Below are 57,671 nucleotides of genomic sequence, written 5' to 3' on the forward strand. Positions count from 1 at the left end.
TGCACCCTCTGGCCCGTTGGTTGGCCGGATTGAGGGTCACGCGGAATGATCACCTGGTGAGAAAAGGCCTGGACCAGGATCTGGTCCTCATGGCCTTCCTGATAAATGTTACCTACCGAGTCCTGGGTAAACGTGCCTGCCGTGATCAAACCTTGTTTGACGCCGGTGACGGAGAGATACGCGGGTGTTGGCATGACGGGTTTCCTTGTCTGATTGAAGAGGTAGTTCCAACCGATAATTACGCGGGTTGGGAAAGGTGCCTAGTACAAGAACCGTGCCTGAAAGTACGCGGGCCAATAAACATTGAGGTGTGGCGTTATATAAGTTCGTTTTTTGGGTTGTGTGGGATGAACTTTGTGGGTGTAAACCGTATTTAATTGCGCAGCTGTGCGCATTTAGTTGCTCAGTTGGAAGAATGGATGAATGTCGAAGTTGTAAGGTCAAGTTGAGCGCATAAGCATGAATGGGTGCGCAAAATGCTGCGCAGTGGCCCATTTAATACGGTTGTAGGAAAAGGATTAAGTGTCATTCCGTCGCTTGCTGAATGATTTGGGCGTGGCTAAGGTTCGGGAACTTTGCAGAAGTTAGGGCAAGGTTCAGATGCCTTCTAATCCGTATTTCAAGTGCGGTTAGTGGGCTGCTCCCGTCTTGGTTAGTTGCGCCTGGTGCGAAATGTCTTATTCGGACACGCTGTGTGATTATTATCTTGAAGTTGCAAGGTCGCCTTGTTCGCAAACATGTTTTGCGGGCGGCGATATGCGCTTTTCAAGTGAATATGAATGCCTGGAATCCGAGTTGACCAAGGCGCAATCCATTCATGGCACCCGCCAGCCTGATTGGCACAAGATCCTGGAAACCAGCGAACGCCTGTTGCGCCAGCAATCCAAGGATCTACGCGTGGTGGTGTGGATGACCTGGGCGTTGTACCAACGTGAGTCTTATCCAGGCTTGCTGGCGGGTCTCGGGTTGCTGCGCTATCTCTGTGAGCATCATTGGGTGGAGAGCTACCCCGAAAAACTGCGTACCCGAAGCGCAGCGTTCGCCTGGCTGGTGTTGCGCATTGAGCCTCTGTTTGCACAGGGCCTGCCACTCCAGAACCAGCAGCTGTTGTTCCGCGCCGTGCTTGAGCACCTGACGAGCCTTGAAGAGCTGTGGGGCAGGCACTTGGGGGACGACGCGCCGCTGCTGCTGCCGATTCGCAGGCAATTGGCCCAACGGCTGGAGCAGGCGCTTCAGGCTGATGCCCCGGCAGCAGGCTTGAGCGGCGTCATTGCCCAGGTCAAGCAGGCGACCAGTCAATTGCTCAAATCCGAGCCCGTGGTGGACAACGAAAAAGACGCAGGCAAGTTGCTACGCACTTTGCAGGAGCAGGCCCGTCCGTTGTGTGCCTGGTGGTTGCGCCAGAACGCCACCGATCTACGCGCCCTGCGTCTCAACCGAACGTTGAACTGGCTCGTCCTGAGCGGATATCCGGACGCCGACAGCGAACGGGTTACCACCCTGCGTGGGCCAGCCCCTGAAAAACTCAAGCGTTATCAGGAGCGTTTTGCTCAAGGGCATCACGCCGACCTGGTACTTGAACTCGAAGCCAGTCTCGCCGGTGCGATGTTCTGGTTTGACGGGCTGCACATGCTCTGGCAATGCCTGGAAGCCTTGCGGGCCGAACAGGCCATGATCGAGTTGGAAGTGACCTTCGCCTTGCTGCTGCAACGTCTGCCGGACCTGCCGTCCTTCTGTTTTCACGACGGCATCCCTTTTGCCGACGCCGCCAGCCGTGACTGGATCACGCTGCAGGTCAGCCGTCATCTGCAAACACCCGAATCAGCCGCCGTGGTGATTGATACCGAAGCCGAGCCTTGGGAGAGCGCCTTGCAGGCAGTCGCACCCCGGTTGCGACAGGACGGGCTCAAAGCCGCGATCCATGAACTCAAACAAGGGATGTATGCCGCTCGCAGCGAACGCGCGCGATTTCATTGGCGGCTTGCCCAGGCGCGCCTGTGTGTGCAGGCCGGCAAGCATGAGCTGGCGAAGATCCAGCTCGAACACCTGGACCACGAACTGCAACACACAGGTCTTGAGCACTGGGAGCCGGAGTTGGCCCTTCAGGTCACCCAGCTTCTGTATCGCTGCTGCGACCTGTTGCCACAAAACCACGCAGTGCGTGAGCGCAAGGAAGACACCCATCGCAGGCTGTGCCTCTTCGATCTGGAAGCGGTACTTGAATAGGCTTTCGAGCCACTGAATAAGGAAATACACCATGGCCAAAAACGTTTCGGTCGCCCCCAAGGAGCGTATCAACATCACTTTCAAGCCCGCTGTAGGCGGGGCGCAGGAAGAAGTCGAGCTGCCGTTGAAGCTGTTGGTGCTGGGCGACTTCACCCAGCGTGAAGATGTGCGCAAGCTCGAAGATCGAAAGCCAATTGCGATCGATAAGAACACCCTGGATGACGTGTTGGCCAAACAGGCGTTGAGCCTGACGCTGAACGTGCCTAACCGTCTGCAGGAGGATGCAGACGTTGAGGAACTGGCCATTCAGGTGAGCATTAATTCCATGAAGGATTTTAATCCCGCGAACCTGGTAGAGCAGGTGCCCGAGTTGCACAAGCTGATGGCGTTGCGCGAGGCGTTGATGGCGCTCAAAGGCCCGTTGGGCAACACGCCGAGCTTTCGCAAGGCTATCGAGCAGGCCCTGGCCGATGACGATTCCCGTGCCCGGGTATTGGCGGAGCTGGGGCTGGACACGCCTGACGCCTGACATTTTTCAGTAAAAGGACACTGACCGCATGACAACACAACATCACTCACTGCCTGCACAAACCGCTGATCAATACAGCATTCTCGACAACATCGTTGCACAGACTCTGCTGAGTGCGGACGACGAGGCGTATGGCATTGCCAAGCGTGGCGTCTCGGCGTTCATCGAAGAGCTGATCAAGCCGCAGAACCGTGGTGAGCCCGTCAAGAAGCGGCTGGTGGATCGGATGATTGCCGAGATCGACACGAAGCTCAGTCTTCAGATGGATGAGATTCTGCACCACCCGGATTTCCAGGCCTTGGAAGCTTCCTGGAAAGGTTTGCAGTTGTTGGTTGATCGCACCAATTTTCGCGAGAACATCAAGATCGAACTGCTGAACATCTCTCGGCAAGACCTGCTGGAAGATTTCGAGGACTCTCCGGAAGTGACCCAGTCCGGGCTGTACAAGCATATCTACAGTGCGGAATACGGTCAGTTCGGTGGTCAGCCTGTGGGCGCGATTATCGCCAATTACTTTCTGTCCCCCAGCGCACCCGACGTGAAGCTGATGCAATACGCATCCAGCGTGGCCTGCATGGCCCATGCGCCGTTTATCGCAGCTGCCGGGCCTGGGTTCTTCGGGTTGGAAAGTTTCACCGGCCTACCGGATCTCAAAGATCTGAAAGACCATTTCGAAGGCCCTCAATTCGCCAAATGGCAAAGTTTTCGCCAAAGCGAAGACGCACGCTATATCGGCTTGACCGTGCCGCGTTTCCTGCTTCGTACGCCCTACGATCCCCTTGAATGCCCGGTCAAGACCTTTGCCTATCAGGAAAACGTGGTCAACAGCCATGAGCACTACCTGTGGGGCAACACTGCCTACGCCTTTGCTACGCGTTTGACCGACAGTTTCGCGCGCTTTCGCTGGTGTCCGAACATCATCGGCCCGCAAAGCGGTGGCGCGGTGGAGGACTTGCCGCTGCATCACTTCCACAGCATGGGTGAAATTGAAACCAAGATCCCGACTGAAGTGCTGGTTTCCGATCGGCGTGAATACGAGCTGGCGCAGGAGGGCTTTATTGCCTTGACGATGCGCAAGGGTAGCGACAATGCAGCATTTTTTTCCGCCAGTTCGGTTCAGAAGCCGAAACACTTCGGTCTCAGTCCAGAAGGCAAGGAGGCCGAGCTGAATTACCGCCTGGGCACTCAATTGCCCTACATGATGGTGGTGAATCGCCTGGCCCACTACCTCAAGGTCTTGCAGCGCGAGCAATTGGGGTCGTGGAAGGAGCGCACTGACCTGGAGCTTGAACTCAACAAGTGGATTCGCCAGTACGTCGCCGATCAGGAAAACCCCAGTGCCGAAGTGCGTGGGAGGCGACCCTTGCGGGCGGCCCGCATCGTTGTCAGCGATGTCGACGGCGAACCCGGTTGGTACCGCGTCAACTTGAGTGTGCGCCCGCACTTCAAGTACATGGGGGCGGATTTCACATTGTCCTTGGTCGGCAAGCTCGACAAAGAATGAGCAGAGGCCAGCGAATGCCCAATCACCAGAGTCTTTTCCAGCGCCTTGAACGCCCGGCTACTCCCGCAAGTGCCGTGACATCCGTCGCGAGTCACCTGGGAAAAATGCTCAGCATCCGTGCGGGCAGTGTGCAGACGCTGCCGGATTACGGCTTGCCCGACCTCAATGACATGAACCAGAGCCTGCATGAGTCATTGGCTCAGTCACGCTTGTTGATCGAGCGATTCATCCGCGCCTACGAGCCGCGCTTGAAGGATGTGCGGGTCAAGACGTTGCCGAGGGACCATGACCCGCTGGCCCTGGCCTTCGCCATTGAAGCCACGCTAGTGATTAAGGGCACCCAGCACCCCGTAGTGTTCACCGCTCGGCTAGGCGACTCCGGTCGGGTAGAGGTCTTGCCGGATGTCGTTTAATCGTTATTACCAAAGCGAACTCAGCGCGTTGCGACAACTCGGGCGGCAGTTCTCCGAGCGTAATCCTGCGCTCGCTCCGTTTCTCGCAGAGGCCGGTCAAGATCCGGATGTAGAGCGTCTGCTGGAAGGCTTTGCGTTCCTTACGGGGCGCTTGCGCCAGAAACTCGATGACGAGCTTCCAGAACTGACCCACTCGCTGATGCATTTGCTCTGGCCCAACTACATGCGCCCGATGCCTGCGTTCAGCATGCTGCAGTTTGATCCGTTGAAGCACTCAGGTCCTGACGTGTGCGTAGCGAGGGGAACGCCGGTTGAGAGCGCCGCAGTCAATGGCGAGCGATGCCGTTTTCGGACCTGCTATGCCACGCAGGTTCTACCGTTGCGACTGAGCGCCTTGGAGTATGGCTCCCGAGCAGGACGGGGGATGTTGAGTCTGCGTCTGGAGATGAGCGCCGAAGGGAATTTCAGTGAATGGACCCTCAACCGGTTGCGCCTGCATTTCGCCGGGGATCGCTACATCAGCCAGGAGCTGTACCTGGGCCTGCTGCGTCATCTCGAGGGTATCGAGCTGCTGCCTTTGGGCCACGATGGCCTACCGGTCAATGGGGTTGATGGTCAGGCGTTATCGCTGCGACTGGGTGCCGACCAGGTCCAGCCGGTGGGTTTCAGCGAGGAACAGGCGTTGATCCCGTATCCGCAGAATACCTTTCCGGGGTATCGCCACCTGCAGGAGTATTTTGCCTTCCCTGACAAGTATCTGTTTGTCGATGTGGGGGGCCTGGGGGTACTGCAGGAATTACCTGTCGAATTGCTCAAGCAGGTCAGTGGAGTGATGTTGCGCTTCGAGTTGCGCAGTCCATGGGGTGAGTCCCGGCAGCCCACTCTGGAGAACGTCAAACTGTACTGCACCCCCATCGTGAACCTGTTCAAGCATGATGCAGTGCCCATCCGCCTGGACGGGAAGCAGGATGAGTACCTGCTCGTCCCCGGTGAGTATTCACGGGAAAACGCGAGCGTATTTTCCGTTGACAGTGTCACAGGGTGGCAACCGGGTGGGCGTGGATACAAGACCTACGTACCCTTCGAATCCTTCGAACATGATGTCGATAACGACCTGTCGGATGGCCCAGCGAGTTACAGCATTCGTCAACGGCCATCGACACAACATGCAGGCCTTGAGACCTGGCTTGCGTTTGGTAACGGTCCTGGGTCAGCGCAGCAAACACTGTCGATCGAGTTGACGTGTACCAATCACAATCTGCCTCGGCTATTGCAGCTTGGGGACATCAACCTGCCTTGCGAACAGACGCCAGAGGGGTTGTCGTTTCGGAATATCTGCGCACCGACGGCCAGTTTCCCGCCCCCCCTGGATCAGGATTTTCTCTGGCGGTTGATCAGCAACCTGTCGCTCAACTATCTGTCGTTGAGCGACATCAATGCCTTGAAGGTGATCCTTCAAACCTATGACTTACCGCGCTACCACGACCGACAAGCGCAGAAGATCAGCGAGAGGAAGCTGGGCGCAATGCGATCCGTCAGTCATACGGCGGTTGACCGATTGCACCGTGGCTTGCCGTTTCGGGGGATACGAATTGATCTGAGCATCGATCCCCAAGGCTTTTTGGGGCATGGCGAAGTGTTCGTCTTCGCGTCGGTACTCAACGAATTCTTCGCGCTTTACGCCAGCCTCAACGCCTACCACGAACTAAGAGTCATCAGCACACAAGGAGACGTGTACCTATGGCCACCACGGATGGGGCAGCAGCCCCTGCTTTGACGCGATTGTCCCTGAGCATCCGCGAGTACTCGCTATTCCAGGCAGTTTTGCAGGTGATCAAACGCTTGCGCGTTGCCCATCCGCTGTTGGATGAAGACGCGTTGTATGACCTGTTGGAGTTTCACGCCAATCCAGGTCTTGGCTTTCCCGGTCACGATATTGACCGGGTGGAGTTTTTCATCGAACACGAGCAGTTGCGTGCGCGTCTTCGACTCAACCTGTTGGGCTTGTGTGGCGCGGGGTCGCCCTTGCCGGCGTTTTATGGCGAGCAGGCGTGTGCCGACGGGGTGGGTGGCAATACCACGCGAGATTTTCTGGACGTGTTTCATCACCGTCTGCAACGACTGATGCTACCCGTCTGGCGTAAGTACCGTTACCGGGCGCGTTTCCAGGCAGGCGCGCGTGACACGTTCTCCGAGCAGATGTTCGCGTTGATCGGCCTGAGCGGACAGCAGATTCGCAGTATCGCGCGATTGAACTGCGAACGGCTGCTGCCGTACCTCGGGATGCTTGGCCTCCGGTCGCATTCGGCATCCTTGATCGAGACGGTGCTGCGCTACTACTTCAAACACCACCGCTTGTTCATTGAACAGTGGGTACTGCGCACGGTGGTCATCGACGATCCGCAGCGAAACCGGCTCGGCAACGCGAACAGTGTGCTCGGTCATGACCAGGTGCTGGGCTGCCGGGTGGCCGACCGTAGCGGCAAGTTCAGGGTGCATCTGCAGGGCCTGGGTTGGCAGCAACTCCATGGGTTTCTGCCCACTGGGGCCGACTACCCGCTGCTGTGTTCGCTGGTGCGCCTGACGGCTCGGGATCCATTGGAATATGACCTGCGCCTGGTGCTGGCCAAGGAAGAGATCCGACCGTTGCACATTGGCGAACACAACGTCTGCGGCCTCGGCTGGACCAGTTGGCTGGCACATGAGTGCGCCGATGGTGTGGTCATGGTGTCGGGCAATGCTCATGAAGGATGAATCATTATGATGAATGTGGATCTGCAACAACTTATCCAGACATTGACCGCCCAGGCTCGCCGGGATTTGGTGCGCGCTGCTGAACGCTGCGTGACACGCGGGGGCAGGGAAGTGTTGGTGGAGGACCTGCTGCTGGCGCTGCTGGAGCATCAAGACGGCCTTCTGGTACGGGCAATGGCGGATGCGGGCATTGAGGCCGGCGAGCTGCAAGCCACACTGCAACCGAAGGGGGAGGCCAGTGCTTCGCGCAATCCAGTGTTTGCCCTGGCGCTTGTGCAATGGCTGCAACAGGCCCTGATGGTTGCCCATGTGGAACTGCGCCAGGCTGAGGTCGATCACGGCGCCCTGCTGTTGGCACTGCTGCGTCACCCGCTGCAGTACGCGGGGAGTGCCTATCAAGTGTTATTGAGCCGGTTGGACGTGCAACGGGTGCATGGTTTCGTGCTGGGCCAGGCGCCTTGCCCAGGTCCTGCGCCGACGGTTGATTCATTGCTGGAGCGCTTTACTCACGACCTGACACGGCAGGCCCGTGAAGGACGTATCGATCCGGTGTTGTGCAGGGATGCTGAAATTGGCCAGTTGATCGACATCCTGATGCGCCGGCGCAAGAACAACCCAATACTTGTCGGAGAAGCCGGGGTCGGCAAGACGGCCGTTGTCGAAGGCCTCGCGTTGCGCGTTGTCACTGCGCAGGTGCCGGAACCTCTCCGGGATGTGCGGGTGCTAACCCTGGACATGGGGCTGCTACAGGCCGGCGCGAGCATCAAGGGGGAATTCGAACGGCGCCTCAAGGGCGTGATTGACGAGGTCAACGCCTCGATGAAACCGGTGATCCTGTTTATCGACGAGGCGCATACGCTGGTCGGGGTGGGCGCCCAGGCGGGCGCGTCCGACGCCGCTAATCTGCTCAAGCCAGCCCTGGCCCGTGGCGAACTGCGCACCATCGCCGCCACCACCTGGTCGGAATACAAGAAATACTTCGAAAAAGACCCCGCACTGGCGCGGCGCTTCCAGTCTGTATTGGTTGGCGAGCCTAGCGTCGAGCAAGCGGTTTCGATCCTGCGTGGACTGGTTTCGGTGTATGAGCGCAGCCATGGCGTTTACGTACGGGACGACGCGGTGGTAGCGGCGGCGCAGATGAGCGCGCGTTATCTGTCCGGGCGTCAGTTGCCGGACAAGGCAGTGGATGTATTGGACACCGCCTGCGCTCGCTTGCGTACCCGTCGGGACACGGCGCCGGAGGCATTGCAACGCTTCTACGCGGAACAGGCAGAAGGTGTGCGGCAGCATCAGGCAATAAGTCGTGACAGGCAGGAAGGGTTTCCCGTGGATGAGCAGGTGTTGCACGGACTTAACCTGCGCATGGAGACGATGGAAAGTGAACGTCAGCACTTGGAGCAGTGTTGGCTGGAACAGCCAACATCGACGCAGCAGGTGTGCCCGCGCCTGGTGGCCGAAGTCATCAGTGGCTGGACCGGTATCCCGGTTGAACAACTGGCATTCGAACACAGTGCACGGGTGCTGGGCCTAGCCGATGCGCTGCGCGCGCGCATTCTTGGCCAGGAACACGCGGTGCAAGCCCTGGACCGCAACCTGCGCGCCGTTGCCGCCGGGCTCAATAAGGTCGATGCGCCGGTCGGAGTATTCCTGCTGGTCGGCCCAAGTGGCGTCGGCAAGACCGAGACTGCGTTGGCCCTGGGTGATCTGTTATATGGCGGTGAGCGTTTTGTTACCACCCTCAACATGTCCGAATTTCAGGAAAAACACTCGCTGTCTCGCTTGATTGGGGCGCCGCCCGGTTATGTCGGTTTCGGCGAGGGCGGTGTGCTGACCGAAGCCGTACGCCAACGCCCATATTCGGTGGTGCTGCTCGATGAAGTCGAGAAAGCCGACCCGGAAGTGTTGAACCTGTTCTATCAGATTTTCGACAAGGGCGTGGCCAATGATGGGGAAGGCCGGGAAATCGATTTTCGCAACACGCTGATCCTGATGACTTCCAACCTGGGCAGCGAGTGCATCGGTGAGCTGTGCGCAGGTGGCCAGCGACCTGAGATGCACGTGCTGCAAGAGGCAATCCGTCCTCTGCTGCGTGACCACTTCAAACCCGCGTTATTGGCCCGAATACGTGTGGTGCCGTATTACCCGGTGACGGGTGAGATTCTGAATGATTTGACCAGGCTTAAGTTGGAGCGCCTGGGGCAGAGGTTAAGTCTGCGCAAGCTGGCGTTCAGCTATACGCCAGGCCTGGTTGCACACATGGCCGAGCATTGCTCCCACGGAGACAGTGGCGCTCGTTTTATTGACCAGTGGATCGAGCTGCATTTGTTACCGCAGGTGGTGGACCGCTTGCTGCGGGCGATGGCTCAAGATGAACCCTTGACGCATGTGCATGCGTACCTGGCGGGGAATGGCATGCCCATCTGTGAGTTCAGCCAATGAGGGACGACCGGTCCAACCAGGAACCCCATTCGCGGGCTTACGCCGACGCGCTGCTTGGCTGGTTCATTCGGCTGGGTATCGATGGCGACGAAGCCACGTTGCCCGGTCTATGTGTTACGGCGGTGGCGCAGTTGAGCCAATGCGAACTCAGTCAGTGGTACTGGCGAGATGAGTCCACTGGCCGGCTTGAGCTGATTGCCCAGCATTTGTCCGGAGCGCTTAGCTCCGGCGATCCGGTCGGCACCAAGGACTTTCAGCATGAGCAGATGCTGCGCCATGTACTCAGTCATCAGATGGCCCTTAGCTTGGAAGATCCCACCGACAGCGTGTATGAATGCGGGTTTCTGCCAACGCTGGCATCCCCCTGGAAAGCGCTGTCCTGCGTGCCGTTGTTCAACCGCGGCAAGGCCATCAACGGCGTGTTGGTATGCGCCAGTCAATGCCGGAAAAATTTGCAGGACTACTCTGTCTCCTTGAGCCAACTGGGCAGTTTTGCCTTGATGCAGCTGCTTCTGCTGAAGCGTCAATGTTCCACAGGAAGTATCGCCCTCCAGAATGACCGTACACCGGCCCCCCGTGCAGAATTTGGGCTGATCGGCAGCAGTTCGGCGATGGATGAAACGTACCGCCTGATCGGCAAGGTCATGCAGACGCCTTACACCGTATTGCTGCGTGGCGAGACGGGGACAGGCAAAGAGGTGGTGGCGCGGGCTATCCACGCTGCAGGGCCGCGCAAAAGCAAAGCGTTCGTGGTGCAAAACTGTGCGGCGTTTCCGGAAGGGTTGCTGGAAAGCGAACTGTTCGGCTATCGCAAAGGGGCCTTCACGGGGGCTGAACGCAACCATGTCGGGCTGTTTGACGCGGCGCATGGTGGCACGCTGCTCCTGGACGAAATCGGCGACATGCCGTTGTCTCTACAGGCCAAGTTGCTGCGGGTTCTGCAGGAGGGCGAAGTTCGCCCGCTGGGCGCCAGTGCGGCACACAAGGTTGATGTGCGCATCATCGCTGCGACGCATCGCGACCTCGCCGCAATGGTAGCCCAAGGCAGTTTTCGCGAAGATCTCTACTACAGGCTGGCGCAATTTCCCATCGAACTGCCGCCCTTGCGTGAACGCGACGGGGATGTGTTGTTGCTGGCGCGGGAATTTGCGCAACAGGCTTCCATTGCGCTGGGACGTGTACCGGTGTCGTGGTCCAGCGCGGCCCTCGACCAACTGTCGAGCTATGCCTTCCCCGGCAATGTCCGTGAGCTCAAATGCCTGGTGGAGCGCGCAGTACTGCTCTGCGATGACGGAGTGATCCTGCCGGTGCATCTTTCCTTGCCTGCACCACCTGCCAATACCTCTGTCGATGCGACGTTACGCCAACGCTTGGAGCGGGTAGAGCGGGTGTTCCTGATCGATTGCTTGCACAAGAACCGTGGTAATCGCACCCGAACTGCGCGTGAGCTGGGCGTCGCCCGCCGCACGCTGCTCTATCGCCTGGCGCGTCTGAAAATCCCCGTTGGCGATGTCCGTGAGGAGTGCTGAGTGGGGACGTGCTGGCACCTGGTTTTCATGGGAGATACCTGATGTTTTTTCATCCATGGCAAGCCCTGTTGCTTGCGCTGTGTTTGTTGAGTGGCTGTAACGCCAATTATGTCTTTGACGATGCCGACTACCGCCCCTTGGGTGATCCCCAGGCGGTCCGTCGTGGGCAGTGAGCAGGAGAGTTCTGCCATGCAATTAGTGTTTGAAGTCTGCAGTGTCGTGAACGGTGAACCGTTGGCCCGCAAGACGTTTGAGGGGGTTGGCGGTGTGATCGGCCGTGGGGTGGGGTGTGACTGGATCATCCCCGATGCCCATCGCCTGATCTCCAGTCATCATGCCCTGGTCAGTTATCGAGAAGGTCACTACTTCCTGACGGATATCAGCAGCAATGGCATCACGGTGTCAGGCAGCATGGAACGCCTGGACAAAGGGCAAGCGCGGCTGATCACCGAGGGGGAAGTGTACCAACTGGGCCAGCTGGAAATTCGTGCTCGCCTGGTGGCCAATGAACGGCGGCCCTTTGCTCGGAATGACTTGATTCCAGACGACGCATTCCTCGGGCTTGACCCTCTTCATGCACTGGATCGCGAGCAATTGTGCGTCGACTCATCGGCAGAATTGGATGCCCTGGATGCGTCAACGCAGGTGTCTCCCCAATCCCACATGCAAGGGCCTGTGGATCGCGATCATCTGGTCGTACCGACATGGGCCGCACCCGACAGGCAAGTGAACCCTCCCGAACCCGTCATCGCCGCGCCTGCTGCCTCGCAAGCGTTCTGGCCGCAGTTCGCGCAAGCATTGGGCCTGCCACTGGACACGCTTGATACGCCAGGTCGCGAAGCCCTTGCGATCAAGGTGGCAGGGCTGCTCAGGCACGCCATCGAAGGGCTGCAGCAAAGCCTGCGAACGCGCGATGAGCTCAACAGCGAGATCAACGTTGCGTTGGTCTCCCCAGTGCTGAACATTCGCAACCCGTTGAAAGTCTGCGCCGACAGCCAGGCTGCCATGGCGTCGTTGTTGGGCACTGGTGAGTCGGGTGAACTCGCTGCCGAGCAAGCCGTCGCCGAGGCCTGTCGAGACCTGCAAGTTCATCAGCTGGCGATGGTCGTGGCCTGCCGGGCCGCGGTACGGGGTGCACTGGCAGCCTTTGCGCCTGGGCAGTTGTTGCCGTGTTTCGAGCGCGAGGGCAAGCGCCCCAGGTTTTTCACCGAGGCGGCCCATTGGCGGAGTTACCAACGCCACTATCGACGACTGGTTGACGAAAACTCCTTGGGTGATCAGTTGCTGCGCAATGACTTTTCCAATGCCTACGGGGAGCAGGTACGCCTGGTTTCCACCCTGAATGTAGGGTGCCCAGGATGACGTTCAGGTACCGAATTACTGCCCTGTCACGGGTGTCAGCACTGTGCCTGTTGGCCGGATGTAGCAGCCTTTCACCTTTTTCGACCCTGACCAAACTCGACCTGACGTTGATCGCAGGTGATGAAGTCAACCCCGACCTTCACGGTCGCCCGTCACCCGTGGTGGTGCAACTGCTTGAACTGCGGCACCCCGTGGCCTTTGAAAACGCCGATTTTTTCAGCCTGTACGACCGCGCCGAGCAGACGCTCTCCAAGGATTGGGTCAGCGGCGAGGAATTGGAATTGCGTCCTGGTGAACAGCAGGCACTCAAGCTCAGTGTCGAGCCGCATAGCCGCTACGTCGGCGTGCTGGCGGCCTATCGCGACTTGCCTCATGTGCAATGGCGGCTGGTGCTGCCGGTGGCGCCGGGGCAATTGACGCGTGCCGACATTGTGCTGGACCAGACGGGCCTGCGGATGGCAGCCCCTCAGACTGACAGGGCGGAGAATTGAGATGCTGGTCCATAACGTTATCTGGCAAGAGGGCATGCTGTTGCGGCCCCAGCACTTGCAACACAACGACCGCTACTACCATCGACAGCTCAACCGAACTCGGTTGCTGAGCAGTGATGCGTGGGGGTTCCTGACCCTGGACCTCGATTTGCAGTACCTCAATCTGGGCAAGGTGGTTGTCAACCAGGCCAGTGGAGTATTGCCGGACGGCAGCTTGTTCGAGTTGAGCGGCGCGATGGAGCCCTTGGTGTTGCAGGTGCCTGCCAACGCGGGCAGGCAAGCTGTTTACCTGGCGTTGCCGCTGGCGACGGAGAATCAGGTCGAAGTGCGCAGGAAGGAGCAAAGCGATGTGCTGGCACGCTACGTCGCCTGTGAAACAGAGATCGGCGATTCCAACGCTGGCGCCGATTCGCGTTGCCAGATCAACTGCGCACGCCCGGACTTGCGCCTGATGCTGGGCGAGGGGCCCAGTGATGCGTTCTACGTGAAACTCCAGGTCGCCCAGGTGCAGGATTCGACGCGCGAAGACGGCGTAAGCCTGGATGCGGATTTTGTGCCGACGTTCATCTATCTCCAGGGCACCGGTTATGTGTCGTCATGCATCAAGGAGGTGATCAGCCTGCTGGCGACGCGTGGCGATGCGATTGCAGCGCGAATCCAGGGGAGTGGCGCCTCGACAGGCGCACAGGTCGGCGACTTTCTAATGCTGCAACTGATCAATCGTGCCGAGTTGATCCTGCGTCACTACCTGGTACAGGCCCAGGTGCGACCGGAGCGGCTGTATCGAGAGTTGCTGTCGATCCTCGGTGAGCTGTCGACGTTCGCCAACGACAACAAGCGCGCGCAACTTGCCGTGCACTACAGGCATGGTGATCAGGGGGCGAGCTTTCGTGGGCTGATGGAGGGGCTTCGCACAGTGTTGTCGTCGGTGCTGGAGCAACATGCCATCGAGCTGGTGTTGCAACAGCGGCAATACGGGGTGCTGGTTTGCCCGGTCAGCGATCTCAAGTTGCTCGGCACTGCCACATTCATTTTGGCCGCCACCGCCCAATGTGATTCGGAAGAGCTTCGCCATCGTTTGCCAGCGCATCTCAAGATCGGTCCCGTGGAACGGATCCGCGAGCTGGTGAACCTGCACCTGGCCGGTATCAAGGTACAGCCGCTGCCGGTCGCACCGCGGCAGATTCCATATCACGCCGCCAAAACCTATTTCATGCTCGAACTCAGTCCGCGTGACATCGCGCAGTTGGAGCAGTCGGGTGGTTTTGCCTTCCACGCGAGCGGTGAGTTCGCCGAGCTGGAACTCAACTTCTGGGCTATCAGGAACTGAATACCATGACGATGGACAGTGAATACCCGCTGGATGAAAAAACCGTATTGCTGGACCGTGATGGGCTCGGACCGGCACGAGGACCCGTTACGGACTTCCCATCGCCGCCACGCTTCGAGCAGTTGGAAGATCGGATGATCTACGCCGCCAACCTGCCGGGGCAGCGTTTCAAGATGGGCACCAACATGCTGTTGGCTGCGGCCTGGGAGCTCCTGTCGCAGGTTGCCCAGCTCAAGGCCAGCCCCGCTCGGGAAAGCTTGCAGGCGCTCAATGACCAGCTCTCATCGGCCATCAGCGCATTTGAGGCCCATGCCTTGCACCTGGGGGCAGAGACCAGCCAGGTGATGTCTGCACGCTATGTGCTGTGCAGTGTTATCGACGAGGCAGTAGTCACCACGCCGTGGGGAAGTTGCAGCGATTGGTCCAAGAGGAGCCTGTTGAGCCGCTTTCACAACGAAACCTTCGGTGGTGAAAAGTTTTTCCAGTTGCTGGAGCGTTTGTCCCGCGATCCCGTCAAGCACATTGCCATGCTCGAGCTTATGTACCTGTGCCTGGCGTTGGGATTCGAAGGCAAATACCGCGTCATGGAGCGGGGAAGAAGGCAACTCGAAGCGGTTCAGGATGCTGTTTACCGCCAGATCAGGCATGTGCGGGGTGACCGGGTGCCGCTATCCATTTCCCCAGAGAGGGGGAAGGCTCCTCGCGTACGAATACGCATCGTCTCCGCCATGTGGGCCGCTGTCGGTGTGCTGGCCTGTTTACTGGTGATGTATTCAGGGTTTGCCTGGGTGCTGAGCCAGGAGCGCGAGGCGGCACTGCAACCTCTTCAATTTCCGGTGTCAGGCCTGTCTCGGACACCCTCGTAACGCAGGGAGCAATGGATGAACGCATTCTTCAAAGGCGTGGGTACGGTGCTACGTAAAAGTTGGGTATATAGCTTGCTGCTGGTGCTGTCCTGTGCGCTGCTGGTGTGGTTCTTCGGGCCGTTGCTGGCGGTGGATGACTACCGTTTCTGGCAAAGCCCGACGTCCCGTTTGCTGACCATCAGCGGGTTGCTGTTGCTGTGGGGGCTGGCGATGGTCGGGATGGGCGCGCGTCGTACCGCTCGGTTGAATCAGCCTGAAGAACATGAGCGCCATCAGCGGCAGGCATTGATCAACGAGGAAATACGACAGGTACGGGCGCGCTTCAAGGAGGCGCTGCAGGCGTTGAAAACCTCACGACGCTACGGTGAGCGCAGTGAGCGTTGGCGAGACGAGTTGCCTTGGTATCTGTTGATTGGCGAGCAAGGCAGTGGAAAGACCAGCCTGCTGGCGGCCAGCGGCTTGCCGTCCCCATTCGACCACCCCGACGCGGCGCCCCTGGGGGCTACGTCTTGGTGTGACTGGTATTTTGCCGAAGACGCCGTTCTGGTCGAGGCTGCGGGCCGTTACTTGGGCCAGCCGGACCCTTCAGTGGATGCAGCCGGATGGTCGACGCTGCTTGATCTGCTCAAGTGGCGGCGCAGGTCGCGGCCACTCAATGGCGTAGTTGTCACGTTGTCGGCCGACACACTTTCAAGCAGCAACGAGCACGACCTGGAGCGTCATGCCCGCCATGTGCGTACGCGCTTGCAGGACATCCAACAGACACTGCACGTGGATGTGCCGGTGTGTCTGGTATTGACCCAGTCTGACCGGTTGGCCGGTTTTGCCGAGTTTTTTGATGCTCAGCAGGGCGATGGCACAGAGCAGGTCCTGGGAGGGGACCTGGGTACGGACCTCGCCCAGGTGAGAGACGTGTTCGAGAACCTGTTGCAGCGCCTGGGTGGAGACCTGATTCCGCGCTTGCATCAAGAGCGAAATGTCGAGCGCCGAGGGCACATGCTTGATTTTCCCCGGCAGGTCGCACGCATCGGTGACGCCCTGTGCCTGTTTATCGAGGCGGCGTTTTCTGTCAACCGCAATCAGCCGATCAATGCCCTGCGAGGTTTCTACCTGACCTGTGCGAAGACCGTCGATGTACGTCCGCATTTTGTCCAGGGGTTGTTTAAACGCGTGATATTTGCCGAGGCCGACCAGGCCGGACTGCTGACCCCGGAGCGGCAGCGCATACATCGGCGCCACGGATGGATGGCGCTGGCAGCGACTGTGGTCATCGGGACAGTGGGGGCAGTGTGGGCGCACAGTTACTCGTTCAACCATCAGCGCCTATTGCAACTGACGGGACTGATCCACACCCAGACCGGCACCCCGCCAGGGGCGGACGAGAGCCATGCGTTGCTGACGCTGCTGGACAGTCGCCTGGCGGCAACCCAAGTGTTTTCGTCACAGGCGCAAGCTCGGTGGATCGATCGGGCCGGCTTGTATCAGGGCGCGCTGAGTATTGCACCGCTGGCCGCAGCCTATGAGCACACCTTGCAGCAGCGGTTTCTGCCATACGTGGCCACCGTGCTCGAAGGACGCGTGCGAGGCAGCCTGGGTGACCGCGAACAACTGCTGGATAGCCTGCGTGCCTACCTGATGCTCAACCTGCGTGAGCGGCGTGATAACGCCTGGCTGGCAGAGTATGTGTCTGGCCAATGGTCGGGAGACTCCTCGGCGAACAAGCGCCTGAATGAGCACTTTGCTCGGCTCCTCGAACAACCGTTTCTGGCGCCGTTGGATGAAGCGCTGGTCGCCCGGGCGCGCCTGGTATTACGCGGGGAGTCACTGGCGGAGGTGGTCTACCGGGCGCTGCGGGAACAAGCGCGGAACCTGGAGCCTTACCCGCTGGCCGAAGGCCCGGCGTTTTCCAGGGTTGCACCGCCCATACCGGGGTTTTACACCAGGAAATACCTGCAGTTATTCGAACAGCAGGGCACTCAGATGGTCCATGCCATTGCTCAGGACAATTGGGTCCTTGGAGAGGGCGGCGATCTCAGCGCAGCAGATTTGCGCAGGCTGATGCTGGCGCTGGAGCAGCGCTATTTCAGTGAGTACGCCGACGCCTGGAGCGACGCCCTCGGTCGAATCAGATTGCGCGAAAGTGGCAGCCTGCAACAAGGCGCTGAATATCTCGCAAGCCTTACATCGGCTCAATCGGCCCTGGTGCAGCTGTTGCAGCAGGTGCGCGAAAACACACGGTTAGTGTCGGTCTCCGATCGACTTGAAACGGCAGTCCAGCCAGTCGCCGGGCTGGGCGCGGTGACGTCCAGGAGCCTGTCCCGCGCGGGGCTACCGGATAATGCCCGGCGTGCCTTGCAACGCCGCTTCGAGCCCTTGCACCTATTGCTCGACGAACAGCAGAACCCAGGGGGCGAGTTGACGCAGGCATTGCGCTTGCTGGATGAGCTGCAGTTGCAATTGTCGGCAGTGAGCCGGGACAGTTCACCGGAGCAGGCAGCGTTCAAAATGGCCAGGCAACGCATGGATGGACAGCAGCCCCTGCTGGGCAACCTGCGTGATACGGCGGCTCGCTTCCCGCAGCCGCTCAAAGGGTGGTTCGAAGGTATTGCCGACCAAAGCTGGCGCCAGCTGCTCGATAACGCCTACGGGTTTGTGAATCAGCACTATCAAAACGAAGTCTATGGCTTCTATGCGAAAGCCATTCAGCGCCGCTACCCATTCGATGCGCATGCTGGCAGCGACGTTGCCCTGGGCGATTTCCAGGCGTTTTTCAAGCCTCGGGGTGCCATGGCACGCTTTTATGAGAGTTACCTGCGGCCGTTCGTCGTCGTTGAGGGCAACCGCTATCGCCTGCGGGGGATAGAAGGGCGCAGCCTGCCGATGTCGCGCTCGTTACTGGAACAACTGACCAGGGCGCAGATCATTCGCCAAGGTTTTTTCACCGAGGATCAGGGGGAGTTGGCCGTACGGTTCACGCTGGCGCCCTATAGCCTGGACCAGGCCGTCAGCCGGGCGACGCTACGGGTGGGTGATCAGCAGTTGGAGTACCGCCACGGCCCGATCGTGCCGGTGGCGTTCCATTGGCCAAACGAGGCGGAGAATGGTCGCAGCAGCCTGGTGCTGGAGCGTGGTGCCGAGCGGCCATTGGGCATTGAGAAAGACAGTGGCGCCTGGTCGTTGTTCCGGTTTTTCGACCTGATGCAAAGCGAGCCCGCGAGCGGCAGGGATGCGCAGGTTCTCAAGGCTGACCTGGCCGGTCTGCGGGCCAATTACCTGCTCACCAGTCAACGTGACTCGAGCCCATTTCAGATGGCGACATGGCGCACCTTCCGCCTGCCGGAGCAACTGTGAGCGGTGCACAGCCCTGGCGGAGTGCCGGGCGCACGGCGCAAGGCAAGAGCCGCACACTCAACGAGGATGCGTTCCTCGATTGCCCGCAACGTGGTTGTTGGGCGGTGGCGGATGGTATGGGGGGGCATCATGCCGGGAATGTAGCCAGCCAACGGGTGGTTCGCAGCCTTGCTGCACTGCCCGGCCAAGGCGATTTTGACCAACGCATCGAGGCCGTTGGGCGGTGCCTGCGAGGCCTCGACAGCCAGTTACAACCTGCCGATGGCGTGGCGGGCATCATGGGCAGTACGGTGGTGGTTTTGTTACTGGAGCACCATCGCGCCGCCTGTGTCTGGGCAGGGGATAGCCGATGCTACCTGTGGCGAGGGCAGCGGCTGTATCAACTCTCGCGGGACCACTCTCTGCAGCAGCAACTGATAGACACGCAACAGTTGAGCCCGGAACTGGCCCAGGCTCATCCTGGCGCAAGAGCCTTGACCCGTGCGGTGGGAGCCAGGCAGCCATTGAGCCTTGAGATATTGGAGCTGCGCGCCAAGCCCGGTGATGTGTTTTTGTTGTGCAGCGACGGTCTGTACCAGGGGCTCAGCCATAAGGAGTTGGGGAGTGCCATGAGCGCAGGCACGCCACGGCAGGTGGTGGATCGGTTGTTCCGTGGCGTGCTGCAGGGGCCGGCACGGGATGACCTGACCGCCGTGGTAGTCCAGCCATGAGCGCAGCGGCAGGTCCGCCGAACTTGCTGGCGGGGCGCTATCAGCTTGAGCGGATCCTCGGCACCGGGGGCATGGGGGTGGTCTATCGCGCGCGGGATCTGCTGCATGAAGCTTTCGGCGAGCCAGACTGCCGTGTGGCGCTGAAATTGTTAGGCGAGAGCCTATCCGCCTCCACCGACGCGCATGTGCTTCTCTACAGCGAGTTCGCCCTGACCCGAAGCCTGCGCCATGATCACGTGGTGCGTGCATTTTCGTTCGAGGTAGACACAGCCCTCCAAGTGGCATTCTTCACTATGGAAGTGATGCCTGGACTGACCCTGGATCGCCTGCTCCAGGAGTGTCCTCAAGGACTGCCATGGCAAGAGTTGCAACCCATGGCCCTGCAACTGCTGGAAGCACTGGCCTACACCCACCGGCAGGGTGTCCTGCATGGCGATGTGAAACCGGCGAATATCATGGTTGGGGAGCAGGGGCTACGCTTGTTCGATTTTGGCTTGGGTCACGCGCAAGCCCAGGCAGAGGCGGGCTTGCCGGCTTTGAGCCGCAACCGGCTGAATGCCTGGACGCCGGCGTATGCGGCACCGGAGCTGATAGCAGGAGGATTGCCGTCGGCTAGCGCCGACTTGTATGGGGCGGCCCGGGTGCTCTATGAGATGGCCGAAGGACGGCGGCCCGTAGAGCCTCAACGCAATCAACGATTGCCACGACCCAGGCAACTGCCCAGGCAGTACTGGCCGTTGTTACGTTCAGCATTGGCCATTGACCCTGAGCAGCGAACCGTCGATGTTGCCGAGCTGTGCGAGGGCTTGGCAGCCCGTCGGTGCCTATGGTTCAGGGGCTAATGCGTCAACCGGCCACATCATGTATCCGGCAGTATTCGTCCCAGCTCAGCCCCGCCATCTGTGCTACTTCCTTGTGGACGTCTAGGCGTTGGGCTTCAAAGGCTTCGGGGGACTCGGCGGTCAGTTTCAGGGTCAACTCCCAGGCAAACAGGCCCTGACGTTCGGCTTCGGCTTCGAAGGCTTCATGCAGCCGTTCGGCGCGGTAGTGTGCCAGGGTTTCGCCCTTGGCTTGTGCGGCCAGCGGGTTCAAGGTCTCGAGTTCTGCGGCAACATCGGGGTGTTCGTTGAGGAATCTGTCCAGTGCCAACTGGTGGTTATCGCCGGGTGGTGACAAGGGCTTACTCCATTCAATGGCCGGGCTTTGGTCCGTGGCCTGCCGCGAGGCGGCGGGTGCGTTTGTATCGCCGGCGGTTGGTCCAGGCACGCATAGGATTGAGTAAAAACAATAACAGGAAGGTCATCAGCACCGAAGCAGATTTAGTGAGTGGCCCACGTCACAAAACTCAATTACTTTTGAAATCTGAGGAATTGCCTGTCATCCATTATGGAAAAACATCTGGATAAATGGCAAAAGGCTTTCGCTCAGCGTGCCTTGACGTGTAGCGTTAACCCCGTATTTCCGGCCCTGCCTTTCAGGGACAGTGGGCGATGGGCAGAGGGATCGGTCATGGCGCAAACGCTGTTCAAGCTTTTCTTCACCCAACGTCTGGCCGCCTTGGCCAGCACGGAGTCTCTTCGAGCGATCCGCGAAGGTTTGTTGTGGATCCTGCCTTGCCTGCTGGTGTCTGCCGGTTTCCTGATCCTGTCCGAATGCGCGCGGATGCTGGGTTTCGATGCGCAAGTGGTGGCGTTCTTCGCTGGCTTGCACAATCAAATCAGCTCTGTGATCCCGCTGCTGGTCGCTGCGTCCATCGGTTACATGTTGGCAATCCAGCATCGATTGCCGCAACTGCCGGTGGCGTTCCTGTGTCTGGCCCATGTAGTGGTGGCAACGTTTATCCTGCGTGAATACCCACGCGCTTCGGCCACTTTCGTCCTGTTTATCGCGATTGCTTCGCCGCTGTTGAATGTGCCGGCGATTGCGTGGCTGCACCGTTACCGCTGGACTCGGTTGGTCAATGAAGACCTGGTGGGGCACAACCTGCGGGGCACTATCAATATGGTGGTACCGGGCGCCATCACCGCGCTGGCGTTGGTGGTGGTGTTGTCTTTGCTGCTGCAGATTCCTTACGTGGCGCAACTCCAGGGGCCCCAAGTACTCCATGCCCTGGAGTCGCCTTACGGCAGCGGCCTGTTTGTGACCCTGATGAATTCGCTGCTGTGGTTCTTCGGCATCCACGGTGTGTACGCCATGCAGCCGCTGTTCGATGTGCTGGACCAGGCGGTGGCGCTGAACGGTGCGGCGTCGGCGGCGGGCGAGCCGATCAACTACCTGTTGAACAGCGGCCTGTTGGGCAGCTTCGCGTTTATCGGCGGTTCGGGTGGAGCTTTATGCCTGTTGCTGGCGATCCTGCTGTTCTCCAAGAGCCAGTCCATGCGTTTGTTGGCGATGGCGAGTCTGCCGCTGTCACTGTTCAACGTCAGTGAGGTGCTGTTGTTCGGTTTGCCGATCATCCTAAACCCGCGCTTGTTCATTCCCTTTCTGGTGGTACCCGCGTTGAATGCCATGGTGGCGTTGACGGTGGTGCAGATGGGCTGGGTCTCGCCGGCGGTGGTCAGCGTTCCACTCACAGCGCCGGTGCTGCTCAATGCCTACCTGAGCACCCATGGTGACTTCGCGGCGGTGGCGCTGCAACTGACGCTGCTGGGCCTGGGCACGTTGGTGTATGCGCCGTATGTGCTTGCGATTCATCGCCAGGCCACCGAAGGCGGCACGGTCTACCTCAAGTCTCTGGACATGACCTTCCGTGGTCTTGAAGAAAAGGGCCGGCTGCGTGAGCTGGATCCGGTGCTCGCCTCCCACAAGGCCCTGGCGCGCCAGGCCAATGAACTGAGCCGCATCCAGCAAATCAGCGACTACGATTTCTACCTCGAATTCCAACCACAAGTCTCGACGCGCACCGGCCTGTGCACCGGCTGTGAAGCGCTGATGCGTGCCCGTGACGCCCAGGGCAAGGTGCATTCGCCTTGGGAGTTCCTGCAATGGCTGGCCCAGGCGCAGTTGATGCCGGACGTGGATGTGTGGGTTGCCTCCCAGGCGGTTCGCCAGTACCAGAAGTGGCAGAAACTCGGCTTTGTCCTGCCGATGACTATCAATATTTCCAGCGCGACGCTGACCGACGCCGCCTATGGTGAACGCCTCGTAGAAATCCTGGCCCAGGCCCACGGGCACGTTTCGGTGGAAATCACCGAAGACGCGCTGGTCGGCGATATTCAGGTCACGCGCCAAACCATCCAGAAGCTGCAGGCCATCGGCGCCAAGGTCTATATCGATGACTTCGGCACCGGCTTTTCGGCCTTGAGCTACCTGCATCAGTTTCCAGTGGATTTCATCAAGATCGACCGCAGTTTCGTGGTGGCCCAGCGCGACCCCAAAGGCGCCCAAGTCATGACTGGCATGCTGCGCTTCTGTGAGGCGCTGAACCTGGGTGTGGTGGTGGAAGGCGTGGAAACCGCCGAGCAGTTGGCCTTTCTGAACACCGGCGCCGAATTGATTATCCAGGGCTGGTATTTCAGCAAGGCACTGCCGGCAGATCAGTTGGAAGACTTTGTGCGTGAGCGCGCCGCCTTGGCGCAAGCCTAATACCCGCGCTGAGTCTGTTCGATCTCCTCGACCAACCCGTCGATTCCCGCCAGGCGCGCACGGTTGTCGTGGTCCCAGGGGTGAAAGCCGGGTTTGAAGTAATGCAGCCACGGCACCAGCATCCGTGGGAAAACTCCCTTGGGCCCATACAGAAATTTCAGCATGCGCCAGAAGCCTTTCAGGTGCCCGCCGGACTTGCGGTCAGCGATCAGCAGGCGCAGGTGGAAATCGAAGACCACCAGCCAGAAAAACACCGTGGTGGTGAGCATGGTCCCGGTACGCAATAAATAGCGCTTCGGCCCGGGCTTGATCACGGTGTTCCAGACATCGAAGGCCACCGCTTTGTGTTCGGTTTCCTCCAGGGCATGCCAGTACCACATCTGTTGGTAGCCCTTGAGTGAATCGCCGAAGCGAGACGGGTCGCTCAGCAGGATTTCGGCCAGCATCGCAGTGTAGTGTTCAAGGGCAATGGTCACGGCCAGGTTGAACGAAGCTGGCAGGTGTTTTTTCTGCAGGTCGAGGATGAACTTCAACCGACGGTCCAGCGTGTGCGCTGGTAGGCCGGCCGCTTGCAGCAGATCGTTGTAGGCCACGTGTTCACGGCTGTGCATGGCCTCCTGGCCGATAAAACCCTGGATCTCTTTCTTCAGCGCTGGATCGTCGATGCGTTGGCGGTAGTGGCGCACGCTGTCCATGAAAAACAGCTCGCCCTGGGGGAATAGCAGCGACAGTGCGTTGAAGAAGTGCGTGATGAACGGCCCCTGTTCATGCCAGTTTTTGATGCGCTCGGCGGGCAGGGCGAAATGAATGTCACGGCGGATCGGCAGCATAGTGCGTGCTCCTGTTCAGAGACGAGGCTCGTCGTTGGTTTCAAGCACCGGTGTGCGGGGTTTCGGCGCCATGCGCTGGCTGGCGAACACCACCAGGGCTTGATAGGCCGCCGGCAGACAGCGGGCGAGCAGGTCGAGGAAATAGGCGTCGCGGCCGATCAGCACGCGACGTTTGTTTTTACGCACCCCGTGCAGGATCACCTTGGCGGCCTGGTCGGGGTCGGTGATGAACAGCTTTTCGAAGTCGGCGCGGGCCTGCTGCTCGCTGTGGATCAGGAACCCGGTCATGTTGGCGTCGATACGGCTGCTGCGGCAGATATCGGTGCGTATCCCACCGGGGTGCACGCAGGTGGCCGATACGCCGCAACGTTGCATGTCCAGCTCTTGGCGCAGGGATTCGGTAAAGCCACGCACGGCAAACTTGGTGGCGTTGTAGCCGCTCATGCCCGGTTGGGCAAACAGGCCGAACACGCTGGAGGTGTTGACGACATGGCCTTCTCCTGAGGCTTTCAGGTACGGCAGAAACGCCTTGGTGCCATGGACCACTCCCCAGAAGTTGATGCCGACAATCCATTCCAGGTCGGCGTAGTCCACACCCTCCACCGTACTCGACAAGGCCACCCCTGCATTGTTGAAGACCAGGTTGACCCGGCCGTGTTCGGCCACGCAGCGCGCAGCCCAGTCCTCCATGGCCCGGCGATCGGACACATCCAGCACCTGGGTGGTGATCAGCACGGGGGCCAGGGTGGAGGCCTTGATCAATGCCAACGTCTGTTCCAGCCCCTGGCTGTTTTTGTCCGCCAGTGCCAGGTGGCAGCCTTCCCGTGCCAGGGCCATTGCCAGGGCGCGGCCCATGCCGGATGCCGCGCCGGTAATGGCCGCTACGCGGCCGTTGAATGACTTCATGACAGGCTCCCTTCGGCAGTGGAATGGGCTGTAGGCACAGGACGGTGGGGCGCATGGATCGGCACCCGACTGGTCACATAGTCCTTGAGCGCAAACTGGCGGGTGACGCGTTTGAAGCGCCAGGTCGAGCCCGGCCACAAGGTGGTGTTCTTGCCCGTGCGCGGGTCCAGGTACCAGCTTTGGCATCCGCCGGTGTTCCAGATGGTGCGCTTGAGTTTGGCTTGCAGCTGTTGGTTGTAAGCGCTCTCCACGCTGGGTTTGACGTCCACGCTGGCGATGCGATGTCGCTGCATTTGCTCAAGTGCATCGAGAATGTAGGTCACCTGGGCTTCAATCATCAGGATCATCGAGTTGTGCCCCAGGCCGGTGTTGGGCCCGACGATCAGGAACAGGTTGGGATAGCCGGGCACCGTGGTGCCCTTGTAGGCATGGGCGCCGTCTCGCCAGGCATCCATCAGGTCCACGCCGTCGCGCCCGATGATGCAGTCGCGGGGCAGGGGGTCAGTGGCCTGGAAGCCGGTGCCGAAGATCAGGCAGTCGGCTGGGTGCTTGATACCGTCGGCAGTGATCACCCCGTCTGCTTCGATGCGCAGCACGTTGTCGGTGACCACTTCGACATTGCTTCTCGACAGCGCGGGGTAGTAGTCATTGGAAATCAGCACGCGCTTGCAGCCGATGGTGTAGTCCGGGGTCAGGGTCTTGCGCAGGGAAGGGCGTGCCACTTGTTTATGCAGATGGCGCAGGGCAATTTTCTGCACCATTTTCATCAGCCGTGGGTGCAGGGCAAAGCCGACCACGCGGCCTTCCAGAGCCCAATAAAAGGCACTACGCACCAGGCGTTGGGTGAAGGGCAGGTGCTTGAACAGCCAGCGTTCGAGAGGTGAGATTGCCCGGTCCGGCTTGGGCATGATCCACGGTGGCGTGCGCTGGAACAGGTCCAGATGAGCCACTTGGGACGCAATCTGCGGCACGAACTGAATGGCGCTGGCGCCGGTGCCGATCACCGCCACGCGCTTGCCCTTCAAGGAGTACGCGTGGTCCCACTGCTGTGAGTGGAAGCGTTTGCCCTTGAAGCTGTCGAGTCCCGGGATATCCGGCAGCGCCGGACGCGACAGGCCGCCCATGCCCGACACCAGCACCCGCGCGCTGACCTGGCGGCCATCACTGAAGCGCAATTGCCAGCGCTGGTGTTGCTCATCGAATACCGCCCGCTCAAGGCCCATGCCGAAACGCAAGTAGGGCGCCAGCTCGTAGCGCGTGGCGCATTGCTCCAAGTACGCACGGATTTCTGCCTGGGGCGCGAACTGCCGCGTCCAGTCTGGGTTGGGCGCGAAGGAAAACGAATACACGTGGGACTGCACATCGCAGGCGCAGCCTGGGTAGTGGTTGTCACGCCAGGTGCCGCCGAGGGTGTCGGCCTGCTCGGCGATAAAGAAGTCGGTGAACCCGGCCTTCTTGAGCTTGATCGCCATGCACAAGCCGGCAAAGCCGGAGCCGATGATGGCGATATCGATTGAGTCGCTCTGGGCATTCATAAGCATTCCTTCATGGGCATCGGGTGTGCTCCTTTTCTTGTTGTGTCTTTTAGATAGAACACCATTGCAAAGAAAAATTGAATTACTTATTTTAAAAAAGATTTTAAATAATCTACCTGAAAATATCACCTACGCTAGTCCCAGGTTCCTCATGTGCGACTTGTCCGACGGACAGGCGCGATATTCAGGTCCAGGGTGTGGGCGATAGCTGAGGCTTTGATCAATTCCGGTCAGGTCGACAGCAGCAGGGAAGCAGAGGACCGAGCTATGGCTGTTGAATGGGTTATCGCTGCGGCTGTATTGATAGGCGCGAGCGCCATTTCATGGGGGTTTAGTGCGTGGATGACTCGGCGCATTGAAGCCGCCGTTCCGGGCAGCGGGCGTTTTGTGGAGGTGGACGGCGAACGCTTTCATTATTACGAAGAGGGCAAGGGCCCACCGCTGCTGATGATTCATGGGCTGATGGGCAGCAGTCGCAACCTGACGTATGCCCTGTCCGGGCAGTTACGTGAGCACTTCCGCGTTATCACGCTCGATCGTCCTGGATCGGGTTACTCCACGCGTCATAAAGGCACCGCTGCGGACCTGCCGGCCCAGGCGCGGCAAGTGGCGGCCTTTATCAATACGCTGGGCCTGGATAAACCCATAGTGTTGGGGCATTCCCTGGGCGGGGCGATTTCCCTGGCGCTGGCCCTTGACCATTCCCACGCGGTGTCGGGGTTGGTGTTGGTGGCGCCACTGACCCATCCACAACCCACTTTGCCGCTGGTGTTCTGGTCACTGGCGGTGCGACCGGCTTGGCTGCGGCGCTGGGTGTCTCACACCCTCACGGTGCCTATGGGCCTGTTGACGCGCCGTGCCGTGGTCAAAGGCGTGTTCGCACCGGACAGCGCCCCCGACGATTTTGCCACCCGTGGAGGCGGGCTGCTGGGCATGCGCCCCGATAACTTCTATGCCGCGTCCAGCGAGATCGCCCTGGTCAACGACGACCTGCCGGAGATGGTCAAGCGCTACCCGCAATTGACGCTGCCCATCAGCCTGATCTACGGCGCGCAGGACAAGGTCCTCGACTTTCGCAAACACGGCCAGGCCCTGGCCGATAAGGTCCCAGGGCTGAAGCTGCAGTTGGTGGAGGGGCGCGGGCACATGTTGCCGATCACTGCCACCGCGCGGGTGGTGGAGGCGGTGCAACAGCTGGCGAAGCGTGCGCGGCCAGCGCAAACCGCAGCTATCCTGCATCCTCCGTTCGCCCTGACAAGCCAATAATCGTGGCACTCACCGCGGGTTGTACCGTCCGAAATGCTTGCCCTAGAGACCTGACCAAGCGGCTGCAAAAGAGACTGTCCGGTCACACAAAAAAGGCCTCGAAAAACTAGTTGACGACCTAACGATTCCGCGCTATTTATTTAAAAAAATATTTCAATGTTTCTTTTGAAATGATTTTTGAAATGCCTAAGAGCGAATAAAAATGAAAAAAACGTCTTTTATCGCATGGTTGATTGCTCGGAGCATCCAACGCTCCCTGAACCTGTTTTCCGCCCCCCTACAACGGAGGCTGCCATGAATCAGACACTGGCAGCTCCAAGCATCTGGACCGACGGCAAGCGTCACCTGTGGTGGTTGGGCATCATGCCCTTGGCCACGCCTTTATTGTCCGGCGCTTTGGCCATCACCACCGGTGTCCAGCAGCTCTGGTGGGTCGGTGTATTGGTGATCTTCGGCCTGATCCCGCTGATCGATGGCTTGCTCGGTGAAGACGTGAGCAACCCGCCCGAATCCGCCGTCAGCCATCTCGAATCGCAACGTTACTACCGCTGGATCGTTTACACCGGCGTGCTCTTTGTTATCTCGTCGGTGGTGATCACCGGTTGGCTCGCCGCTGGCGGTATCGACTGGATCATCCAGGGTGGGCTGTTGCAGGCTGCCGCTAGCCTGGAACCGTCGAGCGGTTTGTCCCATGCGGCCAGCTACATCACCACGCGTACTCAACTGCATGGCGAAGTGAGTGCGTTCACTTACCTGGGCATGGCCATGTCGACCGGCGCCGCAACTGGCATCGCGATCAACACCGCCCATGAACTGGGGCACAAACCCAATGCGCTGGAAGTGTTCCTGGCCAAGGTCACCCTGGCCCCGACGTTCTACGGTCACTTCTACACCGAACACAACCGTGGCCATCACGTACGCGTTGCAACACCAGAAGACCCAGCCAGTTCGCGGCTGGGGGAGAGCTTCTGGGCCTTCCTGCCACGCTCGGTCTGGTTCAGTGCCCGATCGGCCTGGAATCTGGAGCGCGAACGCCTGCGCAAGCTCGGCCTGCCGGCCTGGCACTGGCAGAACGGCGTGCTCAGCGCCTGGATGTACAGCGTGGTGTTGTGGGGCGCAATGATCGCCTGGCTGGGGGCAGCAGTGATTCCTTTCCTGATCATCCAAGGCATCTACGGTTTCTCGCTGCTGGAAGTGGTGAATTATGTAGAGCACTACGGCCTTAAACGTCAGAAATTGCCCAATGGTCGCTACGAGCGTTGTTCGCCACGGCATTCATGGAACAGTAATCGCATTGTTACCAATATCTTTCTGTTCCAGTTGCAACGGCACTCGGATCACCATGCCAACCCCACACGTAGTTATCAGTCGTTGCGTCACTTTGATGAGTCGCCGCAACTGCCGTATGGCTATGCGAGCATGATTGTCTGGGCTTATGTGCCTTACTTGTGGCGACGGCGCATGGATCACCGGGTACTGAATCATTACGCGGGGGATATTACCCTGACCAATCTTCAGCCGTCACAGCGCTTGAAGTATCTGGAGAAGTACAGCAACAGCGCCAAACCGTTCTAAGTTCAACTTTACAGTGTTTGTGTACTCGGGGTCTGGATGCCGCGCAGGTCTTTATCGCCCGCCCGTTTCCAGATCAGTTGCCAGAAAGTTGTTTGACCCGAACAAAAATAATTAAAGGGAAGGACGTACACCATGCAATCACCTGCCACCTTCACCACCCATATCGTATTGGCTGCGCTGGGCCTGATCGCCTATCACCAGGCCCAGGCCGCCCGTATCGAACCCGCCGGCAGTGCGTTTACCGCCCAAGGGCCCATCAGTTTTTCAAAAGGCGCGCTGATCAGTGCTGATTGCACCATCAAAGTGGCCGGCAAGGTGGCGGCTGATGGTTCATCGGTAAACGTCGACAAAGTCGAATTCGACGGCGGCCTCAAGTGCAGCCGGGTGGAAGCCATCAACTTGCCTTGGGTACTCGTCGCGAAAGACACCAAGAGTGGTTCCATGTCGAAGATCGCCGTGGATGTCCATGCCTTTGGTTTGGGCGGCAAGTGCGGGCCATCCACTGCCGACGGTACATGGGACAACGCCACCGGCAAGTTGGAAGCCACGAATGTGCCCATCGGCGAAGACTGCAAAATCAAGACGGTATCTATCAAGATGCCGCCGACCTTTAAAGTTGTTGAATAACCGCTGGAAGTTGTTGCGGTAATTGAATTGAGATTTGGCTGGAAAGGGAAGTTCTGCAGTTTCACCGTGACCTCTCGATCATGGCCATTACCCCTGGCGAAATGAATTCGCCATAACATGTGAGGAAAAACAATGAAAAGCTTGAAAACTCTCGTGTCGTTGACTGCTTTGACTGTTTGCATGGGTGCTGCTTCGATGGCGAATGCCTACAGCATCAGTCCTGTCAGCACAAACTTCTCCGCGCCAGGCACCATTTCGGTGAAGTCACCGTCGTCCTTCCAGGCCACCGTTAACTGTGGCGCCACCTTTACCGGGAACGTCGATGCGACCGGTGTTGCCAAGATCACCAACGTCGCCGTCACCGGTGGCGGCCTGTGTGCGCTGCCTAAAATTACCGGCTTGCCTTGGACGTTGACTGCCACCGGTCCTGCTGCCGGGTCAGTGACCAACGTCGGCTACACCATTGCCTCTTCGATTCTGTATCCCGCCTCCAATTGCGGGCCTTCCACCATCACCGTGGGCTACAGCGGTGGTGTGCTGACCGCTACCAACCAGACCCTGAGCGGCAGCTGCACCGTGGTAAGCCTGAGTGTTACCCCAAGCCCTGCACTGACCATCGTGCCTTGAAGAAGGCCTGAGAACAAAGGGTTGATCACCCGGTGAAAAACTGGCGCCTCCACAGGGCGCCAGTTCATGAATTGCAAGCCGCAAGACGAACCGGCAGGGCTGGCTCAGAGATAATAATAAGGAGTGCCGCATGAATAATAAGAAACAACATGTGCAGGTTTTGCTGGGGCTGGCGTTGATGGGCGGGGCTATGGCGACGGCACCCGCACAGGCCGGCGGTTTTTCAACACCGACCTACGGGGCGCCAGGGTGGGGCCGGGCATTTGCCGGTGGTTCACTGTTTAAGAACGACCCGAGCTCAGCGTACAACAACCCGGCGGCCATGGCGTTTGTGGAGCACAACGTTGCGCAATTTACGGTCGACTACGCGCGCATCAAGATCAAGTACAAGGGCGATGCCTCTGATTATGCGGGCAACCCCATTTCCAATACGCCATTGGATGCCAATGGTTTTCCCGATGGGACGGCGACTACGGTCAATAACAATGACGGTGGGCAGGGCGGGTTTACGGCCTGGTTGCCAACCGGGTTCATGGTCATGCCCCTCGGGGATCGCTTCGCGTTCGGCTTGAGCCAAGTTGTGCCCCAGGGCATGCGCTCTACCTGGGATGAGAACTCGAAACTGCGCGACTTTGCAGTGGACACCAAAATCGAAACTGTGGGGCTGACCGGCTCCCTGTCCTTCAAAGTGAATGATCAGTTCTCCATCGGAGGCGGGGTGATCGTTCAGCACAGCAAGGGGTTCGTCAGCCAGAACGTCGACTTGCTGTCTGCCGCTGCAGTGTCCGATTCGGTGCTGGGTGGTATCAATTTCCCATCGGATGTTGGCCATGCGTTGATGCGTGTCAAAGTTGACAATATTTCGGCGGGCTGGTTTACCGGCGTGGTCTGGAAGCCCACAGAACGAGATACGCTTGGCTTGAATTACCACGCCAAGATCAAGAACAAGATGACCGGCAAATACAATATTTACGCCGATCAGTTTTCCTACAACTTGATGACCCAACCGAGTCCGTTTGGCGGTAGCGGTACGTTGGTGAACACCGCTTATCCAGGGTTGGAGTTGGCACCGGACGGCGCCCACGCCAGCGTGCAGTTGGACATTCCTGCCACGGCGGGTCTGGACTGGGTACACCAGTTCAACGATCGTTTCACCTTGGGAGCGAGCGTGACCTGGACGGAGTGGTCCTCGTTCAAGGACCTGACGCTTAACTCCGGCGGCACCACTATTGTGTCCATTCCCTACAACTACAAGAACACCTGGATGTACTCCCTCGGTGGCGACTATCGGGTTACCGATGAGCTGACCTTGCGTGCAGGTGTCGCCCTTGATCAGACACCTACCCGCAATTCGACTCGCGACCCGCGAATCCCGGATGGCGACCGTACATTCCTGTCGTTGGGGGCCGGCTACGACGTGAAAGCAATCAAGGGGCTGAGTGTTGACTTGGCCTATTCCCACCAGTTTGTGCAAGAGGTCAAGCTCAAGACCCAAAACGTCGATCGCCTCGGTGGCGCAAGCCTGAATGGCAAAGCCGAATCTTCAGGTGATGTTGTTTCTGTTTCGGCTACCTACGCGTTCTAGTTCAATGCCCCAACATTAGGGATAAACGCGCCAAGCGCATCTTGGTGCGTTTATCCTCGATGTTTCTTTTTAACGGGATGCTCGCGTAACCCGTTCATGTCTCCTAATTATCTCCACGTGAGAAATGAATAGTTGTTGGCAACTCTCCCGCTTTTTCAAGCGTCGATCGGCTGCGCGTTTAGTTGCGTGGTTTGGTACTACTCATCACTCAGATTATTCCTATTTCAGCTCATGTTCAGATGCAAGAGATTTGTTCTACCCGAACCGCAATGGTTTCAGGGAAGAACAATGTAGGTCGAACAGAGCGTTGATGATTTGGCTGTATCAAGAGAACTGTGGTTTACGCAGGGCTTTTTGAACATGGCCATTACTCCAGGCGATTCAAACTCGCCTTTATCGATGAGGAATAATAATGATGAACTTGAAAACTCTGGTGTCGTTGTCTGCCCTGGCTGTGTGCATGGGGGTTGCTTCTATGGCCAATGCGTACAGCATCACTCCTGTCAACACCAGCTTCTCCGCGCCCGGCACGATCTCGGTGAAATCGCCATCTTCCTACCAGGCGGCGGTCAATTGCGGGGCGACCTTCACCGGTAACGTCGACGCCGCTGGCGTTGCCAAAATCACGGATGTGGCCATTACCGGTGGTGGGCTTTGCAGTCTGCCCAACATCACGGGCTTGCCTTGGACCCTGACGGCTACCGGTCCAACAGCAGGTTCAGTGACCAACGTCGGATACACCATTGCGGGCTCGATTCTGTACCCAGGCTCCAATTGTGGCGCGTCGACTATCACTGGCAACTACAGCGGTGGCGTATTGACGGCGACCAATCAACCCCTGGCAGGCAATTGCACCGTGGTGAGCTTGAGCGTCAAGCCAACCCCGGCGTTCACCGTTGTTCCTTGAGGATGGCGTGAGCGCAAGGGGCTGATCGCCCGTTAAACGACAGGCGCCTCCAAAGAGGCGTCTGTTGCGACTGCGTGCCCCAGGGCATGCGCTCCACCTGGGACCCAGACTCGAAAGTCCGTGGGTTTGACGGGAGCCTTGTCGTTCAAGGTCAACGACCGGTTCTCCGTTGGCGGAGGGATGATTGTCCAGCACAGCAAGGGGTTCGTCAGCCAGAACGTCGACGTGTTGTCAGCGGCGGCGGTGTCGGACTCTGAACTGGGCGGCATTCCTTTTCCGTCGGACGTCGGCAGCGCGCTGATGCGAGTAAAGGTCGACAATGTGTCAGTTGGCTGGTTTTCCGGTGTGGTTTGGAAACCCACGGAAAACGACTCCCTGGGCTTGAACTACCACGCCAGGATCAAGAACAAGATGACTGGCAAGTACAACATCCATGCCGATCAATTTTCCTACAATCTCATGACTCAACCGAGTCCCTTCGGCGGCAGCGGTACGCTAGTGGGCGTGGCCTATCTGGGGCTTGAGCTGTTTCCGGACGGTGCCCACGCCAGCACCCAATTGGACATTCCTGCCACCGCAGACCTGGATTGGGTACACCGATTCAATGACCGACTCACCCTGGGCGCGAGTGTGGTCTGGACGCAGTGGTCATCGTTCAAGGACCTGACGCTCAGGTCTGGGGACATCACAATCGTCTCTATTCCCTACAACTACAGGAACACCTGGATGTACTCCCTCGGTGGCGACTTCCGTGCGACCGATGAACTGACCTTGCGCGCGGGTGTGGCCATTGACCAGACACCAACGCGCAATTCGACCCGTGATCCGCGCATCCCGGACGGTGATCGGACCTTCCTGTCGCTCGGTGCAGGGTATGACATGAAGGCAATCGAGGGCCTGACCCTCGATGTAGCTTACTCCCACCAGTTCGTTCAGCCGGTAAAGTTGAAGACCCAGAACGTCGACCGGCTGGGGGCGGCAAGTCTCGATGGCAAAGTGAATGCCTCCGGCGATGTCGTGAGCCTGTCAGCCACCTATACGTTCTGACCTTTCAGGGCGGTGATCCCTTTAGATGACGGGTTGACCCGGCGGCCCATTCAGCCGCCGTTTTTTTCGTGCAGGCGTTAAATAAATATTTCAAAACAAAATTTGAATATAGTTTTCGAATTTTGTAGTGTGGCGTTACGCCGCATGTCATCCGACCTGGCGCACGTAGGCCGTACCCTGAATCGAGTAGAGGTATCTCCATGGTTATCTGGTTACTGGTGGGTTTCGCAGCAGCGATCGCCCTGGCATATCGACAAGCTGTCGCCACCTTATGGTTGGTCACGGGCCTGATCTGGCTGGCAGCGGGTTACCTGTTCAACGTGGTGGCCGGTTTCGGCACCGCTGTCGCGGCGATACTGGTAGTGGCGCCCGCGTTGCTGATGACGATCAAACCCCTGCGCCGCACCTTGCTGACCCGTAGGGCCCTGGGCCTGTTTCGTACGATCATGCCGGCGATGTCTGACACTGAACGCGCCGCCATCGAGTCCGGCACCGTGTGGTGGGACGCCGAGCTGTTCAGCGGCAAGCCCAACTGGCAGCGCCTGCTGCAAGCGGCACCGGCTAGCCTGAGCGCTGAAGAGCAAGCCTTCCTCGACAACGAAGTGGAAACCCTGTGCGACATCGCCAACGACTGGGAAACCACCCAGATCTGGCAGGACATGTCGCCCGAAGGCTGGCAGTACACCAAGGATGCCGGGTTCCTTGGCATGATCATTCCCAAGCAATACGGCGGTAAAGGCTTCTCCCACTACGCGCACTCCCAGGTGGTGATGAAGCTGTCGACCCGTTGCTCGGCGGCGGCGATTTCGGTGATGGTGCCCAATTCCCTCGGCCCGGCCGAACTGCTGCTGCATTACGGCACCGATGCCCAGCGCAATTACTACCTGCCGCGTCTGGCGAGAGGTGAAGACATTCCGTGTTTTGCCCTGACCAGCCCGTATGCCGGCTCCGATGCAGGGGCAATTCCCGACCTGGGCATCGTCTGCAAAGGCACCCACGAGGGCGAGGAAGTTCTGGGCTTCCGTGTGACCTGGGACAAGCGCTACATCACCCTGGGCCCGATTGCGACGGTGCTGGGCCTGGCGTTTCGCGCAGAAGACCCGGATGGGTTGCTCGGCGCTCCCGGTTCACTCGGCATCACGTGCGCACTGATCCCAACGTCCCATCCCGGCGTCAACAGTGGCCGCCGTCATTGGCCGCTGAACGCGGTATTCCAAAACGGTCCTACCACCGGCAAGGACGTGTTCATTCCGCTTGAGTGGGTGATCGGCGGTCGTGAACAAGTCGGCAACGGCTGGCGCATGCTGATGGAATGCCTGGCGGCCGGCCGGGCGATTTCGCTGCCATCGGCCAACGTCGGCCTGGGCAAGGTGGCGGTGCGCGGCACCACCGCCTATGCCGCGATGCGCAAACAATTCGGCCTGCCCATCGGCAAGTTCGAAGGCGTGCAGGCGCCCTTGGCGCGCATGGCCGGGCACTTGTATGCCTGCGATGCGGTGCGCAAGGTCTCGGTGGCGTCCCTGGACGCGGGTGAGAAACCGTCGGTGATCTCGGCCATTGCCAAGTACCACGTCACCGAGCGTGCGCGGATCATCGTCAATGACGGCATGGATATCGTCGCCGGCAAGGGCATCTGCATGGGCCCCAACAACTTCCTGGCCCGTGCCTACCAGCAAAGCCCCATTGCCATTACGGTGGAAGGCGCGAACATCATGACGCGCTGCCTGATCATCTTTGGCCAGGGCCTGATCCGCTGCCATCCCTATGTGTTCCGCGAGATGGAAGCTGCGCGTAATCCGGACCGGCGCAAGGCGCTGGAAGCCTTCGACAGTGCCATGTTTGGCCATGTGAGTTTTGTGTTGGCCAATACCGTACGTGCAGCGGTGCATTCCCTTACAGGCGGGCGGTTGATCGCTGCCCCGGCCAAGACCGAGCCGGCACTGGCATCCTACTACCGCCAGGCCAATCGCCTGTCAGTGGTACTCGCGCTGATCTCGGACATTTCCATGGGCGTGCTGGGCGGTGCCCTCAAGCGTAAGGAAAGTATCACTGGGCGCCTGGGGGATATGCTGTCGCAGTTGTACATCCTGTCCTGCGTACTCAAGCGCTTTGAGGACGACGGCCGTCCCCAGGCGGATCTGCCGTTGGTGCATTGGTCGGCCCAGGATGCGTTGCTGCGGGCCCATGAAGCGCTGGCGGAAGTGCTCGACAACTACCCGTCGAAACCTGCGGCGGCGGTGGTGCGTGGCCTGACATTCCCGTTCGGGATCCCACTGCGCAAACCGTCGGACCGTCTGCTGGCCCAGGTGGCCGACGTGGTGCAGACACCAGGCGAAACCCGTGACCGCTTACTGGCCAACTCCTACATCCCACGTCCGGAAATCGACAAGCTGTCCTACGGCGAACTGGGTTTCCGTCTGTTGCCGCAGGTGGAGCTGATCGACGCGCGACTCAAACCTGCCGTCAAGCAAGGCCTGATCGAACCGATGCCTATCTCCGCAACGGCCTTCACCGGCTGGCGCGTCAGGGCGCGGGCGCTGGACCTGATCAGCGACGACGAAGACACCTTGCTCGGGCGCTACGTGGAATACGCCGATCACGGCATCCAGGTGGACGACTTCCCGCAGGACTTCGGGTTGCTGGAGGCATTGCAGCAGCGCAAGCAAGCGCTGGAGCCCGTGCCAAAGCGCCGAACCGCCCAAGGTGAAAACGCCTCGGTCAGTTGAGTGGCACTGAATGTACACGGTCAGTGTGGGAGCTGGCTTGCCTGCGATGCAGACGACTCGGTGCATCAGAAACACCGAGGTGATGCCATCGCAGGCAAGCCAGCTCCCACATTGATCGGGTTTACACGTCAAGACAGTGGGTTTACCTATGAGTGACAGCTACCTTACTTTCGTTAATTCCCCTTGGGGCCGTCGCTTGGCCCAGGCCGTTGGTTTACCGCAACCCTTGCCACTGCAACGTCACCGCAGCGGCCAGCAGGGCATGGCCAATCCGGTGATCGTCGCCGGAGCAGGGCGCCTGGCCGCCGAGGTGCGGCGGATTTTCGCGGCTACCGATACCGTTGTCGGCACCCCGGCCACGCTCAAGGCGCCTTCCACGGTGAAAGTGCAGGGCGCCGTGTTTGATGCCAGCGCCGTGGCCGATCTGCAACAGTTGGATGAGTTGTATGTGTTCTTTCACGCCAACGCCAAGCGCCTTGGCCACCACGGGCGCGTGGTGGTGCTCGGCACCGCGCCGGAACAGTGTCAGGATTTGCCCCAGGCCATCGCCCAACGCGCCCTCGAAGGCTTGGTGCGCTCGCTGGCCAAGGAGCTGCGCCGGGCGATCACCGTGCAGTTGATCTACGTGGCGCCCGGTGCTGAAGACGCGCTGGACAGCAGCTTGCGTTTCTTCTTGTCGCGCCGGTCGGCCTATGTATCCGGGCAGGTGGTACGTCTTGAAAAGCCCGTGGACGGTCACGTCACGGTCAACTGGGACAAACCCTTCGCCGGTCGTCGCGCCCTTGTCACCGGTGCTTCTCGTGGCATCGGTTTGGCGATTGCCCAGGTGTTGGCGCGGGACGGCGCCCATGTCGTGTGCGTGGACGTGCCCCAGGCCCAGGCGTCGCTGCAACAGGCGGCGGACAGTGTCGGCGGTTCTGCGCTGCCCCTGGACATCACCGCGACGGACGCCGCCGCATTGCTGCAAGCCCATGTCAGCCAATACGGCGCTTTTGATGTGGTGGTGCATAACGCCGGGATCACCCGAGACAAGACCATCGCCAAAATGACCGAGGCCGCCTGGCGCAGCGTGCTGGCGGTGAACCTTGAAGCGCCGTTGCAACTGAGCAATGCCTTGTTGGACAGCCAAGGCCTCACGCCTGGGGGCCGTATCGTTTGTGTCTCGTCGATTTCCGGCATCGCCGGCAACCTCGGGCAAAGTAATTACGCCACTTCCAAGGCCGGCGTAATCGGCCTGGTGCAGGGTTTGGCACCGCGTGCGGCGGCGCAGCAGGTGACGGTGAATGCGGTGGCGCCAGGGTTCATCGAAACCCAGATGACCGCAAGGATCCCGCTGATGATCCGTGAAGCCGGGCGGCGCATGAATTCGCTGTCCCAGGGCGGGCAGCCCATCGACGTGGCCGAGACCATCGCCTGGCTGGCGCATCCTGCTTCCGGCGGGATCAACGGCCAAGTCGTACGGGTGTGCGGCCAAAGCCTGCTAGGAGCCTGAGCCATGGACTACGTGACGCAGATCATCGATCCGCCGCCCTCACGCACCCGCTTGCTGCTGGACGGCGTGCGTGCCTTGCGCAAACCCAAGCTTGACGGTGCGCCCGTGCTGCCCAAGGAGCGCCTGGTGCGCTCGGCGGTGGCGTTGTCTGCCGGCGACATCGCTGCTTATGGCCGCGCCTGTGGCTTTCGCCGCGAGCAGGGCGTGCCGTTGTGCTATCCCCATGTGCTGGCGTTTCCGTTGCACTTGATGCTGCTGACCCGTCCCAGCTTCCCGTTCCCGGCCAGTGGCATGGTGCACCTGGCCAATCGCATCCGTCAGCACCAGCGTTTGCACGAAGGCCAGGCGTTGCGCATTGAGGTGTATTGCGAGCGTTGGGTTGCCCATCCCAAGGGGCAGGCGCTGAGTATTGCCACTCGTGCCTACGGTGCCGACATGCTGGTATGGGAAAGCGACAGCCTGTACCTGCGCCGTGATGCGAAAGACCCTGTCGGCGAGCCCTGGGAGGACGCTTTGCCGTTGCAGGAGGAAGGCGTGTTACGTACCCAGCGCTGGGTGTTGCCCGCCGACCTGGGCCGGCGTTTTGCCAAGGTGTCGGGGGATTTCAACCCGATCCACACCTCGGTGATCGGCGCCAAACTGTTCGGCTTTCGTCGCGCTATCGCCCATGGCATGTGGACGCTGGGCCGCGCGCTCGCTGCCCAGCAACCGCCCGGCGGCCTGGACCAGGCCGAGGCGCATTGTGACTTCAAGTTACCGATCTTCCTGCCCGGCCAGGTCGCGCTGTGGCGCCGCCCGGTGACCGGTCCGCGCCGCGAATTCGAAGTGCGCAATTTCGCCGGTGACAAACCCCATATGCGTGGCCTTTTCATCTGGAAAGAGAACCTGGAATGAGTGAATACAGCTTCAACCCGGCCCCGGTCCGACGCGTGGCGATCATCGGCGGTAACCGCATCCCTTTTGCTCGCTCCAACACGGTATACGCCCACGACAGCAACCAGGACCTGCTGGTCGCCGCCCTGCAAGGCTTGGTCGACCGCTACAACCTGCACGGCCAACGCCTCGGTGAGTTTGCCGCCGGGGCGGTGATCAAACATTCGCGCGATTTCAATCTGGCGCGTGAGTCGCTGCTGTCTACCACGTTGTCGCCGGATACGCCGGCCTACGATGTGCAGCAAGCCTGCGGCACCGGGCTGGAAGCGGCATTGCTGGTGGCGAACAAGATTGCGCTCGGTCAGATCGAGGTGGGTATCGCCGGTGGTGCCGACACCACCTCCGACGCGCCTATCGGCATCAATGAATCCCTGCGCCACACCTTGCTCGCGGCCAACCGAGCCAAGGGCATGGGTGACAAGCTGAAGACATTGCTAAAGGTGCGGCCAGCGATGTTTTTCAAACCGCTGCTGCCACGCAATGGCGAGCCCCGCACCGGTTTGTCCATGGGCGAACACTGCGAGGAAATGGCCAAGCGCTGGCAGATCAAGCGCCTGGCCCAGGACGAGTTGACCCTCACCAGCCATCAGCGCCTGGAGGCGGCCTACAAACGCGGCTTCTTCGACGACTTGATCAGCCCCCATCGCGGCCTGGCCCGCGACAATAACCTGCGCGCCGATGCCAGCCTGGAGAAGCTCGCCGGCCTGTCCCCGGCCTACGACCGGCAAAACGGTACGCTCACGGCCGGCAACTCCACCCCCCTGACCGATGGCGCCTCGGTGGTGCTGCTGGCCAGCGAAGAATGGGCGGCCGCCAACGGCTGGCCGGTGCTGGCTTACCTGCGCACCGGCGAAACCGCGGCGGTGAACTTTGTCGACGGCACCGAAGGCCTGCTGATGGCCCCCGCTTACGCGGTACCGCGCATGCTGGAACGTGAAGGCCTGAGCTTCAAGGACTTTGACTTCTTCGAGATCCACGAAGCCTTTGCTGCCCAGGTGTTGTGCACGCTGAAGGCCTGGGAGGACCCCGATTATTGCCGCGAGCGGCTAGGCTTGGACGCGCCCCTGGGCACCATCGACCGCGCGAAGATGAACGTCAACGGTGGTTCGCTGGGTTGCGGCCATCCCTTTGCGGCCACGGGGGGCCGGCAGTTGGCGGCGCTGGCCAAGATCATCCATGAGAACGGCGGCGGGCGCGGCCTGATATCCATCTGCGCGGCGGGCGGGCTGGGCATTACCGCCATCGTCGAAAAGTAGCTCTATCAAAAACAACAACAAGGAGACTGCCATGAACGCTGTAAGCCTGGAACACACCGAACGGATCTGGTTGAACGCTTACCTGCCCGGCGTCCCGGCGGATATTGACGCCGGTATCGAGGACTACCCATCGTTGCGCGAGGTGTTCCTGGAACACCTGGAGAAGTTTCGCGAGCGGGTGGCGTACGTCAGCATCGGCACCGAAATGACCTACGCCGACTGGCAGGTGCAAGGCGTTGCGTTTGCCGCTTGGCTGCAGGGGCAGGGCGTCAGGAAAGGCGAGCGTGTGGCGCTGATGATGCCTAACTGCTTGCAGTACCCGATCTGCCTGCTGGGCACGATCCTGGCTGGGGCGGTGGTGGTCAACGTCAACCCGCTGTACACCTCCCATGAACTCAAGCATCTGCTCAAGGACAGCGGCGCGGAAACCGTGGTGATTTTCGAAAACTTCGCCCACACCCTGGAAAAAGTCATCACCGGCAGCAGCGTCAAGCGCGTGGTGATCGCGGCCATCGGCGATTTGCTCGGTACGTTCAAGGGCGCGGCGATGAATTTCATCCTTCGCCGTGTGCAAAAGCAGGTGCCGGCGTTCAATCTGCCTGGCTCGGTGCGCTTCAATCAGGTGTTGAAACAGGGGCGGGCGCTCAACCATTTCCCGGTGGAGATGCACCTCGACGCGCTGGCCTTTCTGCAATACACCGGCGGCACCACCGGCGATGCCAAGGGCGTGATGCTCAGCCACCGCAATATCATCGCCAACCTGTTGCAAGCCAAGGCCTGGGTGGGGGATCAACTGGACCAGGACAAGCAGGAAACCAACGTCACCTTGCTACCGCTGTACCACATTTTTTCGCTGACGGTGAATTGCCTGATGTTCATGTGCCTGGGTGGGCGCAACATCCTGATCGCCAACCCGCGGGACGTGAAACGTGTACAGATGATCCTGCGCAAGGAGCGCTTCAACGGGATTGCCGGGGTCAACACCCTGTTTAACGGTTTGCTGGAGAACGAGGCGTTCTGCGCACGGGACTTTTCCGACCTGCGCATGGTGATCGCCGGCGGCATGGCCACGCACACGGCGGTGGCCAAGCGCTGGAAGGAAGTCACTGGGCTGCCGATCATCGAAGGCTATGGCCTCACCGAGTGTTCGCCGGTGGTGAGCATCAGCCCGATCGACATTGCGCGCATGCGCGAGATGGAATTCACCGGCAGCATCGGCGTGCCGTTGCCCTCGACCTGGGTGCGGTTTGTTCGCGAAGACGGTGAGTTGGCTGAGATTGGCGAGCAGGGCGAACTGCAAGTGCGCGGGCCCCAGGTGATGCAAGGTTATTGGCAGCGCCCCGAGGCCACTGCCGAAGTGCTGGATGCCGAAGGGTGGTTGTCGACCGGTGATATCGGGGTAATGGACGCCCGTGGTTACATCCGTCTGGTGGACCGCAAGAAGGATATGATCCTGGTCTCCGGTTTCAACGTTTACCCCAATGAAATCGAGGACGTGGTGGCGCTGCACCCCGCAGTGGCCGAAGTGGCGGCGATTGGCGTAGAAGATGGCGTGACCGGTGAGAAGGTCAAGATCATCGTGGTGCGCAAGGACCCGAACCTGACCCAGGAACAGATTCTTGCCCATTGCCGCGAGTATCTGACAGGTTACAAAATGCCCAAGTATGTGGAGTTCCGCACCACCGAGTTGCCCAAGACCACCGTGGGCAAAGTGCTTCGTCGGGCGCTGCGCTGAGTTGAAGATTTAGGTGATTCAAGTGTGGGCGCTGGCTTGCCTGCGAGAGCGGTGTATCAGTCACATCGCCATCGCAGGCAAGCCAGCTCCCACAGGGTTCGGTGGGTTGGTTTAGAGTGCGTTCACTGTTACCCAGCGTTCTTCGAGGGCAGCTACGCGAATCGCCGTCGCCAGCCGCTCCACCTCCCACGCCGCTTCGAAATCAGTGCCATCCGCGCCTTGACCGGCTATGGCCATGATCAATTCCTGCACTTCCAGCGTCTTTAGTTCGTTGTACCCCAACTGATGCCCCGCCGCCGGACTGAACGCCGCATAACCGGGCAGGGCCGGTCCTGCGAGCACGCGTTGGAACCCGTCCTGGCCCACGCGACACACCTGCAATTCATTCAAGCGCTCCTGATCGAACGCCAGTGTGCCTTTCGTCCCGCTGATCTCGAAACTCAGGTGGTTCTTGTATCCGTGCTTGAGCCAACTGCTGCTCACCGTGCCGCGCGCGCCGTTGGCGAAGCGCAGCAGGGCATGCACCTGGTCATCCACCGCGATGGGTTTGAGCTGCGCGCTGCCGTTGATGGCAGGTCGCCGGGCGTGGACGGTCTGGGTATCGGCACACACACTGACCACATCACCGAGCAGATAGCGCGCCATCGACAGCAAGTGGCTGCCCAGGTCCGCCAGGGCGCCGCCGGCATGCTCGACTTCGCAACGCCACGACCATGGAGAGGCCGAGTCGGCCATGAAGTCTTCGCTGAACTCACCCTGGAAGCTGATGATTTCGCCCAGTTCGCCACCGGCAATCATCTGCCGCGCCAACGTAATCATCGGGTTGTGCTGGTAGTTGTAGCCCACCCGCGTGACGACCCCGGCGGCACTGGCGGCGCGGCGCATGGCGTCGGCTTGTTCCAGGCTCACCGCCAGGGGTTTCTCGCAGTACACCGCCTTGCCCGCCGCGATGGCTGCCATGGCCATGGGGTAGTGCAAATGGTTGGGAGTGGTGATGGCCACTACGTCGACATTGGGATCATTGATCAAGGCTTGCCAGTCGCCGTGGGCCTGGGCAAATCCCCACGCCTTGGCGCAGCGTTGTGCGCGTTCGGTGTCGGCGTCGGCCAGCGCCGCCAGCTTGAGGTGTACCGGCAGTTCGAATACCGCGCGGGCGTTATTGAAGGCCAAGGCGTGGGCACGCCCCATGAAGCCTGTGCCGATCAAGCCGATTCCGAGTTCACGCATTGCCGTGGTCCTTTGGATTATTGTTTTCAGTGGGCTTATTAATGGAATAAAAATTCCCTAAATTCAATAGATGGAATAAAAATTCATTGAGGCCCCGACGATCACCCCGGCGAATGCAGTTATATTCAGGCTCTGACGAAAGCGGCTCAGTTAACAAAAGATAACGTAGCGCCGATTGTCAGACGATTCGAAAGCCCGCTAGGATGGCCCCTGCTTCCTCCAGGCGCTCTAGATTGCAGGTTTCAAGGCCCCGGAAGGCAGCGATAACAATAATAAATGGGAGAAAGGTCTATGAGTGAGCCTGTCATGGGTTGGGTTGTCTGCCGCCCACGCGCCGCACGCAGGGTTGCGATGCTGGCCGCAGCGCTCTCGCTGTTTGGCGCTGTCGCGTTGCCGACGGTTGTCCAGGCCGCCAGCGATACCTCTTTTGCGATTGAATCCCCCAAGGCCGCCAAAGGCCTGATGATCGATGTGGTCCATGCGGGCAAGCGCCTCGTGGCGGTTGGTGATCGCGGGCACATTCTCTATTCCGATGACCAGGGCAGCACCTGGACCCAAGCCAAAGTGCCCACCCGGCAGTTGCTCACGGCGGTGTTTTTCATCGACGACAAGCAAGGCTGGGCGGTGGGCCATGATGCGCAAATTCTTTCCAGTTCCGACGGCGGTGCCACCTGGACCCAGCAGTACCAGGATCTTAAGCGCGAAGCCCCGTTGCTTGATGTGTGGTTCAACGATGCCAATCACGGCCTGGCCGTCGGCGCCTATGGCGCGCTGATCGAAACCACCGACGGCGGCAAGACCTGGGAAGACGTCAGCGACCGCCTCGACAACGAAGACCAGTACCACCTCAACGCCATCGCCTCCATCAAGGACGCCGGCCTGTTTATCGTCGGCGAGCAGGGCAGCATGTTCCGCTCCAGCGACGACGGCCAGACCTGGGAAAAACTCGAAGGCCCCTACGAGGGCTCGCTGTTTGGGGTGATCAGCACGGCGCAACCGCGAACCCTGCTGGCCTATGGCTTGCGCGGCAACCTGTACCGGTCGACGGATTTCGGCAGCACCTGGGAGCAAGTTGAACTCAACGCCGCGCGGGGCGCGCTGGAGTTTGGTTTGTCCGGCGCGACGTTGCTGGAAGACGGCTCGATTGTTGTCGTTGGCAATGGTGGCAGCGTGGTGGTCAGCCATGACGACGGGTTGACCTTCAGCGTATTCAACCGTCCGGACCGGATTTCCCTTTCGTCCGTCACGGCGGCAGGCAATGGCAACTTGATTCTGGCCGGGCAGGGTGGCGTTCGCGTCGCTAAAGCCGATGGCGCCGAACCGACAAAACAATAAGAAGGCGGGGAAAGAATGAGCAGTCATCACAACGATAAAGCGACCTTTCTTGAGCGCCTGATCTTCAACAACCGCCCGGCAGTGATCGTGATCTGCCTGCTGGTGAGCATTTTCCTGTTCTGGCAGGCGACGTTGATTCGCCCCTCCACCAGCTTCGAAAAGATGATCCCGCTCAAGCATCCCTTCATCGAGAAGATGATGGAGCACCGCAATGACCTGGCGAACCTGGGCAACACGGTGCGTATCTCGGTGGAGGCCAAGGACGGCGACATCTTCACCAAGGAATACATGGAGACCCTGCGTCAGATCAACGACGAGGTGTTCTACATTTCCGGGGTCGACCGCTCGGGCCTGAAGTCGCTGTGGAGCCCCAGCGTACGCTGGACCGAAGTGACCGAAGAAGGCTTTGCCGGCGGTGAAGTGATCCCGCAGAGCTACAACGGCTCGCCGGAAAGCCTCGACCAACTGCGCAACAACGTGCTCAAGTCCGGGCAGGTCGGGCGCCTGGTGGCCAACGATTTCAAATCGAGCATCGTTGACATCCCGCTGCTGGAGTCCTACCCGGACCCACAAGACCAGGGCAAGTTGCTGGCCCTCGACTACCGCAAGTTCTCCCATGAACTCGAAGACAAGATCCGCACCAAATTCCAGGAGCAGAACCCTAACGTCCAGATCCACATCGTCGGTTTTGCCAAGAAAGTCGGTGACCTGATCGATGGCCTGATCATGGTGGTGCTGTTCTTCGGCGTGGCCTTTGGCATCACCCTGGTCCTGCTGCTGTGGTTCACCAACTGCCTGCGCAGCACCATTGCGGTCTTGAGCACCACCCTGGTAGCGGTGGTGTGGCAACTGGGCCTGATGCATGCCGCCGGTTTCGGGCTGGATCCCTACTCGATGCTGGTGCCGTTCCTGATTTTCGCCATCGGTATTTCCCACGGCGTACAGAAGATCAACGGTATCGCCCTGCAATCGAGCGAGGCGGACAACGCGCTGACCGCGGCACGCCGCACCTTTCGCCAATTGTTCCTGCCGGGAATGATCGCGATCCTGGCCGATGCGGTGGGCTTCATCACGCTGTTGATCATCGACATTGGCGTGATCCGTGAACTGGCCATCGGCGCCTCTATTGGAGTGGCGGTGATCGTGTTCACCAACCTGATCCTGCTGCCAGTAGCAATTTCCTACGTCGGTATCAGCAAACGCGCAATAGCCAAAAGCAAGAAAGACGCCAATCGCGAACATCCGTTCTGGCGCCTGCTGTCGAAGTTCGCCAGCCCTAAAGTCGCGCCGGTCTCGGTCTTCCTGGCCCTGATCGCCTTCGGTGGCGGCCTCTGGTACAGCCAGAACCTCAAGATCGGCGACCTGGACCAGGGCGCGCCGGAACTGCGCCCGGACTCGCGCTACAACAAAGACAACAACTTCATCATCAGCAACTACTCCACCAGTTCCGACGTGCTGGTGGTGATGGTCAAGACCAAGGCCGAGGGCTGCTCACGCTATGAAGCCATGGCGCCCATCGACCAGTTGATGTGGAAGATGCAGAACACCGAGGGCGTGCAGTCGGCGATCTCGTTGGTCACCGTGTCCAAGCAGATGATCAAGGGCATGAACGAAGGCAACCTGAAATGGGAAACCCTGTCGCGCAACCCGGATGTGCTGAACAACTCCATCGCCCGTGCCGATGGCCTGTACAACAACAATTGCTCGCTGGCGCCGGTGCTGGTGTTCCTCAACGACCACAAGGCTGAAACCCTCGACCGTGCGGTGCATGCGGTGCAGGACTTTGCCAAAGAGAACAACAAGGACGGCCTGGAGTTCATCCTTGCCGCCGGTAACGCCGGGATCGAAGCGGCCACTAACGAAGTGATCAAGGAGTCCGAGCTGACGATCCTGATCCTGGTGTACCTGTGCGTGGCGACGATGTGCATGATCACCTTCCGCTCTTGGGCAGCGACGCTGTGCATCGTGCTGCCGCTGGTGCTGACCTCGGTGCTGGGCAACGCGCTGATGGCGTTCATGGGCATCGGCGTCAAGGTCGCGACCCTGCCGGTGGTAGCGCTCGGCGTGGGCATTGGCGTGGACTACGGCATCTACATCTACAGCCGCCTGGAAAGTTTCCTGCGCGCCGGTTTGCCATTGCAAGAGGCGTACTATCAGACGCTCAAGTCTACCGGCAAGGCCGTGTTGTTCACCGGCCTGTGCCTGGCGATCGGCGTGTGCACCTGGATCTTCTCGGCCATCAAGTTCCAGGCCGACATGGGCCTGATGCTGACGTTCATGCTGCTGTGGAACATGTTCGGCGCACTGTGGCTGCTGCCGGCACTGGCGCGGTTCCTGATCAAGCCCGAGAAGCTGGCGGGGCAAAAGGGTAATTCGTTGTTTGCCCACTGAACCAGGGCGTGAGGGCGTCTTCGCCCTCACGCTCGGTTGTCACTGACGGGGCCGTGGGGCCTGCACGATCTTCAGGAATATCTGGTCCACCGGCGGGGTGATCAGTACGTAGAGAACCCGACTGAGCGGCACGGCGGACGGTTCCGGCTGCTGGCGCAAATGGGCCTGCACGTGTTCCTTGAGCAAATCCTTCTGTGTGTATTTACGCTGTTCCGCCAACTTCAGGTGCGCCCGCGTGTAGTGCGCGGGCGGGGCGTCGGCGCTGGCGTAGTGAAAGTGCGCATACCACAACACCACCGGAGGTTTTTTTGCCTTGTCATACACGGCGTATTCGGTGAAGAAGTCGCCGCTGAGGGTCGGACGTTGCAGGTCGGCCACGCTGGTCAGGTTGATGTCGATCTGGTTGTGTTCCCATAGATAATTGAGGCTCTCCTGTGTTGGCCATTGGCGCTTATACGCATTACTGCATAAACGCTCTGCCTGCCGGGTCATGTCCCGCGCTTCGTCCCTGTATTCATCGATCAGGCGCTGTACCGCCGGTTTTTGCTCAAGGTGTTCGCGTAGCAATTCATCGGCCAATGCGGTGAGTTTTGCAGCTTGCCCGGTGAGCAGTTCATTCCAGTTGCCGGGGTCAACGTGTTGGCGGGTGAGGGCGGAATCGAGTTTTTTCTGCTCGGCTTCTATCAGTTGACCAATGCCTTTGCGTTCGTTGACCAACGCCAGGGCCAAGCCTTTGATTGTCGCCAGCGATCGACCCGTGGGCGCGGGCTCTGCCGAGGCTGCGGGCGTGTCGGAGGTGGCCTCCCAACCGTCTTCATGCCGGTTGAAGGTGGCAATGGTTTCGCCGGTCGGCGTATCGACGATGGTGAACTGCTCTTCAAGCTGTTGCGCATTGGTCTGCTTGAGGTCCCCAACCAGGTATTTCTTCTTGCGCGTTTTGAATACCCGTTTGGAGGCCGGCTTGGGGCGCAGCGTCTTGGACAAGGGTAATTCGACGTCCAGCGCTTCCTGCTTGCTCACCACGCCTTCCAATTCGGTTTGCGCCAGGGCCTGGGCATATTCAAGGCCTGTCAGCAAGCGCTCGGCCTCCGGGCGCAGGCAGCGTGGATTGATGATCTTGAGCGCACGAATGCCCTCCTCATAACGGCGGTACTCGTTGAGGACGGTTTCATACACGTGCCGCTGATCGGCAAGCGGGTACTCGGCGCCACTGCGCACATCGATGTGAGACTGCAGCGTTTCAAACAAGTCGGTTTGTTCGAGGCGATCGAGGTAAAACCGTTCCAGGGGCACCACCGACGTATGGGTCTTATCAAGGCTGGCGGCGGTGAGATAACTCAGCGTATTGAGCTTCAGGTTGTCGGCAAAAAAGTTCTGCGGGAGCTGGATCCGAGACAGCTTTTCCTGGCATATGGCGCGTCCCGCCACCGAGTCTTGCGCCAGCTGTTCGAGGGTCTGCTCCATGGCCGTGGAGACCTCGGCCATGTGCTGGCGGATGTTTGCCGATTCAACGGTGTTGCTGATGTATTCCTCATAGACCGTGAAATCTTCCAACAGATTATCGATAAACATCCTGCGTGCCATGTGCTCCATGGGCTCACCCGCCCTGGAAAAACGCATGGCGTTCAACCGGTCCAACAGCAGCGTGTGGATGGCCAACTGTTGATCCCAAATGGTTCCCAGGATTCTGGCCCGCTCCTGTACATGCGTACCGGCGCCCCCGACCCGTTCGAGTTCTTTGCCCACTTTGACCATTTCCAGGCGTGGGGACAGTGACTGGGCAAACTGATCTTCCAGGTTTTGCAACAGGATCTTAAACTCGGTGCGCCGCGCCTGGTGTTCCAGGATTTCCCGCTGATGGCGTTCCGCAAGCGCCGGTTTTTGTTGGGAAGTGGCTTTTTGCAGAAGATCCCACACCAATCGCACGGTTTTGCGTTGGTTCTTCAAGGCTGTGAGGGCGCTCAGCATTTGATCCATTGTTGCCAGGAACGGCGGCATCAAGACGTTGATTTCTGAATTGAGTGCTTCCCCGCGCGCGATGAGTTCGGCTTTTCTACGTTGGTTTTCCTCACGCAAACTCGCCATCCGCTTGGGACCACCGCCTAGCAGTTTAAGGCCACGGTCCAATGTCCAATGCCCCTTGCCGTCGGTCTTCAGCTTGATGCCTGGGTGGTCGGGTTTCTGTGGGTGAATGATGAAGACATCGCCAAACCCCGGTGTAATGCTGACCCTGAACAACAGGCCGCCGACCGAGGCATGCCATAGGCCGTCGATCCTGTACAACCCTTGGTGAGGGCCGATGCTGATCGGGTTCGGCGGCGGCGTAGGCCAGGCAATGTTGACCGCGCGCAGCGTGTTCAACAGCTTGCTCGCGGCCGCATCACCGGCCACCGATTGGTCAAAGTCCAGCAGCGTACGGCCTCCACCGGGCGGTTCGGAAGGCACGCCAATCTTGCCGTGTTCAATCAGGACCGTTCGCGCCAGCGGTGAGCCAGTCGGCGTGCGTCTGAAAGGCTGGCGCGTCATGACCTGTGTATCCGGCGCCGCGGTGTCGGGTGCCACAGTCACCGAGCCATGGTGCAACAGCAGCATGGCGATGTTCTGCAGCAGGTCAACCCAAGCCAACTCCCTTGCCGTCGGGTCATGGCTCTCCAGGGCCGGCACGTCCTGCGTGAGGCTTTGTACCAGTTGCATCAGCCAGCCGACGGCCGCCAGCGGCCCGCGTACGGCCATCAACAGCGTGTTGAACCCCAGTTGCATGCCTTCGATTATCAGTGCCCAGCGACTTTCCCTGTTGGACGTCGAGGCGCGTTCGGCCTGGTCCAGCAACTGCCGGGTTTCACTGCCGAACAGGTACTCCATCAGGCGCCCATTGTTCAGCGCCTGGAGGATTTCATCGCTGCTCTCGTCACCAGCGCCAGCCAATTGGGCAGGCTCGGGAACGCTGGGCAACGGGGCGAATTCCGAGCCCATGCCGACTCTGACAATGTGAGGCTGTGTGAATCCGCCGTTGCTATAGATGGCTCTTGCGGTCTCCGGCAGCCAAGTCAAGACGCTGTCCTGCAGCGCGCCCGGCACTGCGATGGCTGCCAGCAGGCTGTCGCGATCGGCAAACTCCAGCAGTGCGTCGCGATAGGCGGGCCGATACAGCACGTGCGGCCCTCGCTGTGTATCGCGGGGTTCGATGATGAACATATTCTGTACGACGTCGGCCGTGGCGCCGGGCTTGCGCAGGAAGGCCAAGGCGCGGATGACAATGGCGTCATCGTCGACCTGCTGCGCCAATGGCTCAGGGTCGAGCACGGCATTCACACAACGAACACCGCGATGGGTCAGGCCCGCCTGTCCTTTGATCTTGTGTTCCAGCGCCTGGTTTTTCAGATGAACCGGGCGCTGCTGTTCGAACAGGCGTTGGCGTTTTCGCGCGACGTCGGTATCGCTCATCAGCGCCTGGCGTAGGTAACGAGGGTAGTTTTGGCCGATGTCGACACGCTGCACCAATTGGCGGATGTAATCGTCGGTCAACCAGGCTTCGAGTTCACGACCCGCGCGATGGCGCAGTGTCATACGGCCTTTGGGCGCACCCGACAGGTTTTGCAGGGCCAGATCGACCAGGCTTATGCAGACCGGTTCGACGTAGCCACCGGCCAGTGTGCCGACCGGGACGTGGAAGGTCAGTTCCAGGTCATCTGCGTTGTACCCGGCTGCCCGCGCAGCGTCATCGCAATGACGTCGGCCGCCGAGCGCCTGCACGCGGTCCAGGCACAGTTGGTGATTCAAGTGCTCGGTGGCATAACTGCGCAGCGTTTCCACGCCAGCGAAGTCTGAGTCACCCAGGGTCAGTCGGCGTATACCGGCTTGCTCCAGCAGGCACTGATGATAGGCCAGACGGTCGGCGGTGCTGGCGCGCTGCAGCCAGACAGGCAAGCCTGCCTGGATCGAGGCCAAGGTGGTCCGTGGGGTGCTGGATGAGGCGCTGAACACGAGCGCCGGGTCGGTGGCCGTGGCAAACACGTCCTCCAGGGCTTGCACGCTGGATGTGCCGGGCAATTCAATCGCGGCCAGGTTATCCAATTGCTGGTTGATGATCAGTGCGGCTTGCACCTCGAAAATATTGCCGTCAGGTTCGTACTGCTGCCAGGTGATCCTGTCGGCGCCGTAACGTTGTTGCATGCGTGCACCCCATGCCTGGCCGAAGGCATCGAGGTCGGCGTATGCCTCGATTTCTCCCGATACGCGACACAGCAACACCTGCGCCTGGCAGACCACCAGGAGGTCGATGGCTTGCAGGGTGAGGCGGCTGCGGGCCTGGTCCAGGTGCGTTTCCAGGGTATAGGCGTGTACCGCGCCCTCACGCCCTGGCCGGCGTGCACGGGTGGCGCGGTCGGGGTAGCGGGCCAGCGTGGCCAGGGTTTTCAATGCGGGCATTGCGGCGCCGGCCTGGCTAATCGCCGAATCCAGCAGCGAGCCTTGCAGGACCTTGGCCAACCATTGCCAGCGACTGCCGCCGGCATCGCTGTCCTGGCTCCAATAGGTTGCCAGCGCGTCTTGAAAGCCGATGAACAGTAGTGTCGGCAGCTCCCGGATGACAGCTTCGATCACCGCCACGTCATAATCGCGAGCACCATTGGCTTGAAAGGTGAGGCGGGTGCCGGTGGCATCGCCTAGGTAGCAATCTAGGTTGTTGCGCGCAGACAAGTCCGGGAAACTGCCATCGGCCATGTAGCCCAGCGTCACCTCCAGCAGCGGCAATAGGGCGCGGCCACCGCCTTCCCGCGGTACGGCCAGTCGCAGTTCACCGACGGGATGCGCCAGCGGCGGGTAGTGTTCTTTCAAGTGGGTGGTCAGCATCTGCGCGGTGACTGAGCGCAACGTCGGGCGGGTGCGAAACTGGGCCTCAACCGCTTGTCGGGTCGGGTGTGCGGCAGGCAGGGTGTTGGGGTCTGTCATGGGTATTCCTTTACGCAGGATAGGACATGCCCAAGCAAGGTAATGCGCAGCGCCGCGACCCGGTGGTAGCCCGTTATGGTTTAGGCGCTGGCGGCAAACTCGCCTATGATTAGCCCTTTGAACCTGATGAAAGACTGTGATGACTGATAATTTGCCTGCCGTCCTTGAAGCTTCCGACATGCTTGAAATCGATGGGCTGCATGCCTTCGACTTCGTGCTCGATAAAGAGAAACTGCTGATCATCGCCATGGACGGCCGCGCGGAAAAACGCTGGCGCTTCAGCCTGGAGCAAGTCCAGGCTGCTACCTTCGATGACACCTTGCAAAGCTGGACCCTTACCGGTGAGTCGGGCGAGCACCGCCTGATCTGCATGAGTGCGTTCACCGGCAACAATAACAACGAGGAGCAAGCGGATGATGATGCGTAAATTCTGGCCCCTGCTGATGGCGGGCAGTGTCGGTGCGATGTCGGTGCAGGCCGCGCCGGCCGAGACTTACGAGTTGCTGGTGGGTAGCTACACCGCGGGCAGCAGCGAAGGGATCTATCGCCTGCAGTTCAATAGCCGGACCGGTCAGTTCAGTGGCAAGCCGGTACTGGCCGCGAAGGCTGCCAACCCGTCGTGGCTGACGGTCTCCAAGGACCAGAAACACCTGTTCGTGGTCAACGAAAACGGCCCCGGCCAGAACGACCCGGTTGGTCGCGTCAGCAGCTACAGCATCGATCCGCAGAATTACCAGCTCACCTTGATCAATCAGGTGCAGAGCCTGGGCAACGAGCCGACCCACTCCAGCGTCGCCGCTGACGGGCGCTATGTGTTTGTCGCCAACTATTCGGTACTCGAAGACCCGGGTGGCAGCCTGGCGGCCCTGCCGGTCGATGCGACGGGCAAGCTATCAGCTCCCGTGCAACTGAGCGGGCATCCGTCCAGCCGTGTTAATCCAGAGCGACAGGCGTCCAACCATGTGCACTCGGTAGTGTCGTCGCCAGATGGCCAATACGTGTTCGTCCAGGACCTGGGCGCAGACAAGGTGTTTGCCTACCACTACGACCCCAAGGCCAACCCTGAACAGCCCTTGGCGCCGGCCAGCCCGGCCTCGGTGCAACTGCCACCCGGCAGTGGCCCACGGCACCTGCTGTTCAGTGCAGATGGCAAGCATGCGTGGTTGACCACCGAGATGAGCGCACAGGTGGCGGTGTTTGATTACAAGGACGGCCAATTGACCCAGACCCAGCTGGTGGACTTCGCCGCCGGGCAGCCGGTGTCGGACAAGGCCGGCGCCGCGTTGCATGCGTCCAGTGATGGCAAGTTCCTCTACGTGAGCAACCGTGGTACGGCCAACCAACTGCTGGTGTTCAGCATCGACCCGGCCACCGCGCACCTCAAGGAGCTGCAACGCCGTCCCGTGGAAGGCGACCACCCGCGCGAGTTCAGCCTGGACCCGAGCGGGCGGTTTTTGTTGATCGCCAACCAGAAAAGCAATGAAATCGTGGTGGTCGAACGCGACCCCAAGACCGGCCTGCTGGGTAAAACCGTGCAGAAAATGCCGATCGATGCGCCCAGTGACCTCAAGTTCCTGGTGCGTCAATAAGCCACAGGCCCCGCGATGCGGGGCCTGAGCCTTTGTATTAATTCTATTAATAGCGGCTACTGTTTCAAAGCATTTCTAAGGCTTAGCCCTCGGGCGTAAGTTTGGTTCCAAGGCCTTCCCCGGCCACTCAATCAAACGCACACAAGGGTTACCGACATGAATTTGAATCTCTTCTCCATCATCGCCGCTTCCGCTGTTTCCGCCACTGTTGCGCTGCCAGCAGCAGCCAGCGTGGAAGTCACCGGCAAAAAATCCAGCACCAGTGCCTACACCCAGAAATACCTGCAACAAAGCGCCAACTTCTACGCCGCACTCGATCACAAAACCCAGCAATAACCTGCACACCCGCAGACGCCAAACCACTGGAACGAAGCCTGGCTCGTTCGAGTGGTTTGGCGTTTGTGCAGGCGTGGAAGAAAAATGATTGATATCACATTGCCATGTGTTTAAATTTGACGCTCAACTTTTGACGCTTTTCTTCATGGAATCGACAGCATGGCAATCCGACTCGCCGCACTCATACTGGCCCTCTATTCCGCGCCCATCCTGTCTTCCGTGCAGGGGGTAGACAGTGAGCCTGAGATTGCCCGCGAGCGCTTGTTGGATTTGGCCCAGGGCTAAACCTTCGCCATCACCGCGACAAACAGCGGCGATTGCAGAAATCGCTCCAGCCAATGCTGCAAGCGGGGGTACGGGGCACTGGCAAACCAGTCCCGATCCACATGGGCAAACTGCCGCACGAACGGCGCCAGGGCCATGTCCGCCAGGCTTGGATGATCCGCCAGCAAATAGGCGCGGCCCGCCAGTAATGCTTCAAGCTTGCGCAAAAATACTTCGCCCTCGGCCCGATAGTGTTCCATCGGCAGTTCCGGGTAGCGTTCGGCGTACTTGTATCGATCCAGGTGATACTTGAAGCCTTGGTCATTCTCGGCAACAAGCGCCAGCACCGCCGGATCACCCTGCAGTAACCAATCCTGCGGATCATGCTGCGCCAGCGCCCATTGCATGATCGCCAGGCTTTCCTCGATCACCTCGCCCGCCACACTCAACACCGGCACCGTGCCCTTGGGCGACAGCGCCAGCATCTCGGCCGGCTTGGCCTTCAGGCTGACTTCAATGATGCGCACGGGCACGCCGCTGTAGCGCAAGGCCAGCCGCGCACGCATGGCATAGGGGCAGCGCCGGAATGAATACAGCAGCGCCTCGCTCATTTGACCTCCAGGGTGCTCAAGCCATTGCCCTGGCGCTTGACCTGAATCTGCACAGGAATGCGTTCGTGCATTTCCTGTACGTGGGAGATCACCGCAACCTTACGGCCTTGAGCCTGCAAGCCATCCAGCGCATCCATCGCCAATTGCAACGATTCCGGGTCGAGGCTGCCGAAGCCCTCATCGATAAACAGTGACTCGATCTTCAACGTGCTGGAAGCCATCGACGCCAGGCCCAAGGCCAGCGCCAGGGACACCAGGAAGGTTTCGCCGCCGGACAACGAATGCACCGAGCGCAATTCATCGCCCATTTCCGTGTCCATCACCAACAGGCCAAGCATGCTGCCGCCACGCTTGAGGCGGTAACGCCGCACCAACTGACGCAGTTGCACGTTGGCGTGGTGCACCAACAGGTCGAGGTTGTAGGCCTGGGCGATCTTGCGGAAGGTGTCGCCGGTGGCCGAGCCGATCAGCGCGTTCAGGCGTGCCCAGCGTTGCCACTCGTCATAGGCTTTGGCGATGTGCTCGGCGAAGGCCTGGTTGGCCTCCTGGCGGCGCTGGTCTTCGGACTGCCGTGCGCGCAGTTCGGCGCAGATTTTCTCGCCTTCGGCCAATTGCTGGTTGAGCGTTGCCAGGGCGCTGTCCAAGGCTTGGGCCTCAAGATTGCCATTGTGCAGGGCCTGGTGGTCGGCGAGGCGCTGTTCGCGTTCTTGCAGCAGCACCTTGGCCTGTTCGACGGCTTTTTCGCTGAGCTGCAACTGTTGGCGCAATTGGCTGACCTGGGCGTCATCGTAGGCCAGCAAATGGCTAAGCCCTGCGTCATCGAGTTCCGGGTGCAGGGCACGCCATTCGCTGATGCGCGTGGCGAGGGCATGGTGTTCGGCCTGCAACGCGTGTTCGCGTTCCTGCTGGGCCTTGAGGTCGGCGGCCAGTTCGATCAGTGCATTGTGGATCTCTTGCAGCTGTTTGTTTGCGTCGGTTTCGCTTTGACGTGACTGGGTCACGGCCTGTTCCAGCTGCTGCTGCCAGTGTTCGGCGCTGGAGTGCTCGCCCAGCAGTGCGCTGAGTTTTGCCTGGGCCGTTTGCTGTTGGCTCGCCAGCTCGTTGACCTGCTGGAGCAGGGCGTCGAGTTGTTGCTGGCGATGTTGCTGGTGAGTCTGTTCCTTCTCGATCGCCTGTTGGCGATCTTGTTGCTCAGCCAGCTCATCGCGTTGATGGCCCAGCTGTTCCAGGCGCTGGTTGACCTGCTGGTCCAGCTGCATGAAGGTGGCGGCCGGCTCGGCGCGCAGACCTTCCAGGGTGTCCGCGGGCAGCAGGTTGGCGAAGGCGCTCAATTCCTGGTCGAGGCGTTCGCGGTCACCGGCCAGCTCGCGTTGCTGGTCGACCAACAATTGACGGGCCTGCTGGCTCGCGTCCTGGGCGGCTTGCAACTGCTGCTGCAGGCGCCCGGCGTTTTGTTGCAGATTAAGCAGGGCGCCTTGGCGTTGTTCGTCCTGGCTGATGCGCTGGGTCAGTTGGCCCAGTTGCTGTTCGAGCCAGGCGCTGCGTTTCGCAGTTTCCTGGTTGAGCAACGACGCGTACAGCGGGTGTGCATCCAGGCTCGGCTTGAGTGCTTGCTGTTGCGTCGCCAGGTGTTCCTGCTGTTGCAGGTATTCCTTCTGCTGGGCGATCAAACCGCCCACTTCGCCACGCAACTCGGTGAGCTTTTCCTTGAGTGTATCGACCGCTTTCTGCGCCGCGGCTTCTTCGTTTTCGTCATGACGACCGAGGCTTTGCAACAGGGCTTCGGGCTGGTGGTACGGATGTTCGTGGCTACCGCACACCGGGCAGGGCTGGTCGTCCTGCAACTGCTCGCGCAACTCTTCGACGCTGGCGCTGCGGGCCAGGCGCTGGCGTTCCAGCAGCTGTTTGGTCACGCTTAGCGTCTGTTCGGCAACGCTCAGCTCTGCCTTGGTTTGCAGGCCGGCCTGGTTCAACTGCTCGCGCTGCTGTTGGGCATCGGTGAGCTTTTGCGTCAAGGTAGCGGCTTGTTGGTCCAACTGCTGCTGGTTGTCCCACAGGCGTGTCAGATCTTCGAACGCGCGCTGCTGTTTGCGATTGTCTTGCAGCAGGCTGGCCAGCAGTTGGATCTGCTCGGCCACGGCGTGAGGCTCGGCACCGGCCTCCTGATACAGCAGGTCCAAGGCTTCGCGTTGCTGGGTGAACTGTTCGGCGGCGCTGGTCGCACGTTGCTCCAACTGCGGCAGTTCGGCTTGGCCTTTATTCAGGCGGTTGCCTATCAGCATCAACTGTTGCAAGCGGTCGCGGTAGGCGGTCCAGGCGTCGCTCAGCGGTGCCAGCGCCGCGCTGCGGTCAAGCTCGGTGCTCAGGCGTTGCAAGCGTTCGGCGACCTGGTTCTGTTTTTCCAGCAGGCCAGTGAGCTGGCGCTGGCCTTCGATGCAGGCGCTTTCGTGTTGCTGTTTGTCCTCGATGCGCTTTGCCAACTCTTTGGTCAAGTGGGCGAGGGTGCTCTGTTCTTCGAACGCCTGGCGCAGCAAAGGCACGGCATCAGCCTGGTTTTTCAGGGCTTGCGCCAATGCGGTTTGCGCGCTGGCTTGCTGTTGTTGGGCCTGTTCCTGGCGAGTATGCAGTTCGCCTTGTTGTTGGCGATGCAACTGGATCTGCGCGGCCAGCGGCGCAAGCAGGGTGCTCAGCTCTGCCTGGCGCGCAAACTGGTGACGCTGTGGCGCCAACTGATCCAGGCGGCTCAGGTCGTCACGTTGCTGGCCCTGGTTATCCCACTCGGCCTGCGCCCGCTGTAGCTGTTCGGTAGCGGCGAGTTGGCGCTCTTGCCAT

The 57,671-nt window shown here is 60.0% G+C and carries 43 protein-coding genes and 1 pseudogene (2 of these 44 cut by a window edge); 35 read left to right on the plus strand and 9 right to left on the minus strand.

Features of this window, described 5'->3' with window-relative positions:
* Positions 1 to 194, minus strand: partial view of an Hcp family type VI secretion system effector gene (locus AC4PS7_RS06030; RefSeq protein ID WP_010209954.1) — the start only. It extends 322 nt beyond the left edge of the window; only the first 194 of its 516 coding nucleotides appear in the window; its start codon is at positions 192 to 194; the stop codon falls past the left edge of the window.
* 478 nt (positions 195 to 672) lie between these two features.
* On the opposite strand from AC4PS7_RS06030, the gene tssA reads away from it, so the two are divergent.
* From tssA to AC4PS7_RS06110, 16 genes are read left to right on the plus strand one after another with little or no spacing between them, the layout of a single operon-like run.
* Positions 673 to 2,226, plus strand: a complete 1,554-nt coding sequence (tssA, locus tag AC4PS7_RS06035; RefSeq protein WP_074900670.1) for a type VI secretion system protein TssA — start codon at positions 673 to 675, stop codon at positions 2,224 to 2,226.
* Between the two features lie 31 nt (positions 2,227 to 2,257).
* The gene (gene tssB, locus AC4PS7_RS06040; RefSeq protein ID WP_021491584.1) at positions 2,258 to 2,755 is read left to right on the plus strand and encodes a type VI secretion system contractile sheath small subunit; all 498 of its coding nucleotides are present in this window, start codon (positions 2,258 to 2,260) and stop codon (positions 2,753 to 2,755) included.
* A gap of 28 nt (positions 2,756 to 2,783) precedes the next feature.
* Entirely contained in the window at positions 2,784 to 4,259 is a 1,476-nt protein-coding gene (gene tssC / locus AC4PS7_RS06045) for a type VI secretion system contractile sheath large subunit (RefSeq protein WP_106119125.1), read from the plus strand.
* A 14-nt stretch (positions 4,260 to 4,273) separates the two neighbouring features.
* Positions 4,274 to 4,672 carry a type VI secretion system baseplate subunit TssE gene (gene tssE, locus AC4PS7_RS06050; protein ID WP_010209959.1) on the plus strand — a complete coding sequence of 133 codons (399 nt, stop codon included), beginning with the start codon at positions 4,274 to 4,276 and terminating at the stop codon, positions 4,670 to 4,672.
* The gene (tssF, locus tag AC4PS7_RS06055; protein ID WP_042572225.1) at positions 4,662 to 6,449 is read left to right on the plus strand and encodes a type VI secretion system baseplate subunit TssF; all 1,788 of its coding nucleotides are present in this window, start codon (positions 4,662 to 4,664) and stop codon (positions 6,447 to 6,449) included. The genes tssE and tssF overlap by 11 nt, the downstream gene beginning before the upstream one ends.
* Complete coding sequence (gene tssG, locus AC4PS7_RS06060; RefSeq protein WP_010209963.1) at positions 6,413 to 7,426, plus strand: type VI secretion system baseplate subunit TssG; 1,014 nt, start codon at positions 6,413 to 6,415, stop codon at positions 7,424 to 7,426. Before tssF ends, tssG begins: the two co-directional genes overlap by 37 nt.
* Positions 7,427 to 7,432: 6 nt before the next feature.
* Complete coding sequence (locus tag AC4PS7_RS06065; protein ID WP_492179225.1) at positions 7,433 to 9,865, plus strand: AAA family ATPase; 2,433 nt, start codon at positions 7,433 to 7,435, stop codon at positions 9,863 to 9,865.
* On the plus strand, positions 9,862 to 11,394 hold the full coding sequence (locus tag AC4PS7_RS06070; protein ID WP_045792010.1) for a sigma-54 interaction domain-containing protein: 1,533 nt from the start codon (positions 9,862 to 9,864) through the stop codon (positions 11,392 to 11,394). The genes AC4PS7_RS06065 and AC4PS7_RS06070 overlap by 4 nt, the downstream gene beginning before the upstream one ends.
* A 41-nt stretch (positions 11,395 to 11,435) precedes the next feature.
* Positions 11,436 to 11,567 carry a hypothetical protein gene (locus tag AC4PS7_RS06075; RefSeq protein ID WP_010209967.1) on the plus strand — a complete coding sequence of 44 codons (132 nt, stop codon included), beginning with the start codon at positions 11,436 to 11,438 and terminating at the stop codon, positions 11,565 to 11,567.
* Between the two features lie 16 nt (positions 11,568 to 11,583).
* The gene (tagH, locus tag AC4PS7_RS06080; RefSeq protein WP_187517004.1) at positions 11,584 to 12,756 is read left to right on the plus strand and encodes a type VI secretion system-associated FHA domain protein TagH; all 1,173 of its coding nucleotides are present in this window, start codon (positions 11,584 to 11,586) and stop codon (positions 12,754 to 12,756) included.
* A complete protein-coding gene (tssJ, locus tag AC4PS7_RS06085) occupies positions 12,753 to 13,247 on the plus strand; it encodes a type VI secretion system lipoprotein TssJ (protein ID WP_021491578.1) in 495 nt (164 codons plus the stop codon). Before tagH ends, tssJ begins: the two co-directional genes overlap by 4 nt.
* 1 nt (position 13,248) lies before the next feature.
* Positions 13,249 to 14,577, plus strand: coding sequence for a type VI secretion system baseplate subunit TssK (tssK, locus tag AC4PS7_RS06090; protein ID WP_010209970.1), 1,329 nt, complete (start codon positions 13,249 to 13,251; stop codon positions 14,575 to 14,577).
* Between the two features lie 5 nt (positions 14,578 to 14,582).
* On the plus strand, positions 14,583 to 15,443 hold the full coding sequence (icmH, locus tag AC4PS7_RS06095) for a type IVB secretion system protein IcmH/DotU (RefSeq protein WP_045792012.1): 861 nt from the start codon (positions 14,583 to 14,585) through the stop codon (positions 15,441 to 15,443).
* 15 nt (positions 15,444 to 15,458) lie between these two features.
* Positions 15,459 to 18,794, plus strand: coding sequence for a type VI secretion system membrane subunit TssM (gene tssM, locus AC4PS7_RS06100; RefSeq protein ID WP_492179226.1), 3,336 nt, complete (start codon positions 15,459 to 15,461; stop codon positions 18,792 to 18,794).
* Entirely contained in the window at positions 18,791 to 19,504 is a 714-nt protein-coding gene (locus AC4PS7_RS06105; RefSeq protein ID WP_492179227.1) for a PP2C family protein-serine/threonine phosphatase, read from the plus strand. Before tssM ends, AC4PS7_RS06105 begins: the two co-directional genes overlap by 4 nt.
* Complete coding sequence (locus AC4PS7_RS06110; protein WP_137206043.1) at positions 19,501 to 20,346, plus strand: serine/threonine-protein kinase; 846 nt, start codon at positions 19,501 to 19,503, stop codon at positions 20,344 to 20,346. Before AC4PS7_RS06105 ends, AC4PS7_RS06110 begins: the two co-directional genes overlap by 4 nt.
* A gap of 4 nt (positions 20,347 to 20,350) precedes the next feature.
* Here AC4PS7_RS06110 and AC4PS7_RS06115 read toward each other — a convergent pair whose 3' ends face one another.
* Entirely contained in the window at positions 20,351 to 20,680 is a 330-nt protein-coding gene (locus AC4PS7_RS06115) for a DUF6388 family protein (RefSeq protein ID WP_137206042.1), read from the minus strand.
* Between the two features lie 333 nt (positions 20,681 to 21,013).
* Between AC4PS7_RS06115 and AC4PS7_RS06120 the strand changes: the two genes are divergently transcribed.
* Positions 21,014 to 23,089 carry an EAL domain-containing protein gene (locus AC4PS7_RS06120; RefSeq protein ID WP_010209980.1) on the plus strand — a complete coding sequence of 692 codons (2,076 nt, stop codon included), beginning with the start codon at positions 21,014 to 21,016 and terminating at the stop codon, positions 23,087 to 23,089.
* Here AC4PS7_RS06120 and AC4PS7_RS06125 read toward each other — a convergent pair.
* The 3 genes from AC4PS7_RS06125 to AC4PS7_RS06135 are packed head-to-tail and all read right to left on the minus strand — an operon-like array spanning position 23,086 to position 26,360.
* On the minus strand, positions 23,086 to 23,919 hold the full coding sequence (locus AC4PS7_RS06125) for a metal-dependent hydrolase (protein WP_010209982.1): 834 nt from the start codon (positions 23,917 to 23,919) through the stop codon (positions 23,086 to 23,088). The two genes, AC4PS7_RS06120 and AC4PS7_RS06125, sit on opposite strands and share 4 nt — an antisense overlap.
* Before the next feature lie 15 nt (positions 23,920 to 23,934).
* On the minus strand, positions 23,935 to 24,825 hold the full coding sequence (locus AC4PS7_RS06130) for an SDR family NAD(P)-dependent oxidoreductase (protein WP_010209983.1): 891 nt from the start codon (positions 24,823 to 24,825) through the stop codon (positions 23,935 to 23,937).
* Complete coding sequence (locus AC4PS7_RS06135; protein WP_010209985.1) at positions 24,822 to 26,360, minus strand: flavin-containing monooxygenase; 1,539 nt, start codon at positions 26,358 to 26,360, stop codon at positions 24,822 to 24,824. The genes AC4PS7_RS06130 and AC4PS7_RS06135 overlap by 4 nt, the downstream gene beginning before the upstream one ends.
* A 267-nt stretch (positions 26,361 to 26,627) precedes the next feature.
* Between AC4PS7_RS06135 and AC4PS7_RS06140 the strand changes: the two genes are divergently transcribed.
* The 12 genes and pseudogenes from AC4PS7_RS06140 (at position 26,628) to AC4PS7_RS06195 (ending at position 42,136) form a co-directional block, all read left to right on the plus strand.
* A complete protein-coding gene (locus AC4PS7_RS06140) occupies positions 26,628 to 27,626 on the plus strand; it encodes an alpha/beta fold hydrolase (protein ID WP_029529126.1) in 999 nt (332 codons plus the stop codon).
* Positions 27,627 to 27,920: 294 nt separating this feature from the next.
* Positions 27,921 to 29,201 (plus strand): alkane 1-monooxygenase, encoded by a 1,281-nt coding sequence (locus AC4PS7_RS06145; protein WP_010209991.1) that lies wholly within the window; start codon positions 27,921 to 27,923, stop codon positions 29,199 to 29,201.
* Between the two features lie 132 nt (positions 29,202 to 29,333).
* Positions 29,334 to 29,828 (plus strand): alkane oxidation protein activator PraA, encoded by a 495-nt coding sequence (gene praA / locus AC4PS7_RS06150; protein WP_010209993.1) that lies wholly within the window; start codon positions 29,334 to 29,336, stop codon positions 29,826 to 29,828.
* Positions 29,829 to 29,960: 132 nt separating this feature from the next.
* Positions 29,961 to 30,455, plus strand: coding sequence for an alkane oxidation protein activator PraB (praB, locus tag AC4PS7_RS06155; RefSeq protein ID WP_021491573.1), 495 nt, complete (start codon positions 29,961 to 29,963; stop codon positions 30,453 to 30,455).
* Between the two features lie 130 nt (positions 30,456 to 30,585).
* Positions 30,586 to 32,040: an outer membrane protein transport protein gene (locus AC4PS7_RS06160; protein ID WP_021491572.1), complete on the plus strand. Its 1,455-nt coding sequence runs from the start codon at positions 30,586 to 30,588 to the stop codon at positions 32,038 to 32,040.
* 412 nt (positions 32,041 to 32,452) lie between these two features.
* Positions 32,453 to 32,947 carry an alkane oxidation protein activator PraB gene (gene praB, locus AC4PS7_RS06165; RefSeq protein ID WP_021491571.1) on the plus strand — a complete coding sequence of 165 codons (495 nt, stop codon included), beginning with the start codon at positions 32,453 to 32,455 and terminating at the stop codon, positions 32,945 to 32,947.
* Between the two features lie 74 nt (positions 32,948 to 33,021).
* A pseudogene (locus AC4PS7_RS06170) lies at positions 33,022 to 33,994 on the plus strand (outer membrane protein transport protein); the annotation flags it as partial.
* A gap of 200 nt (positions 33,995 to 34,194) precedes the next feature.
* Positions 34,195 to 36,720, plus strand: coding sequence for an acyl-CoA dehydrogenase (locus tag AC4PS7_RS06175; protein WP_010210009.1), 2,526 nt, complete (start codon positions 34,195 to 34,197; stop codon positions 36,718 to 36,720).
* 148 nt (positions 36,721 to 36,868) lie between these two features.
* Positions 36,869 to 38,212 carry a 3-oxoacyl-ACP reductase gene (locus AC4PS7_RS06180; RefSeq protein ID WP_021491568.1) on the plus strand — a complete coding sequence of 448 codons (1,344 nt, stop codon included), beginning with the start codon at positions 36,869 to 36,871 and terminating at the stop codon, positions 38,210 to 38,212.
* Positions 38,213 to 38,215: 3 nt separating this feature from the next.
* Positions 38,216 to 39,106 (plus strand): MaoC/PaaZ C-terminal domain-containing protein, encoded by an 891-nt coding sequence (locus tag AC4PS7_RS06185; protein ID WP_021491567.1) that lies wholly within the window; start codon positions 38,216 to 38,218, stop codon positions 39,104 to 39,106.
* A complete protein-coding gene (locus AC4PS7_RS06190; RefSeq protein WP_010210014.1) occupies positions 39,103 to 40,401 on the plus strand; it encodes an acetyl-CoA C-acetyltransferase in 1,299 nt (432 codons plus the stop codon). Before AC4PS7_RS06185 ends, AC4PS7_RS06190 begins: the two co-directional genes overlap by 4 nt.
* Positions 40,402 to 40,432: 31 nt before the next feature.
* Positions 40,433 to 42,136 (plus strand): AMP-binding protein, encoded by a 1,704-nt coding sequence (locus AC4PS7_RS06195; protein ID WP_010210020.1) that lies wholly within the window; start codon positions 40,433 to 40,435, stop codon positions 42,134 to 42,136.
* A gap of 111 nt (positions 42,137 to 42,247) precedes the next feature.
* On the opposite strand, the gene AC4PS7_RS06200 is transcribed toward AC4PS7_RS06195, so the two are convergent.
* Positions 42,248 to 43,363, minus strand: coding sequence for a Gfo/Idh/MocA family protein (locus tag AC4PS7_RS06200; RefSeq protein WP_010210021.1), 1,116 nt, complete (start codon positions 43,361 to 43,363; stop codon positions 42,248 to 42,250).
* Between the two features lie 306 nt (positions 43,364 to 43,669).
* Here AC4PS7_RS06200 and AC4PS7_RS06205 point away from each other — a divergent pair, with 306 nt between their 5' ends.
* Together AC4PS7_RS06205 and AC4PS7_RS06210 are read left to right on the plus strand one after the other, a co-directional pair.
* Positions 43,670 to 44,698 carry a WD40/YVTN/BNR-like repeat-containing protein gene (locus AC4PS7_RS06205; protein WP_029529128.1) on the plus strand — a complete coding sequence of 343 codons (1,029 nt, stop codon included), beginning with the start codon at positions 43,670 to 43,672 and terminating at the stop codon, positions 44,696 to 44,698.
* Between the two features lie 15 nt (positions 44,699 to 44,713).
* Positions 44,714 to 47,089, plus strand: a complete 2,376-nt coding sequence (locus AC4PS7_RS06210) for an efflux RND transporter permease subunit (RefSeq protein ID WP_010210023.1) — start codon at positions 44,714 to 44,716, stop codon at positions 47,087 to 47,089.
* A 39-nt stretch (positions 47,090 to 47,128) separates the two neighbouring features.
* On the opposite strand, the gene AC4PS7_RS06215 is transcribed toward AC4PS7_RS06210, so the two are convergent.
* On the minus strand, positions 47,129 to 52,039 hold the full coding sequence (locus AC4PS7_RS06215; protein ID WP_492179228.1) for a dermonecrotic toxin domain-containing protein: 4,911 nt from the start codon (positions 52,037 to 52,039) through the stop codon (positions 47,129 to 47,131).
* A gap of 139 nt (positions 52,040 to 52,178) precedes the next feature.
* Here AC4PS7_RS06215 and AC4PS7_RS06220 point away from each other — a divergent pair, with 139 nt between their 5' ends.
* The 4 genes from AC4PS7_RS06220 to AC4PS7_RS06235 all read left to right on the plus strand — a co-directional run bounded on the left by AC4PS7_RS06220 (position 52,179) and on the right by AC4PS7_RS06235 (position 54,249).
* The gene (locus AC4PS7_RS06220; RefSeq protein ID WP_198580914.1) at positions 52,179 to 52,466 is read left to right on the plus strand and encodes a DUF5629 family protein; all 288 of its coding nucleotides are present in this window, start codon (positions 52,179 to 52,181) and stop codon (positions 52,464 to 52,466) included.
* Positions 52,453 to 53,628, plus strand: a complete 1,176-nt coding sequence (locus AC4PS7_RS06225) for a lactonase family protein (RefSeq protein ID WP_010210026.1) — start codon at positions 52,453 to 52,455, stop codon at positions 53,626 to 53,628. Before AC4PS7_RS06220 ends, AC4PS7_RS06225 begins: the two co-directional genes overlap by 14 nt.
* Before the next feature lie 156 nt (positions 53,629 to 53,784).
* Complete coding sequence (locus AC4PS7_RS06230; RefSeq protein WP_010210027.1) at positions 53,785 to 53,964, plus strand: hypothetical protein; 180 nt, start codon at positions 53,785 to 53,787, stop codon at positions 53,962 to 53,964.
* Positions 53,965 to 54,123: 159 nt separating this feature from the next.
* On the plus strand, positions 54,124 to 54,249 hold the full coding sequence (locus tag AC4PS7_RS06235; RefSeq protein WP_021491563.1) for a hypothetical protein: 126 nt from the start codon (positions 54,124 to 54,126) through the stop codon (positions 54,247 to 54,249).
* On the opposite strand, the gene AC4PS7_RS06240 is transcribed toward AC4PS7_RS06235, so the two are convergent.
* Both AC4PS7_RS06240 and AC4PS7_RS06245 read right to left on the minus strand, forming a co-directional pair.
* Positions 54,246 to 54,839 (minus strand): glutathione S-transferase, encoded by a 594-nt coding sequence (locus AC4PS7_RS06240; protein ID WP_010210029.1) that lies wholly within the window; start codon positions 54,837 to 54,839, stop codon positions 54,246 to 54,248. The two genes, AC4PS7_RS06235 and AC4PS7_RS06240, sit on opposite strands and share 4 nt — an antisense overlap.
* Positions 54,836 to 57,671 carry the 3' portion of an AAA family ATPase gene (locus tag AC4PS7_RS06245; protein ID WP_137206036.1) on the minus strand. It continues 803 nt past the right edge of the window, so the window shows 2,836 of its 3,639 coding nt (coding positions 804-3,639); its start codon lies beyond the right edge, outside the window; the stop codon is at positions 54,836 to 54,838. The genes AC4PS7_RS06240 and AC4PS7_RS06245 overlap by 4 nt, the downstream gene beginning before the upstream one ends.

It is taken from the genome of Pseudomonas sp. DW-iso3, from assembly GCF_058725305.1.

Coding starts and splice junctions, on each gene's coding strand:
- tssA (WP_074900670.1), top strand. CDS start 673: ATGTCTTATTCGGACACGCTGTGTGATTATTATCTTGAAGTTGCAAGG.
- tssB (WP_021491584.1), top strand. CDS start 2,258: ATGGCCAAAAACGTTTCGGTCGCCCCCAAGGAGCGTATCAACATCACT.
- tssC (WP_106119125.1), top strand. CDS start 2,784: ATGACAACACAACATCACTCACTGCCTGCACAAACCGCTGATCAATAC.
- tssE (WP_010209959.1), top strand. CDS start 4,274: ATGCCCAATCACCAGAGTCTTTTCCAGCGCCTTGAACGCCCGGCTACT.
- tssF (WP_042572225.1), top strand. CDS start 4,662: ATGTCGTTTAATCGTTATTACCAAAGCGAACTCAGCGCGTTGCGACAA.
- tssG (WP_010209963.1), top strand. CDS start 6,413: ATGGCCACCACGGATGGGGCAGCAGCCCCTGCTTTGACGCGATTGTCC.
- AC4PS7_RS06065 (WP_492179225.1), top strand. CDS start 7,433: ATGATGAATGTGGATCTGCAACAACTTATCCAGACATTGACCGCCCAG.
- AC4PS7_RS06070 (WP_045792010.1), top strand. CDS start 9,862: ATGAGGGACGACCGGTCCAACCAGGAACCCCATTCGCGGGCTTACGCC.
- AC4PS7_RS06075 (WP_010209967.1), top strand. CDS start 11,436: ATGTTTTTTCATCCATGGCAAGCCCTGTTGCTTGCGCTGTGTTTGTTG.
- tagH (WP_187517004.1), top strand. CDS start 11,584: ATGCAATTAGTGTTTGAAGTCTGCAGTGTCGTGAACGGTGAACCGTTG.
- tssJ (WP_021491578.1), top strand. CDS start 12,753: ATGACGTTCAGGTACCGAATTACTGCCCTGTCACGGGTGTCAGCACTG.
- tssK (WP_010209970.1), top strand. CDS start 13,249: ATGCTGGTCCATAACGTTATCTGGCAAGAGGGCATGCTGTTGCGGCCC.
- icmH (WP_045792012.1), top strand. CDS start 14,583: ATGACGATGGACAGTGAATACCCGCTGGATGAAAAAACCGTATTGCTG.
- tssM (WP_492179226.1), top strand. CDS start 15,459: ATGAACGCATTCTTCAAAGGCGTGGGTACGGTGCTACGTAAAAGTTGG.
- AC4PS7_RS06110 (WP_137206043.1), top strand. CDS start 19,501: ATGAGCGCAGCGGCAGGTCCGCCGAACTTGCTGGCGGGGCGCTATCAG.
- AC4PS7_RS06120 (WP_010209980.1), top strand. CDS start 21,014: ATGGCGCAAACGCTGTTCAAGCTTTTCTTCACCCAACGTCTGGCCGCC.
- AC4PS7_RS06125 (WP_010209982.1), bottom strand. CDS start 23,919: ATGCTGCCGATCCGCCGTGACATTCATTTCGCCCTGCCCGCCGAGCGC.
- AC4PS7_RS06130 (WP_010209983.1), bottom strand. CDS start 24,825: ATGAAGTCATTCAACGGCCGCGTAGCGGCCATTACCGGCGCGGCATCC.
- AC4PS7_RS06135 (WP_010209985.1), bottom strand. CDS start 26,360: ATGAATGCCCAGAGCGACTCAATCGATATCGCCATCATCGGCTCCGGC.
- AC4PS7_RS06140 (WP_029529126.1), top strand. CDS start 26,628: ATGGCTGTTGAATGGGTTATCGCTGCGGCTGTATTGATAGGCGCGAGC.
- AC4PS7_RS06145 (WP_010209991.1), top strand. CDS start 27,921: ATGAATCAGACACTGGCAGCTCCAAGCATCTGGACCGACGGCAAGCGT.
- praA (WP_010209993.1), top strand. CDS start 29,334: ATGCAATCACCTGCCACCTTCACCACCCATATCGTATTGGCTGCGCTG.
- praB (WP_021491573.1), top strand. CDS start 29,961: ATGAAAAGCTTGAAAACTCTCGTGTCGTTGACTGCTTTGACTGTTTGC.
- AC4PS7_RS06160 (WP_021491572.1), top strand. CDS start 30,586: ATGAATAATAAGAAACAACATGTGCAGGTTTTGCTGGGGCTGGCGTTG.
- praB (WP_021491571.1), top strand. CDS start 32,453: ATGATGAACTTGAAAACTCTGGTGTCGTTGTCTGCCCTGGCTGTGTGC.
- AC4PS7_RS06175 (WP_010210009.1), top strand. CDS start 34,195: ATGGTTATCTGGTTACTGGTGGGTTTCGCAGCAGCGATCGCCCTGGCA.
- AC4PS7_RS06180 (WP_021491568.1), top strand. CDS start 36,869: ATGAGTGACAGCTACCTTACTTTCGTTAATTCCCCTTGGGGCCGTCGC.
- AC4PS7_RS06185 (WP_021491567.1), top strand. CDS start 38,216: ATGGACTACGTGACGCAGATCATCGATCCGCCGCCCTCACGCACCCGC.
- AC4PS7_RS06190 (WP_010210014.1), top strand. CDS start 39,103: ATGAGTGAATACAGCTTCAACCCGGCCCCGGTCCGACGCGTGGCGATC.
- AC4PS7_RS06195 (WP_010210020.1), top strand. CDS start 40,433: ATGAACGCTGTAAGCCTGGAACACACCGAACGGATCTGGTTGAACGCT.
- AC4PS7_RS06200 (WP_010210021.1), bottom strand. CDS start 43,363: ATGCGTGAACTCGGAATCGGCTTGATCGGCACAGGCTTCATGGGGCGT.
- AC4PS7_RS06205 (WP_029529128.1), top strand. CDS start 43,670: ATGGGTTGGGTTGTCTGCCGCCCACGCGCCGCACGCAGGGTTGCGATG.
- AC4PS7_RS06210 (WP_010210023.1), top strand. CDS start 44,714: ATGAGCAGTCATCACAACGATAAAGCGACCTTTCTTGAGCGCCTGATC.
- AC4PS7_RS06215 (WP_492179228.1), bottom strand. CDS start 52,039: ATGACAGACCCCAACACCCTGCCTGCCGCACACCCGACCCGACAAGCG.
- AC4PS7_RS06220 (WP_198580914.1), top strand. CDS start 52,179: ATGACTGATAATTTGCCTGCCGTCCTTGAAGCTTCCGACATGCTTGAA.
- AC4PS7_RS06225 (WP_010210026.1), top strand. CDS start 52,453: ATGATGATGCGTAAATTCTGGCCCCTGCTGATGGCGGGCAGTGTCGGT.
- AC4PS7_RS06230 (WP_010210027.1), top strand. CDS start 53,785: ATGAATTTGAATCTCTTCTCCATCATCGCCGCTTCCGCTGTTTCCGCC.
- AC4PS7_RS06235 (WP_021491563.1), top strand. CDS start 54,124: ATGGCAATCCGACTCGCCGCACTCATACTGGCCCTCTATTCCGCGCCC.
- AC4PS7_RS06240 (WP_010210029.1), bottom strand. CDS start 54,839: ATGAGCGAGGCGCTGCTGTATTCATTCCGGCGCTGCCCCTATGCCATG.